The organism is Allobosea sp. ASV33, assembly GCF_016428755.1.
Classification (GTDB): Bacteria; Pseudomonadota; Alphaproteobacteria; order Rhizobiales; family Beijerinckiaceae; genus Allobosea.
Genome location: NZ_JAELTI010000033.1, coordinates 1 through 48,566, shown reverse-complemented (window position 1 = coordinate 48,566; position 48,566 = coordinate 1). Strand labels below are relative to the sequence as shown.

Sequence of the window (48,566 nt, the reverse complement as noted above, 5' to 3'; positions counted from 1 at the left end):
GGGTATAAGTGGTTCGTTCGATTTACCGAACAGGCGGCCAGGACCATGGCGAACGGCTTCGGCGCGGACGAACCCATCACGACAAGGCCGGCAGAGGCGCTGCTGGCGCATCGTGCGGCTGCGCTCGATGCGGCGTTCGGTGTGGCGGAGGTTGCCCAACGCCTCGCCGGCATCGTCGCCCATTCCGAAGGACCGGTCGTCTTCACCACCTCCTTCGGCCTCGAAGACCAGGTGCTGACCCATTTCATCGCGACCGCGAAGCTGCCGGTCACCTTCGCCACGCTCGATACCGGGCGGCTCTTTCCCGAGGTCTACGCCCTCTGGCAGGAGACCGAGGAGCGCTACGGCATCGTGATCCGCCCCTATTACCCGCGCCATGACACGCTTGAGCTTCATGTCCGCCAGAACGGCATCAACGGCTTCTATGCCTCGCGCGACGCCCGCAAATCCTGCTGCGACATCCGCAAGGTCGAGCCGCTTGGCCGGGCACTGGCTGGCGCCGATATCTGGCTGACGGGGCTTCGCGCCGACCAGTCAGCCGCGCGCGGCAGCGTCAAGCTCGCGGAAGCCGATCCGGCGCGCAGCCTCGTCAAGGCGAGCCCGTTGATCGACTGGACGCGTGAACAGGCGCTCGCCTTCGCGCAGGAGAACGCCGTGCCGATCAATCCGTTGCACGAGCGTGGCTTCGTCTCGATCGGCTGCCAGCCTTGCACCCGCGCGATCCTTCCCGGCGAGCCCGAGCGCGCCGGGCGCTGGTGGTGGGAGGACGACGCGGCCAAAGAATGCGGCCTGCATGTCGGGGCGGACGGAAAGCCGGCGCGCGCCGGGCTCTCGGCGGTGGAGGTGCGTCAGTGATCCAGCTCAGCCATCTCCAGAAGCTCGAGGCCGAAGCGATCTTCATCATCCGCGAGGTCGTGGCGACCTGCGACAAGCCGGTGCTGCTCTATTCGATCGGCAAGGATTCCGCCGTCCTGCTGCATCTCGTGATGAAGGCGTTCTATCCGGCAAAGCCGCCTTTCCCGCTGCTCCATGTCGACACGACCTGGAAGTTTCGCGAGATGATCGCCTTCCGCGACGAGACGGCGAAGCGCCTCGGGCTCGACCTGATCGTCCATATCAACCGCGAGGGCGTCGAGGCCGGGATCAACCCCTTCGCCTCCGGCTCGCGCGTCCATACCGACGTGATGAAGACGCAAGGGCTGAAGCAGGCGCTCGACCTCCACAGGTTCGATGCGGCCTTCGGCGGTGCGCGTCGCGACGAGGAGAAGAGCCGCGCCAAGGAAAGGGTCTTTTCGTTGCGCTCGCCCGAGCATCGTTGGGACCCCAAGAACCAGCGCCCCGAGCCCTGGCAGCTCTTCAACACCCGCAAGCATCGCGGCGAGAGCTTTCGCGTGTTCCCGCTCTCGAATTGGACCGAGCGCGATGTCTGGGACTACATCGCGCTGGAGAACATCCCGGTCGTTCCGCTCTATTTCGCGGCGCCGCGCCCGGTCGTCCGGCGCGACGGCGCCTGGATCATGCGCGACGACGAGCGCATGGAACTGCGCCCCGGCGAGACCGTCGAGACCCGCATGGTCCGCTTCCGCACGTTGGGCTGCTACCCGCTGACCGGCGCCGTCGAAAGCGAGGCGGCGAATCTGACCGACATCATCGCCGAGATGCGCTCCTCCCGATCCTCCGAGCGGCAGGGCCGCGTCATCGACCATGACGGCTCGGGCTCGATGGAGCAGAAGAAGCAGGAAGGCTATTTCTGATGGGCTTCGCCATCGCCAAGAAGAAGGCACCGAAACCGGTGCAGACGCCGTTTCCGGCCAATGATGCCCCGGCTTCATCCGCAACAGGCCAGCATTCGCTGCTGCGCTTCATCACCTGCGGCTCGGTCGATGACGGCAAGTCGACCCTGATCGGCCGCATGCTCTACGAGGCCGGCGCGGTCTTCGACGACCAGCTCAGCGCCCTCGACAGCGATTCCAGGAAATTCGGCACACAGGGCGAAGCGCCCGATTTCGCGCTGCTGGTCGACGGCCTTTCGGCCGAGCGCGAGCAGGGCATCACCATCGACGTCGCCTATCGCTATTTCGCCACGGAAACCCGCAGCTTCATCGTCGCCGATACGCCCGGCCACGAGCAATACACCCGCAACATGGCGACCGGCGCTTCCACCGCCGATCTCGCGATCATCCTGGTCGATGCGCGCAAGGGCCTGTTGCCGCAGACCCGCCGCCATTCCTTCATCGTCTCGCTGGTCGGCGTCCGCCATGTCGTGGTCGCCATCAACAAGATGGATCTCGTCGGCTATGACGAGACCGTCTTCGCGCGGATCGCGGCGGACTACCGCGCGGCGGTGCAGAATCTCGGCTTCGCCTCGATCCGCTTCATCCCGGTCTCGGCCCGCGACGGCGAGAACGTCATGCGCCCGTCCGCGCGGATGCCCTGGTATGACGGGCCGGCACTGTTGCCCTATCTCGAAGACGTCGCGATCACGCGGACCGCACCCGGCGAAGAGGCTTTCGTCCTGCCGGTGCAATGGGTCAATCGGCCCGATCTCGATTTCCGCGGCTATGCCGGCGCGGCCGTCGCCGGGCGTGCCCGTGTCGGCGATCCCGTCGTCGCGCTGCCTTCCGGCCGCACCAGCCGCATCGCGCGGCTGATCGGCGCGGCCGGCGAGGCGAGCCAGATTGCCGCCGGCCAGGCGGCCACGGTGACGCTGGAAGACGATATCGACATCTCGCGCGGCGATGTCATCGCCGCGGCCGGCACCGCGCTCCCGGTCAGCCGTGGCCTCAAGGCCCGGCTGCTCTGGACCGGCGAGCGCGCCATGCTCGAAGGCGGCCAGTTCCTGGTGAAGCTTGCGACGCAGAGCGCCAATGCCACGGTCGAGACGCTGCATCACAGCATCGATATCGAGGGCTTCCAGCCGCTGCCGACGCAGAGCCTGGGCATGAACGGCATCGGGCTGGTAACGTTGCGCCTCGATCGTCCCCTGGTCTCGTTGCCTTATGCAAGGAGCCATGAGCTCGGCGGCTTCATCCTGATCGACCGCATCAGCAACGAGACGGTGGCCTTAGGCTTCGTCGAACCGGGCGAGGGGGCGGTCCAGCAGGCCGTCGGCGAAGGCGGGGCGCTGGCGCGAACGAAGCGCGCCGTCATCCGCATCGCCGGCCGCCCGGGTACGCCGGATCGCAGGGCGTGGCTCGCCGGCGTGAGCTGGCGCGTCCTGAGCACGGGGGGGCTGTTTGCGGCGGCTTTCGCGCTGACGGCCAATGCGGCGGCGTCCTTGGCGCTGGCCTTGGGCGATATCCTGCTGCGGCCGGGTTTGCGGGCGCTGCATATGCGGCTCTGGCGGAAGGCGCCGGCCGGAGCCCTGCAGGACGGGGCGGGGATCTGAGGAGCGGCGCCAGCGGCTTCTGCCGTCGGCGTCGGGAATCTTGCGGCTGCCACGGGTCTGCGCGGCGACCGGATGGCAGGGCTCAAGCCGCCTGGGTATAGGTCGTGGCTGCGCTGTTCGAAGCCGAGAGCTGCGACGCGCTGCCATAGGCCTGCGACGCGTTCTGCAGCGCTTCCGGCGGCGGCCGGTGACGATGGTGATGTCCGCCGGCCTGCTGCATCGAGGACTGGAAGGACTTCACCTCGTCCTGCGAGACCGAGCCGTCGCCATTCTGGTCCAGGGTGCTGAAGAGCTTGTTCAACTGGTCGCTGTCCAGGCGGCTGTCCTTGAAGGCCGCGCTGAACTCGTCCTTGCTGATCCCGCCATTGGCGTCGGTGTCGATCGCCGAGAAGGCCGACTTGCCGTCCTTGTCGGCGTCGCTGTCCGAGGCCGTGTCGGCCTTCTGCGTTCCCCCCGCCTGGAGCGAGAACAGGAAGGACTGCAGCAGGCTGTCCGCCTTCTGAGCCTTATCCTTGAACGCATCCGACTCGGCCTTGCTGATCGAGCCGTCGCCGTCGGAATCGATCTTCTTGAAGAGCTCCTCGCTCTTGCTGCTGTCGGCGCCTTTGGGGGCCGCGCTCTCGAATTCGTCGAGGCTGATGCCGCCGTCGCTATTGCTGTCGATCTGATCGAAGCTGGGAGGTTTGTGGTGCGGCCGGGCGCCGCCCCCGATACTGCTGATACTGGACATGGAGATACTCCGGAGACGCCGCGATCCTGCGGCGCTCCGAGAGTCTCGGCCCGGAATCTTGGTGAATGCCTAATGAATCGGATTGTGTGAGTTTTTTTCCCACGAGTCGATCCGCGGCATTTTGACGCAAGGTTTGTTCAGCTTGCGACGACCGCCGTCGCTTCGATCTCGACCAGGGCCTCGAGCTCGACCAGAGCCGCCACCGCGACCACCGCCATGGCGGGGAAATGCCGGCCGAAAACCTCGCGATAGACCGGCCCCAGCTCCTTGAGGCTGGCGCGATAGGCGGCGATATCCGTCACGTACCAGGTCAGGCGCACGATATCCTCGACGCGCCCGCCGCCCGCCTCGACTACCGCCCTGATGTTGAGGAAGGTCTGGCGCAACTGCCCGACGAAGCCCTTGGCGAAGACGCCTTGCGCATCCCAACCGACGAGCCCGCCTGTGACCAGCACGCGGCCTTCCGCCACCATGCCGTTGGCATAGCCGCGCGGCTGCGGCCAGCCCTCGGGCAGGATGGCGCGTGATTGCGGAAGGTCGGACATGGCGTATCGCCTCGGTTTCGGCCGTTCAGGCTCTGTTGAAGGGAAATCAGGTCTCACCCTGCGCCATCTGGCGCAAGGCGAAGCGCTGCAGCTTGCCGGTCGCGGTCTTCGGCAGAACCGGGACGAACGCGATGGCGCGCGGGTATTTGTAGGGCGCGATGCCGGCCTTCACATGCTCCTGCAGCGCCTTGGCCAGCGCCGCGTCGCCGGTGACCCCCTCGCGCAGCACGATATAGGCCTTCACGATCTGCCCGCGCTCGGGGCAGGGCGCGCCGACCACGCCGCATTCCGCGACGGCCTCATGGGTCAGCAGGCAGGCTTCCACCTCCGGGCCGGCGATGTTGTAGCCGGCGGAGATGATCATGTCGTCGGAGCGGGCCTGGTACCAGAAATAGCCTTGCGGATCGCGCAGATAGGTATCGCCGGTGATGTTCCAGCCGTTCAGGACGTAGCGCGCCTGCCTGGGGTCGGCGAGATAGCGGCAGCCGGTCGGTCCGCGCACCGCGAGCCGCCCCGGCGTGCCGTCCGGCACCTCCTCGCCGTTCTCGTCGACGATCTTCGCCTCGTAGCCCGGCACCGGAATCCCGGTCGAGCCCGGCCGGATCGCCTCGCGCGGCGCGCCGATGAAGATGTGCAGCATCTCGGTCGCGCCGATGCCGTCGAGCAGCCGCATGCCGGTCCGGGCCTGCCATGCGTCGAAGGTCGCTTTGGGTAGGGCCTCCCCGGCCGAGACGCAGGTTCGCAGCGAAGAGATGTCGCGCCCGTCGAGCTTGTCGAGGATGGCGCGATAGGCGGTCGGCGCCGTGAAGACGACGCTGACCTTGTAGCGCTCGATCGCATCGAGGAGATCGGCCGGGCCGGCTTTCTCGGGCAGCACCATCGCCGCGCCGATCCGCATCGGGAAGAGCACGAGCCCGCCGAGCCCGAAGGTGAAGGCCAGCGGCGGCGAGCCGGTGAAGCGGTCCTCGGGCGAGGCCTTCAGCACGCGGGCGCCGTAGCAATCGCAGATCGCCAGCATGTCCTGGTGGAAATGCATGGTGCCCTTGGGCTCGCCAGTGGTGCCGGAGGTGAAGGCGATCAGGCAGACATCGTCGCGGGCGGTGTCGACAGCCTCGAAATGCTCATAGCCGGACTGCGCCATCAGGGCTTCCAGCTCGCTCCCGGCACTGCCGAAGGCGACGATGCGGGCGAGTTCCGGCACCTGTCCCTTGGCGGTCTCCAACTCGGCGGTGAGGCGGTGATCGCAGAGCGCAAGCGTAATTTTCGCCTTGCGCAGCGGATAGGCGAGTTCGCCGGCCCGCAGCATCGGCATGGTCGCGACGGCGACGCCGCCGGCCTTGATCACGGCGAGATAGGCGGCGACCATCATCTGCGTATTGCCGGCGCGCAGCAGCACGCGATTGCCGCTGACCATGCCGAGGTCGCGGGTCAGCACATTGGCGATGCGGTTCACCATCTCGGCGAGATCGGCATAGCTCCAGTGCAGGTCGCTGGCGATCACGGCGGTGCGCCCGCCGCGTCCCTCGGCGATATGCCGGTCGAGCAATTCGGCGACGCAGTTCAGCCGCTCGGGATAGGTCAGCCCTGCCTCTTCCACTCTCAGGTCGGGCCAGCTTTGGCGCGGCGGCAGGTTGTCCCGCGCGAAGCTGTCTTGATGCCCCGATGTCGCGAATCCGGTTGCTGTCATGCTGTTCCCCTGCAGGAGCCGGATCCGATCAGGTCCCCTCGGCCTGATCGGTTGAATCCGCCCCTAACGATCTGCTCTTCCGGCATGTGTCTTGAGCAGGTCGCGCGCGATCACGACCTTTTGGACTTCCGAGGCGCCCTCGTAGATGCGCAGCGCCCGGATTTCCCGATACAATTCCTCCACCTTGACGCCCTTGGTGACGCCGAGCCCGCCATGGATTTGGACGGCCCGGTCGATCACGCGCTGGGCGTTCTCAGTCGCGACGAGTTTCGCCAGCGCCGCTTCGCGGGTGACGCGGGCCGCGCCGCGGTCCTTGGTCCAGGCGGCGCGATAGACGAGGAGGGCGGCGGCATCGACCTCGGCAGCGCTGTCGGCGATCGCCGCCTGCGAAAGCTGGAGATCGCCGAGCGTGCCGCCGAAGAGCTTGCGGCCATTGGCATGGGCCAGCGTCTCGTGCAGCGCGCGGCGCGCGAAGCCGAGCGCGGCGGCGCCGACCGTCGAGCGGAAGATGTCGAGCGTCGCCATCGCGACCTTGAAGCCGTCACCCGGGCCGCCGATGCGGTTTTCCAGCGGCACGCGGCAGCCCTCGAAGCGCAGCGTCGCCAGCGGATGCGGCGCGATCACCTCGATGCGCTCGGCGATGGTCAGGCCGGGCGTATCGGCTTCGACCAGGAAGGCGGAGAGCCCGCGGGCGCCCGGCGCCTCGCCGGTGCGGGCGAAGACGACATAATGGTCGGCGATGCCGCCGTTCGAGATCCAGCTCTTCTCGCCGTCGATGCGGACATGGGCATTGCCGTCCGGCGTCGCGGTCGCCGCCATGGCGGCGACGTCGGAGCCCGCTTCCTTCTCGGACAGCGCGAAGGCGGCGATACGCTTGCCGGCCGCGACATCCGGCAGGATGCGCTGCTTCATCGCCTCCGAGCCGGCGATGCTGATCGAGCCGGTGCCCAGCCCCTGCATGGCGAAGGCGAAATCGGCTAGCCCGTCATGCGCCGCCAGGATTTCGCGGGCGAGGCAGAGCGTGCGTACGTCGAGCTTGTCGGTGAGCCCGCCATAGGCCGCCGGCACGGCAGCCTTCAGGAAACCTGCAGCGCCCAAGGCCGCAACGCGCGCCCGGCAGGCCTCGTCGACATCGTCGTGAGGCAGGTCGGCGAGATAGGAATCGGCCCAGCCGGAGAGCTCGGCGGCGAAAGCACGGTGGCGTTCCCCAAAGAACGGCCAGTCCAGCGTGTCGCCGAGAATGTCGAGGCCGAGCGGAGAAGCGCTGCCCATCTCAGTTGCCCTCGAAGACCGGCTTCTGCTTGTTGGCGAAGGCGTGATAGGCGCGGGAGAAGTCCTCGGTCTGCATGCACAGCGCCTGCGCCACGGCCTCGGCCTCGATCGCGCTCTCGACCGACATCGCCCATTCCATTTCGAGCATGCGCTTGGTCATGGCGTTGGCGAAGGTCGGCCCGTCAGCCAATTCGGCTGCAAGGGCTTGCGCTTCCGGCAGCACGGCCTCGGAGGCGCAGAGCCGGTTGAGGAAACCCCAGCGCTCGGCCTCCTCACCTTTGAGCACGCGGCCGGTATAGAGCAGCTCGGCGGCGCGGCCCTGGCCGATGATGCGCGGCAGCATCGCGCAGGCGCCCATGTCGCAGCCGGCCAAGCCGACGCGGTTGAACAGGAAGGCGATCTTGGCTCCGGCCGTGCCGAGCCGCAGGTCGGAGGACATCGCGACGATCGCGCCGGCGCCGGCGCAGACGCCGTCGATCGCGGCGACGATCGGCTGCGGGCAGGCCCGCATCGCCTTGACCAGCTCGCCGGTCATCCGGGTGAATTTCAGCAGGTCCTTGGTCTCCATCGCGACCAGCGGCCCGATGATCTCGAAGACGTCGCCGCCCGAGGAGAAATTGCCGCCGGCGCCGGTGACGACGATCGCCTTGACCGCCTCTTCCTTCTGCGCGGCGAGGAAGAAATCCGTGAGTTCGCGGTAGCTTGCGAAGGTCAGCGGATTCTTTTTCTCAGGCCGGTTCAGCGTCACCGTGGCGACCTTGCCGGAGACCGAGAGACTGAAATGCTCCGGCGTGAAACCCGCCAGCGGCAGGGTCGTGGCATTGGCGATCTCTGCCATCAGGCATCTCCCTTGGCGGCGTCTTCGGCCCGCCCCGCGATGGCGCGATGCAGCGAGGTCTTGGTTTGTCCGAGCAGCCGGAACAACTGCCCGCGATCGGTCTGCTCGAGCCCAGCGAACAATTCGGCGATCCAGTCCTCATGGCGCTCGGCCATGGCGCGGAAGACCTTGCGGCCCTGTGCCGTCAGGGTCAGGATCTGTACCCGCCGGTCCTGCGGGGCGGAGCGCTTGTCGACGAGCCCGTCCGTCACGAGGCCTGCGACGACGGCGGTGACATTGCCGTTCGAGACCATCAGGCGTTGCGAGACCTCGCCGACCGTCATGCCGACCGCAGTTTTGTCGAGCTGCGCCATCAGGTCGAAACGCGGCAGCGTGGTCTTGAATTCCTCGCGCAGGCGGTTGCGGATCTCGGTCTCGATCAGGGTCGAGCAGGTCAGCAGCCTGAGCCAAAGGCGCAGCTCGTCCTTGTGGTCGCCGGGGCGCTCGCTCGCCTTGGTCTCGCGGTCGAGGATTAGGGAAGAGGAGGGCGTCTCCATCTCAGAACTCCCCGCCATTGACGAGCAGCGACTGCCCGGTGACGGCATCGCTGCCCGGCCCGCAAAGATAGAGCACGGCTGCCGCGACCTCTTCCGGCGCGATCAAACGGCCCTGCGGATTGTCCTTGATCATCGCCGCCAGCGCATCCTCGCGGCTCTTGCCGGTCTTGGCCGCGACAGTGTCGATGCTGGCGGTCGCCATGTCGGTATCGGCATAGCCCGGGCAGACCGCATTGACGGTGACGCCGGAACGCGCCGTTTCCAGCGCCAGCGACTTCACCAGCCCGACCACGGCATGCTTCGCCGCCACATAGGCGCTGACATAAGGGTAGCCGCGATGCCCCGCGGTGGAGGCGATCGCGATCAGCCGGCCATGGCGCTTTTCCAGCATGGCCGGCAGCGTTGCGTGGAACAGGTTCACCGTGCCGATCAGGTTGATGTCGAGCATGCGGCGGAAGCGCTCGCTGTCGCTGCGCATGAACGGGTCGGTCTCGACCGCGCCGGCATTGGCAACGGCGATGTCGAAGGCATTCTGGCGGGAGAGCCGGTCGAGCACGGCGGAGACCGAGGCTTCGTCACGCACGTCGCAAGCCGCGAAATCGGTGGCGACGCCGTTGGCGACGGCCTCTCGCAGGGTCGCTTCGTCGCGCCCGAGGATGCTGACCCGCGCGCCGGCCGCCGTCAGCGTGGCGGCGATGGCCCGGCCGATGCCGCGTCCGCCACCCGTTACCAATGCACGCCGTCCCTGCAGTGTCATGGTCGTTCGACCTCCAGCTGCGAATATATTTTAAGTCTGAAGGAATTTGCAAGCGGCCTGATGGTGGCACGGAGGGAGGGCCATTTTGCGGCGCAAAGCCCTGTCAGTGCGGTGTTTCGCCGTGCCGGGTCGCCGCGCGTCTCGCCCGATCACCGCAAAAGCCTCTTGAGCTCAAAAACATTTTAGGCTTAAAATAATTTCTCAAGCCGGGTCGGCCGGCTCCCTGATGGAGGCGTCGATGCGTATCGCGGTCGTGGGCGGAGGGCCGGCGGGGCTCTATTTCGCATTGCTGATGAAGCGGGACTGGCCGGAGATCACGGTCGATATCTTCGAGCGCAACCAGGCCGACGACACCTTCGGCTTCGGCGTCGTCTTCTCCGACCAGACGCTCGACACGTTCAAGGCGGCGGACGCCAAGAGCTACGCCGCGATCCGCGACAACTTCGCCTATTGGGATGATATCGAGATCCGCTTCAAGGGCGACAGCTATCGCGTGCCCGGCAATGGCTTCTGCGGCTGCTCGCGCCGCTCGCTGCTGATGCTGGTGCAGGCGAGGGCGCGCGAGCTCGGCGTCAACCTGCATTTCGGCGACGATATCGCCGATGTCGAGACGTTGAAGCGCGACTACGACCTCGTCGTCGCCGCCGACGGCGTCAACAGCCGCCTGCGCGAGAACTGGCGTGACCGCTTCCAGCCGCAGACCGACCTCAGGCCTAACAAGTTCACCTGGATGGGCTCGACCCGTCCCTTCGACGCCTTCACCTTCTTCTTCAAGGAGACCGAGCACGGGCTCTTCATCGCCCATTGCTACCAGTACGAGGCCGGGCGCTCGACCTGGGTGCTCGAGACCGATCCCGAGACCTTCGCGAAGGCGGGCTTGAGTGCCCTGGACGAGGCGCAGTCCGCCGCCTTCCTCGAAGGCGTCTTCGCCGAGGAGCTCGAAGGCCACAAGCTCATCACCAACCGCTCGCTCTGGCGCAATTTCCCGATGATCCGCTGCCGCAACTGGGTGGTCGAGAATGTCGTGCTGATCGGCGACGCCAAGGCGACGGCGCATTTCTCGATCGGCTCCGGCACCAAGCTCGCGATGGAGGATGCCATCGCCCTGCACAGGGCGATGGGGCAGGCGAAGCTCGATGTCGCGGCTGGCCTGAAGCTGTTCGAGACGCAGCGCCGCGAGGAGGTCGAGAAGACCCAGCACGCGGCCGATGTCTCGCTGGTCTGGTTCGAGGAATTGAAGCGCTTCTGGGATTTCGAGCCGCTGCGCTTCGCCTTCGGCCTGATGACCCGCTCCAAGGCGATCACCTACGATAATCTGGCCCTGCGCGCGCCGGAGATGGTCACGGCCGTCGACAAGCTCGTCGCCGATGGCCTCGGAGATCTCGCCAAGCGCCGCAAGGACGGCTCGCCGGTGCCGCCGGCCTTCCAGCCCTTCAAGCTGCGCGAGATGCGGGTCGAGAACCGCATGACGCTCTCGCCGATGTGCCAGTATTCCGCCGAGAATGGCCTGCCGGGCGACTGGCACCTGATGCATTACGGCTCGCGCGCCATCGGTGGTCCGGGCCTCATCTTCACCGAGATGACCTGCATCGCGCCCGATGCCCGGATCACCCCCGGCTGCACCGGCCTGTGGAACGACGAGCAGGAAGCCGCCTGGAAGCGGATCGTCGATTTCGTCCATGCGAACTCCGCCGCGAAGATCTGCCTCCAGCTCGGCCATGCCGGCCGCAAGGGCGCGACCAAGCTGATGTGGGAGGGCATGGACCGCCCGCTGCCGGAAGGCGCCTGGCCGATCATCTCGGCCTCGCCGCTGCCCTATTATCCGGAAAGCCAAGTGCCGCGCGAGATGACCCGCGCCGACATGGACCGGGTCAAGGCCGAGTTCGTCGCCGCGGCCGAACGGGGGATGCGCGCCGGTTTCGACATGCTGGAGTTGCACTGCGCCCATGGCTATCTGCTCGCGAGCTTCCTCTCGCCGCTGACCAACAAGCGCGTGGATGATTATGGCGGCTCGGTCGAGAACCGCCTGCGCTATCCGCTCGAAGTGTTCCGGGCGCTGCGTGAGGCCTGGCCGCGGGAGAAGCCGATGTCGGTGCGCATCTCCGCCACCGACTGGGCCGAAGGCGGCCTCTCCGCCGCCGATTCCGTCGCCATCGCCGCAGCTTTCGCCACCGAGGGCTGCGACCTCGTCGACGTCTCGACCGGCCAGACCGCCCGGGAATCGCGCCCCATGTACGGCCGCATGTTCCAGACGCCGTTCTCGGACCGCATCCGCAACGAGGCGCAGGTCGCGACCATGTGCGTCGGCAACATCACCACGGCCGATCAGGTCAACACGATCGTCGCTGCCGGCCGCGCCGATCTGGTCGCGCTCGGGCGGCCGCATCTGGCCGATCCGTGCTTCGTGCTGCGTGCTGCCGCCTGGTACGGCGTCGATACCGCCCAGCCGGTGCAATATGCGCCGGGCAAGGACCAGCTCATGCGCAACACCCCGCGCGAGCGCCAGGATCTGGAAGAGCTGAAACTCAAGGCCAAGCCCAGCCGCCACGCCGTGGCGCATTGAGATCGGTCGTGCTCGCCTGAACCGCTTCCGTCATTTCGCGCTCCCGCAGGGGCAAGCGCGGAATGACGGGGTGAAACTCGCCGAGCTACTTCCCTTCGGCATCGCTCCTGCGTCCCGCGGGCGAAACGTCGGGAATGGTCGGGGCGGTCGGCTTGCGCTCGGCGAAGGGGTTCGCCTCCGGCGGCTTAACCCGCAGGCGGAAGGCGAGGTAGATGCCCGTCGCGAGCGACAGCGTGCCGAGATAGACCAGCAGGCCCTGCGGCCCCATGACCTGCATGAAGGCGGTCGAAACCAGCGGGCCGATCGCGGAGCCGGTCGCCCAAAGAAAGAGCAGTTGCGCGGACAGGCCCAGCGCGCGCTCGCGGCCCAGCCGGAAATAGGCATGGGCGACCGCGACCGTGTAGATCGGCATCGAGCCCGCGCCGATCAGCGCGAACAGTCCGAACTGCCAGAGCCGGCTATGCGGCAGGGAAAACCAGAACACGGCGCCCAGCGCGAGCGTGCACAGCACGACCGAGGTGGTGGCGCTCAGCATGATCTTGCGGCTCTCGACCCGGTCGGCCAGCAGCCCGAGCGGCCATTGCAGGACGAGTGCGCCGATCTGGATGCCGGCGGTGAGCAGGATCGCCCATTTCTGGGTGAGCCCGATCAGGATGCCATAGGCCGGCGCGACATTGGTGAGCGCCCCGCCCATCAGCCCGACATAGAGGCAGCCGATGACGGCCGCCGGCGCATATTGCCAGATCGTGTTGAGCCTGACCGAGATCACGGCGCCCGATTCCGGGCCCCTGGCCTTCGTCATGCCGACCGGGATCAGCGCGATCGAGAAGGCGGCGCTGGCCAGCAGGAAGATGTCGTTCGACTGCATCGAGACATAGCCGACGCCGATCTGCGAGCCGATCAGGGCGAGGCGGTTGAGGATCTGGTAGAGGCCGAAGACGCGGCCGCGCTGCCCGGCCGAGGCCTGCCCGCTGATCCAGCTCTCGATGCAGATCGCGTGGCCGGCGCCGGCGAAGCCCATGCCCAGCCGCGAAATGCCCCAGAGGTCGAGCGGCGTCGCCGCGAAGCTCAGTGTCAGCACCGCTTGAAGCGCCGCGAAGACGGCAAAGGCGCGGATATGCCCGACGCGGCGGATGAAGGCGGGGATGACGAAGCAGCCGGCGAGGAAACCGACGGAATAGGCCGAGCCGACGAGGCCGATCAGCAGCGGCGCCTTCTGCTCCAGCGCCATCTTCAGCGGCACGGCCGTGTTCACGATGGTCGCGGCGATCTGCAGGATCAGCGCACCGCTGACGATTGCGCCCAAGGCGGCGACGGAGCTCGTCTTCGGCTCGGCTGGCTGGCTCACTGCGGTCCCGGCCTCCGGCGCAGGCGCGCTGGAACCCTGCGATTCCGGCGGCTGCAACTCATGCGGTTGCGATGCTTGCGACATATCCGATTCGAAGGTCGGTTTGGGAAAAATGGGCTGAGATCGCAGCTTTGCCGGAAAAGATGGGCCAATCGGGGCAGTCCGCGAAAAATCCTCGTCTTTCTTCCTTCATCGTCCGGACTCGATCGCGCCGTCTTTCGATGGTCATGCATCCCCGCGCCGAAGCCTGTTCCGCCATGCGCGAAAGGCGAAAATTTATCGATGCGGTTCACCGGCGATTAACCAAGGCAGCGCCTTATCGATACGGAACGAAGTTTGGGTTCTCCCGGCATGCTCTGTGACATCGCGACGTGTATCGCGCCTCCCTTGGTCGAGGCGCGGGCCGCGACGCTGTGCCTGCGGCCGCCGGGCGTGGCGTAAGCGTATCGAGAGTGCGGCGGATGACCTATGCGACCTATGTCCGGGAAGGTGGCGCGCCTTATGTGCGGCCTCGCCGCCGCCGCCGGCCCCTGCTGAAAGGCCTCCTCGTCGCGCTCGCCCTGAGTGGCGGCGCGATGTCCGGCTTCTGGATGCTGGGGCAGGGCACGCCTGCTCCAGATGCCGCCGATACGCTCTCTGCAACGGCCCGGAAGGCACCGAACGCCCGCCTCGGGCAGCAGCCGGCCCCGGCCTATAGCGGCCTGCTCGATCCGGCTCTGTCGGGCGCCAAGGGGGCCTCCTTCGTGCCGGGCGCTCCGGTGCGTTCCGCCTTCCAGCCAGCCGCGCAGCCGCCGTCATCCACGCTCGCCGCTGTCGCTGCCGCCGAACCCGCCTTGCCCTTGCCGCCACAGCCCCCGGTCACGCTGGCGGAGAAGGCCGCACCCATGCCGGTGCCGCGCCCGCTCGATCTGCTGCCGAAGGCCGAGCCTCAGCAAATCCAGCCGCAGCAGCTTCAGCCGCGCGTCGCCCAGCCCGGCACGTCGCGCCGCAACCGCACCGCCGCGGCCGTGCCGACGCCTGAGGACAACCGCAACTTCTTCGAGAAGCTGTTCGGCGTGCAGAAGCAGGCCGAGCCGGCCGGAACCGCGCTCGCCTATGCCGCGCCGCAGGATGATATCGTCGACCGCGGCCGCATCACGCGCCTCAGCCCCTCAGTCGGCACGCCGACGCGCACCGCCGAGGCCGGCACCGCGATCTACGATATCGCCGCCAAGATGGTCTACATGCCGAATGGCGAGCGCCTGGAGGCCCATTCCGGCCTTGGCGAGATGATGGACGATGTCCGCTACGCTCATGTCCGGATGAAGGGCGTCACCCCGCCGCACACCTACACGCTGACCGAGCGCGAAGCCCTGTTCCACGGTGTGCGTGCCATCCGGCTGAACCCGGTCGGCGGCAGCGGCGCGATCCATGGCCGCGCCGGCCTGCTCGCCCACACCTATCTGCTCGGGCCGCGCGGCGACTCGAACGGCTGCATCTCGTTCAAGGATTACGACCGCTTCCTGCAGGCCTTCCTGCGCGGCGAGGTGAAGCAGATCAGGGTGGTCGCGAGCCTCTGAGCGCGGGGCGGCGCACTGGCTCGCGCTGGTTTCCACGGAAACGGGCCGTCATTCCGGACCAGCCGCGATAGCGGCGCCGATCCGGAATCCATCATAGAGCTCGGCGCCCTTCGATGGATTCCGGGTCAAGCCCGGAATGACGGCGGGTTCTGCATGAAACCAGCGCGCTCTAGCGCTGCTTGAAACGATGGTACATCCGCAGCGCGATCCCCGTCGCAGCCAGAACGCAGCCCAGCACGAAGGGCGGGACGAAGACCATCAGGGCTTCGGTATCCTCCCACCGAAAGCGGAACCGGGAGAGGCTGCAACCGCCGGAAGCCAGGCCGCAGGCAAACAGGTTGAGCCCGACCCAGCCCGCGAATGCGACGAGGCAGAGCACTGCTCCGCCTCCGATCAGAAGCCAGCTCGCAAGCCGCATTCAGGCCGCTCCGTGAAGCCGCGGCGCCGTCAGCCGCGCGCGGCCTTCGGCGCCTTCTTCGCGGCTGGTGCCGCCTCATCAGCCTTCTTGGCCGGGGCCTTCTTCGCAGCAGTCTTCTTCGCCGGCGCCTTGGCCTTGGCTGCACCAGCCGCGGCCTTCGGCTTGCCCTTGCCGCCCTTCGCCTCGGCCTTGGCATTCGCCAGCTCGATCGCCTGTTCCAGCGTGATGCTCTCGGCCGTCATGGTCTTGGGCAGGGTCGCGAAGATCTTGCCCCAGGCGACATAGGGACCGTATTTGCCGGCCTTGACCTCCAGAGCGCCGCCAGCGGGATGGTCGCCGAGCGCCCGGCCCGGCGTCGCCGCAGCCCGGCCGCCACGCCCGCCGCCGCTCTCCTTGGCGACGATCAGGTCGATGGCGCGGTTGGCGCCGAGTTCGAGCACATCGTCATCCTTGTCGATATTGGCATAGACCTTGCCGTGCTGAACGTAAGGCCCGAAGCGCCCGATGCCGACGAGGATCGGCTCGCCGCTCTCGGGATGCCGGGCGACCTCGCGCGGCAGGGAGAGCAGGGCCAGCGCCTTCTCCAGCGTCACGCCGGCCGGGCTCATGCCCTTGGGCAGGCTGGAGCGCTTGGGCTTCTCGCCCTCGCCGAGCTGGATATAGGGGCCGAAGCGGCCGTCGCGAAGCGTTACCTCAAGATTGGTCACCGGATCGGTGCCGAGGATACGAACGCCCGGCGCGCCCTGGCCGCCCTCGGCGCTAGCCTCGCCATCGGCAGCGGGGACGGAGAGGGGGCGGGTATAGCGGCATTCCGGATAGTTCGAGCAGCCGACGAAGGCGCCGAACTTGCCGAGCTTCAGCGAAAGCTGGCCGTTGCCGCAGGTCGGGCACACCCGCGGATCGGAGCCGTCGGCCTTCTTCGGGAAGATATAGTCGCCGAGAATGCCGTTGAGCGCTTCCAGCACGTCGCCGACGCGCAGGTCCTTGGTCTCGCCGATCGAGGCCTGGAACTCGTCCCAGAAGGCGCGCAGCAGCGCCTTCCAGTCGATCTCGGCATTCGAGACGCGGTCGAGATTCTCTTCGAGATTGGCCGTGAAGTCGAACTCGACATAGCGCTTGAAGAAGCTCTCCAGGAACGCCGTGACCAGCATGCCCTTATCCTCGGGCACGAGGCGCTTCTTCTCGATGCGGACATATTCGCGGTCGCGCAGGGTCGAGAGTGTCGCGGCATAGGTCGAGGGCCGGCCGATGCCGAGCTCTTCCATGCGCTTGACGAGGCTCGCTTCCGAGAAGCGCGGCGGCGGCTCGGTGAAATGCTGGTCGGCGGCGATGGCGCGCTTCTCCAGCGCGTCGCCGGCCTTCATCGCCGGCAGTTTCTTGGAGTCCTCGTCCTCCTCATCGTCGCGGCTTTCCTGGTAGAGCGTCAGGAAGCCGTCGAAGAGCACGACCTGGCCGGAAGCGCGCAGCTCCAGGTTCCGGGCGCCGACCTTGGCGGCGATATCGACCGTGGTGCGTTCCATCTCGGCCGATTCCATCTGGCTGGCGATGGTGCGCTTCCAGATCAGTTCGTAGAGCTTGGCCTGCTCAGGCTCGAGCTGGCGCGCGACCATGGCCGGCAGGCGGCCGAGATCGGTCGGGCGGATGGCCTCGTGGGCCTCCTGCGCGTTCTTGGCCTTGACCGTGTATTTGCGCGGCGCGTTCGGCACGTATTTATCGCCGAATTCCTTGCCGATGACGCGGCGTGCCGCCGCGATGGCCGAGCCGTCCATGTCGACGCCGTCGGTACGCATATAGGTGATCAGGCCGACGGTCTCGCCGCCGATATCGACGCCTTCATAGAGACGCTGGGCAAGCTGCATCGTCCGCGCCGGGGCGAGGCCGAGCTTGCGCGAGGCCTCTTGCTGCAGCGTCGAGGTCTGGAAGGGCGGCTGCGGGTGGCGCTTGACCGGCTTGGCCTCGACCTCGCTGACGGTGAAGAGGGCGGTTTCCAGCGCCGCCTTGAAGGCCTTCGCCTCTTCCTCGTTGCCGATATCGAGCCGGGTGATCTTCTTGCCGTCGGCGCCGACGAGGCGGGCCTCGAAGGTCTGGCCGGATGCGGTCGCGAGCGTCGCGACCAGCGACCAGTACTCACGGGCCCGGAAGGCCTCGATCTCGCGCTCGCGGTCGCAGACGAGGCGCAAAGCAACGGACTGCACGCGGCCGGCCGAGCGGGCGCCGGGGAGCTTGCGCCACAGCACCGGCGAGAGCGTAAAACCGACGAGATAATCGAGTGCCCGGCGCGCCAGATAGGCATCGACCAGCGCCTGGTCGATCGCACGCGGATTGGCCAGCGCCTTCTGCACCGCGTCCTTGGTGACGGCGTTGAAGGTGACGCGCTCGACCGGGATGCCCTTCAGCACCTTCTTTTGATTCAGCGCCTCCAGCACATGCCAGGAGATCGCTTCGCCCTCGCGATCCGGGTCGGTCGCGAGGATCAGCTTCTCGGCGCCCTTCACGGCGCGTGCGATCTCGGCGACCTGCTTGGCGCCGCGGCCCTCGATCTCCCACTTCATCAGGAAGTCGTTGTCGGGCTCCACCGAGCCGTCCTTGGCCGGCAGGTCGCGGATATGCCCGAACGAGGCGATGACCTCGTAGTCGGAGCCCAGATATTTGTTGATCGTCTTGGCCTTGGCCGGCGACTCGACGACGAGGAGCTTCATGATTTTCGTGTCTCGATGACAGCCTTGATCAGAGCGCGGAACCAGCCCTGACGGACGGTCCCGCGACCCGCAAGACCGCTGCGGTTCGGATTTGCGCGCGAAAGTGGTTCAGCGCGCTGCCTGTGTCAAACCCCGAATGGGTGGTGACGACGATCGCCGGCTCGCTGATGCAGCGGTGAGACATGGGGGCGGTCGCAGGCTTTGCAAGGCGGGGGCCTCAGCCTCGCGCCGCCACGAGCCGGTCGATGAAGGCGTCGGTCTGGGCGCCGTTGATCCAGCGCAGCACCGCGACGACATCCTGCTCCGGATCGACCCAGATCACATTGCTGCCGGCGCCGAGCGCCGAGAAGGACGAGGCCGGCACGCCGGGGCGCGCCGCCAGCCACCAGAGATAGCCGTAATTCGTCAGCGTCGGCGAGGGCGTCCGCATGCGCCTGACCCAGTCGCGCGACAGGATCTGCCGGCCGCCCCAGTCGCCCTGCCGGCCGATCAGCAGGCCGAAGCGGGCATGGTCCCGCGCGCCGATGAACAGCCCGCCGCCCCAATGGCCGCCGCCCGGCACCGATTGGATCGAGCGCCCGTCGATCTCGGTGAAGGAGGTGCTGTAGCCCTCCCAGCGCCAATCCGGCGAGGCGCCGATCGGGTCCATCACCCGCTCGCGCAGAACCTCCGGCAGCGGCCGGCGGAAGCGCTCCAGCAGCGCGTAGGACAGTACGTTCACGCGCACGTCGTTATATTCGTAGAAGGAGCCGGGCGTCCTGAGCTCGCGGCGCTGACCCTTGCGGCTATTATCGGCGCCGGGGCCGATCTGGCGGTTATGGTCGACCTGGTCGGACTTGCCGAAGATCTCGCCCTGCCATTCGCTCGACTGCTGCAGCAGGTGGCGCCAGGTGATCCGGCCGTTATGCGCGCCGGCGAAGACCGGGCCGGCGACCGTCGCGCCGACCGCCTCGTCCACATCCTTGATCAGCCCGTCGTCGAAGGCGATGCCGGCGAGCACCGCGAGATAGCTCTTGGCGATCGAGAAGGTCATGTCGGTGCGGGCGGTGTCGCCCCATTCGGCGACGATGCGGCCGCCCTTCAGGATCAGCCCGGCCGGACCGCCGCGCTCGCGCACCGGGCCGACGATCTCGGTCCAGGGCCCGCTCTCGTTCCACTCGCGATTTCCGACATAGCTGCCGTCCGGATAATAGAGGCTGCGTGGCCAGGGGCTTTCCTGTTCGCGGGCGAAATCGACCGCTTCCTTCAGCCTCTCCGGGTCGAAGCCGGCCTCGGCGGGCGCGATCGTCTGCCAGAGGGCGCCGTTGGCGGCGGGGACGAAGGCATCGGTCGGGCTGGACAAGGCGGCATCCTCACGCACGGCGGAAAATCCGATAGGTAGCGTCGTTTTCCTGAAAGCTCCAAGACCCGCAAGGCAACACCCACAGGACATGCGCCCTCCCAGTCGGGAGTCGCTTGCGCCGCCAACGACTCGCGCCTAAACAGCCTGCTTCAAATGACATCGCCAGCACCGCTCTATCCGCACCGCCATCTCCTCGGGATCGAGGGGTTGTCCCATCTGGACATCGAAGCGCTATTGGACAGGGCGGAGAACTACGTCTCCCTCTCCCGGCAGGTCGAGAAGAAGACGGCGACGCTGCGCGGCCGCACCCAGATCAACCTGTTCTTTGAGCCCTCGACCCGCACGCAGGCCTCCTTCGAGCTTGCCGGCAAGCGCCTGGGCGCCGACGTGATGAACATGTCCGTCGCCTCCTCTTCGGTGAAGAAGGGCGAGACGCTGATCGATACCGCGGCGACGCTGAGCGCGATGCGCCCGGACATCATCGTCGTGCGCCACCATGCGGCCGGCGCGGTCAACCTGCTCGCCCGCAAGGTCGGCTGCTCGGTGATCAATGCCGGCGACGGCGCCCATGAGCATCCGACGCAAGCCCTGCTCGACGCGCTGACGATCCGCCGCAACAAGGGCCGCATCCAGGGCCTGACGGTGGCGATCTGCGGCGACATCCTGCATTCGCGCGTCGCCCGCTCCAACATCATCCTGCTCAACGCGTTGGGCGCCCAGGTCCGCCTGATCGCCCCGACGACGCTGCTGCCGCCCGGCATCGAGCGCATGGGCGTCGAGATCTTCACCGACATGAACAAGGGTCTCGAGGGCGCCGACATCGTCATGATGCTGCGCCTCCAGCTCGAGCGCATGAACGGCGCCTTCGTGCCCTCGGCGAAGGAGTATTTCCGCTATTACGGGCTCGATCAGGAGAAGTTGGCGCGCGCTCAAGCCGATGCGCTGGTGATGCATCCGGGCCCGATGAATCGCGGCGTCGAGATTTCCTCGGCCGTCGCCGACGGTGCCCAGTCGCTGATCCGCGAGCAGGTCGAGATGGGCGTCGCCGTCCGCATGGCGGTGCTCGACGCGCTCGCCCAGCACCTGCCGAATGTCTGAGCGTAAAGAGACCGAACATGGCTGACACGCAGGACATGACGTCGAGAGACTTGGCAATCGTCAACGCGCGCCTGATCGACTCGGCCACCGGGCGCGAGGGCACAGGCTCCGTTCTCATCCGCAACGGCGCGATCGCCTCGGTCGAATGGCAGGGCGTTCCCGCCACCGGCGAGGGCGTGCGCCGTATCGATGCGAAGGGGCAGGTTCTGACTCCGGGCCTCGTCGATCTCCGCGCCTTCCTCGGCGAGCCCGGCGCCGAATTCCGCGAGACGCTCGGCACCGGCTCTCAGGCTGCCGCTGCCGGCGGCGTCACCACGGTCGTCTGCCGCCCGGATACCAACCCGGTGATCGACGACCCCGCGATCATCGATTTCGTCAAGCGCCGCGCCCGCGACAAGGCCGTCGTCAACGTCCTCTCCTGCGCCGCCCTGACCAAGGGGCTGGAGGGCAAGGAGATCACGGAGTTCGGCCTGCTGCTGGAAGCAGGCGCGGTCTCCTTCTGCGATGGCGCCAAGGGCCTGCGCAATCCGCAGGTCATGCGCCGCGCCATGATCTATGCGCGCAATTTCGACGCCCTGATCATGAACCATGTCGAGGACCCAGACCTGCGCGGCTCCGGTGTGATGAATGATGGCGAATTCGCCAGCCGCAAGGGCCTGCCGGGCATTCCGATCGAAGCCGAGACGGTGATGCTGGAGCGCGACATCCGCCTCGCCCGCGCAACCGGCGCCCGGTATCATGCCGCGATGATCTCCTGCGCCGAATCGGTCGAGATCGTGCGCCGCGCCAAGCAGGACGGCGTGCGCGTCACCTGCGGCGTCTCGATCAACAACCTGACCCTCAACGAGAACGATGTCGGCGAGTACCGCACCTTCTGCAAGGTCACGCCGCCGCTGCGTCATGAAGACGACCGCCTCGCCATGGTCGCGGCCCTGGCCGAGGGCGTGATCGACGTCGTCGTTTCCGATCACGATCCGCAGGACGTCGAGACCAAGCGCCAGCCCTTCTCCGAATGCGCCGATGGCGCGCTCGGCATCGAGACGATGCTCTCGGCGGCCCAGCGCATGGTCCAGGCCGGGCAGATCGATCTGCCGCGACTGCTCGCCGCGCTCTCGGCGCGGCCGGCCGCGCTGATCGGCTTGTCCGCCGGCAGGCTTGCCGTCGGCGCGCCGGCCGATCTCGTGCTGTTCGATCCCGAGGCGCCCTTCGTCGTCGACAAGCGCAAGCTCAAGTCGCGCGCCAAGAACTCGCCCTTCGACGAGGCGCGGCTGGAAGGCATCGTCGCCACAACCTTCGTCGGCGGCCGGGTAGTCTACGAAGCCGAGCCGGGCTAGGCTGTCCGCGAACCGCGGGGGAAAAGGGGCGGCATGACGGATGTTCTGAACTGGGGCCTCTCCGGCCCCGCCACGCTGATTGCCCTTGTCGTCGGCTATCTCTTCGGCTCGATCCCCTTCGGCATCATCCTGACCAAGCTCGCCGGCGGGCCGGACCTGCGCAGCATCGGCTCAGGCAATATCGGCGCGACCAACGTCCTGCGCACCGGCAACAAGAAGCTTGCAGCGGCGACGCTGGTCGGCGACATGCTGAAAGGCACCGTCGCGGTCCTCGTCGGCGCGTATTGTCTCGGCGGGCCGCAAGCCGCGCTGGCGGCAGGCATCGGCGCTTTTCTGGGCCATCTCTTCCCGGTCTGGCTGGGCTTCAAGGGCGGCAAGGGGGTCGCGACCTATATCGGCGTGCTGATCGGCGTGAAGGCCTCGGTCGCGCTCGCCTTCGCCGTGATCTGGCTGGGGCTGGCCTATCTGTTCCGCTATTCCTCGCTCTCGGCCCTGATCGCCAGCGTGGTCGCGCCGCTGCTGCTCTGGTTCTGGGCCGGGATGCCGCAGGCCGCGCTCGTGATGGCAGCCCTGTCCGTCCTGCTCTGGATCATGCACCGGGAGAACATTGCCCGGCTGCTGGCCGGGCGCGAAGGCAAGATCGGCCAGAAGGGCTGACAGGGACATGGCTGGGATCGTCCTCTCCGATCGCCAGCGTCTCGATTGGTTGCGGCTGATCCGCAGCGAAAGCATCGGCCCGCGCAGCTTCCGTTCGCTGATGAACCGTTTCGGCGGTGCGGCAGGGGCGCTGGACGCGCTGCCGGACCTCGCCAGACAGGCCGGACGGCGCATCCGCATCTGCCCGGCGGGTGAGGCGGAGCGCGAGTTCGAGGGGTTGTCGCGCCTCGGCGGCCGTTTCATCGCGCTGGGCGAGGCCGGCTATCCCGTTCCGCTGCAGGCGATCGATTCGGCGCCGCCCTTGCTGGCCGTGCTCGGGCGCGTCGAGACCTTGCAGCGGCCGGGCGTCGCGCTCGTCGGGTCGCGCAATGCCTCGGCTGCCGGCATGAAGTTCACCGCGCGGCTCGCGCGCGATCTCGGCGAGGCCGATTTCACGGTGGTCTCGGGCTTGGCGCGCGGCATCGACACGGCCGCTCACGAAGCGAGCCTGGAGACCGGCACCGTCGCCGTGCTCGCCGGCGGGCTCGACGAGATCTATCCGCCCCAGAACATCCCGCTCGCCCGCCGCCTTTTGGAGCGCGGCGCGCTCGTCAGCGAGATGCCGCTCGGCTGGGTCGCCCGCGCCCGCGACTTCCCAAGACGCAACCGCCTGGTCTCAGGCCTGTCGCTCGGCACCGTCGTGGTCGAGGCGGCGCGCCGCTCGGGTTCGCTCATCACCGCGCGCTTCGCCAACGAGCAGGGCCGCCTGGTCTTCGCCGTGCCGGGCTCGCCGCTCGATCCGCGGGCCGAGGGCGGCAATCATCTCATTCGGGAGGGCGCCACGCTCTGCGCCGAATCGGCCCATGTCATCGAGGCGCTGCAGCCCTTGCGGCAAGGCGAGCTCGATCTGCCTCTCCCCACCCACATCATGCGCGAGACGATCGGCGAGCCGGCGACCGAGGCGATGTGGGACGAGCTGGATTGGCCCGAGATCCTGCCGGCGCCCGGCTATGCCAAGCATGAGAACGGCTTCGCGCTGGAGCCGGCATCGTCGTCGCGGCCGGCCGGAGCCGTCGATCCGGGGCGCCTCGTGCTCGATCTTCTTGGCCTCACGCCGGTCGCACTCGATGATCTCGTGCGAACCAGCGGGCTCGAGGCGCGCGAGATCGGTCATGTTCTGGTCGAGCTGGAACTCACGGGGGCGATACGGCGCCATCCCGGCGGGACCTTGTCGCGCGTCCTGCCCTGAACCCTCGGCCCGGTATCAATGGCGCTCGCTGCTCGGCGCGGCCAGCCGCTCGATCTCGGCCGAGGCCTCGATCCTGGCCATTTCGAGAAAATAGGAGAGGGCGCTGAGCTTGGTGCTGCGAGCCATGACGCGCAGTTCGGCTGCCATGCCCTCGATGAAGGAGGCGGCCTCCAGCGGCGTCATCGGCCTGTGGGGGATATCGTCTTCATCGCGCCCTTGCGCGATGGCTTCGAGCGAGACCAACTTGGATTCTTTAGGCTTCATGGCGAATGGATTCCCTCGCATAATGGGGGATCAACTCGTCCGGCGCGGCTTCGAATCCCGGACGGATATGCAATCATAGATTGCATTTATGAATAAATTTCAAGCGTTAGTATATTAGACGAGAAGAAAGACCGCTGCCGGAAGCGTCGCCAGCGCGAGCAGCGTCTGGAGGGTCGTGATCTCGGCCATCAGCGGTGCATCGCCGCCGAGATCGCGCGCCAGGAAATAGGCCGCCGTCGCCGTCGGCACCGCGCCGGCGACCACCGTCATCGCCAGCGCCGGGCCGGTGACGCCGAACCAGCCGGCATAGAGCCAGGCCAGCAGGGGCATCAGCCCGAGCTTCAGGCAGACCGCCACGGCATGAGCCAGCCGCGGCCGCGCCAGCTTGCTCAGATCGAGCGCCGAGCCGACCACGAGCAGCCCGATACCGAGCGAGGCGCGCCCGAGCACGTCGAGATAGCCGGTGAAGGCGCTGGGCAGCATCCACTGGAGCTGGTTGAGCGCGAGCCCGACTGCCGAGGACCAGATGAAGGGATTGTAGAGGATCGATCGGATCGTTGCGCCCAGGCTCATCGGCTTGCCGCTGGCGAAACGCGCGAGCACGAACACGCACATCACATTGAGCAGCGGGATCATCGCGGCGACGGCGATCGCCATCAGCGTCGTTCCGGTGCGCCCTTGCAAGCCGGCGGCGAGCGCTAGCCCGACAAAGGTATTCCAGCGCACCGATCCCTGGAAGATCGAGGTGAAGGCCGGCCCGCCGATGCCGGCGCGCGCCAGCAGCGGGCGGGCGAGCAGGAGCAGCGCGGCGACGGTCAGGATCGCGAGGATCAGGCTCGAGCCCATGCCGAACACTGGCATGCTGCGCAGATCGGCCATCGCCAGCGTATGGATCACCACCGCCGGGAACAGGACCTGATAGGTCAGGCGCTCGACGCCGACCCAATGCGCCGGAGAGACGACGTTGCGCACTTTCAGGAACCAGCCCGTCGCGATGACGAGAAAGACGGCGATCAGGCTGTCGAGCATGGCGGGCCGGAAAGGAGGGCAGGGGTGGGGATTAGGAAACTGCCGCAACGGGCCATGGCGGGAACAATGGCGGCGAGTGGCGGTTCTAATGGCGAACTGACCTGTCCCTGTCATGCCCCGATCAGGCCGGCAAGGGCGCGGGAGAAGGACCGCTCTGTCCCTGCCGCAATGCTGCCGCGATTGGTTCAGGTCCCATTCAATCGGATTGCGCCATCCTTCCTGCAAGGTTGGAGTGATCTCGTGAAAGGAGATGCCGCCATGATGTCTCTGCAGAAAAAGGTCGCCATTGCGCTGACCACAGCCAGTATCGCTGCCGGCAGTTTCGCCGTTCCCGCGATGGCGAAGGAGGTGCGCGGCTTCGACGCGGCGCGTCTCGACAAGGCGCAGGTCGAGTATTCGCAGTACCGCTACCGCCATTGGCGCGGCCCGTCGCGCGGTGCGGCGGTGGCCGGCGCCGTCGGCCTCGGCATTCTCGGTGCGGCCGCGATCGCGGCGCAGAACCGCGCCTATGCGGCGCCGACCTACTATTACGACGACGACTATTATGCGCCGCCGGCGCCGGTCTACGTCGCCCCGAGGCGCTACTATAACCCCTACGGCGCCTATGACTTCCGCGACTATCGCTGAGGTCGACCGCAACTAAGCCTGCAAGGCCCGCGCAATCTGCGCGGGCCTTTTTTGTGAGGACATTCTTCGCATTTCGGCGTCATGCATGGCGTCGTGGATCGATCGACAGGGGGACACGATGACATCGCTTCGACGCACCGGGATCATGGGCCTGGGCCTGATCGCGCTGGCCTGGGCTTCCGCTCAGCCCGCGGCCGCGCAGTATTACGGCAACCAGGGTTATGAACGCCGCCCCAGTGAGGGCTACGAGCGCCGTTCGCGTGACGGCTACGAACGCCGGGACTATGAGCGCCGCGATTCCCGGCGCTATGAGGACCGGGCGCCCCGCTTCGGCGCGGGCGAGGGCTATGGCCGTGACGACCGCCGCGGTTACGGCCGCGCGCAGAATCCGATGGCCGGCATGACCTTGGAAGAGCAGAAGCGCGCGGTGAAAAACGAGCGCCAGGCCCAGAAAAGGGCGATCAAGCGCGGCCAGATCTTCAACTAGGCTGGAACCGGCTCAAGCCCAATTCCGAAGGCGTTCATGAAGGCCGCTTCGCCATCGCGTGGGGCGGCCTTCAGTCGTATTGGCCGTCATCGTCGCCGGCTTCGTGCGGGCCGAGCCGGCCCAGCCGGTCGAGCGCGCCCTGCAGGATATAGGCAGCCGCCATCTTGTCGACGACGGCGGCGCGCTTGGCGCGCGAGGCATCGGCGTCGAGCAGGGTGCGCGTCACCGCCAGCGTCGACATGCGCTCGTCCCAGAATACGATCGGCAGATCGGTGAGGGGCACGAGATTGCGCACGAAGGCGCGCGTAGACTGCACGCGCGGGCCTTCTGTGCCGTCCATGTTGAGCGGCAGGCCGATCACCAGCCCGGCCACCTGATGCTTTCCGGCGATCTTCAGCAGAGCTGCCGCATCGAGCCCGAACTTCACGCGCTGGATCGTCTCCAGCGGCGACGCGATCTGCCGTTCGACATCGGAGAGGGCCAGTCCGATCGTCTTGGTGCCGAGATCGAGCCCGAGCAGGCGCGCATGCGCAGGCAGGTCGATAAAGGCTTCGAGCGGGACGACGGCGCTGGTCATGGCATGGCGGTATCACGCGCCGGGCTGTCTCGCGAGCGATACCTGTTTCGATGCATGCGAGGAATGGCGGGTTTCCGCTCTCTGTAGCGCGGAAGTCATCGCGCATCGTCGACCGTCGCGCTATACGCGCCGGCTATCGGACTCTTCCGAAAAAGGATGCCTCCCGTGCCGGCGCGGATCTCGCTGCAAGTTCCCGACAAGTCCCTGCTCGACGCCTATCAGGCGGCTTTGCGCGGGGGCTGGTCGCCGAATACGACGCGCAACGTCGCGCCCGAGCAGCTCGCCGCGATCGCCGCCGATCCCGACGCCTTCCTCGCCGAGACCCGTGGCGGCCCCGGCCGCATCAAGCTGCCCGATGGCCGCGAGGTCGATCGCATTCCCGGCCCGACGCGCTGGATCTTCGCCGAGGATCGGCCGGAGCGGCCCTTCATCGGCTCGATCAACCTGCGCTGGCAGGAGAAGGACGGCCGCCCGATCCTGGCCCTGCCGGAGCATGTGCTGGGGCATGTCGGCTACACCATCCTGCCGGCCTTCGAAGGCCATGGCTATGCCACCGCGGCGCTCGCGGCGATGCTGGGCGTGGCGCGCGAGGCTGGCTTGCCCGAGATCACCATCACCTGCGATGCGACCAATCACGCCTCGCGCCGCATCATCGAGAAGAATGGCGGGCGGCTCATCGAGACCTTCGTCGCGCCGCTCTACGGCCCCGATCAACGCCTTCGTTTCCTCGTCAGCACCGCGCCATGACCGATATCGTCATCACCGAATTCATGGACGACGCCGCCGTCGCCAATCTCAAGGCGCGCTTTTCGGTCCACTACGATCCCGAGCTCTATGCCAACCCGGACGAGATGGCGCGGCTCTTCGCCGATGTCCCGGCCGTGATCGTGCGCAACCAGACGCAGGTGCGCGGCAAGGTATTGGCGGCGGCCAAGCGGCTCAAGGTCATCGGCCGCCTCGGCGTCGGCCTCGACAATCTCGACATGGAAGCTTGCGCCGCCCGCGGCATCCGCGTCTTCCCCGCGACCGGCGCCAACAGCCTCTCCGTCGTCGAATACGTCATCGGCACGACGATGACCCTGCTGCGCGGCGCCTATTTCGCCAATGCCGCGATGGTCGCCGGCGAATTCCCCAAGACCAAGCTGATCGGCCGCGAGATCGCCGGCAAGCTGATGGGTCTCGTCGGCTTCGGCTCGATCGCCCGCGACGTCGCCCATCATGCCCGCGCCATCGGCATGGAGGTCGCAGCCTACCATCCGCGCCTGCCCGTCGACGATCCCGCCTGGAGCGGCGTGCGGCGGCTGGAGCTCGACGAGTTGCTGGCCGAGGCCGACGTGATCAGCCTGCACGTCCCGTTGACCGCGGAAACCCGCGGCATGATCGACAAGAAGGCTTTCGCCCGGATGAAACCGGACGCCATCCTGATCAACACGGCGCGCGGCGGCATCATGGACGAAGCGGCTCTGGTCAAGGCGCTCAAGGCCGGCAAGCTCGGCGGCGCGGCGATCGACGTCTACGAGCAGGAGCCGCTCGGCAAGGACGCCGCCAAGGTTTTTGCGGGTACGCCGAACCTGATCCTGACCCCGCATATCGCCGGCAATACGGTGGAATCGAACGGGCGGGTGTCCGGGCTCGTCGCCGAGAAGGTCATGGCGGTGCTGGAGGAGCGGATTTAGGGTGCAGGTTGTTCGATCGGGAGAGGCCGCGCTTCCGACCTATTGTAGACTGCGTTGGCTGCGTCGATAGTGCTTCCTTCAAACTGGCCGGCCCATCGGGGCAAGGCCGTTGAATGAAAGTGACGAGAGTCAGTCATGCATGAGCTCGCTGTTCTGATTTCGATCCTCGGCGTCTTCCTGCTTGGGGCTATCAGCCCCGGCCCGAGTTTCGTCGTGGTCTCGCGTATCGCTATCTCGCGATCGCGCACAGATGGCGTCATGGCCGCTATCGGCATGGGCATTGGCGGTTTCGTCTTCGCGGCCATCGCGGTCGCGGGTTTGACGGCAATCTTGCTGCAGGTCGAATGGCTCAACATCGCGCTTAGGCTGGCTGGCGGCGCCTATCTTCTGTGGCTCGGCATTAACATCTGGCGCGCTGCTCCTGAACCGCTGGAGGTCTCCGAGACCACAAGCGAGCGACAAAGTACGCTGTGGACCTCGTTGCTGCGAGCACTCTTAGTCCAGCTTTCCAATCCCAAGACGGCAATCTTCTACGCATCCATGTTTGCCGCGTTGCTGCCATCCCCAACACCGTCGTGGATGTATTTTACTCTGCCGCCGATGCTCTTCCTGATCGAGTTTGGTTGGTACACCGTCGTCGCAGTCGGTTTCTCATCCCGCACGCCACGGGCGGCCTATCTCCGCTCTAAAATCTGGATCGACCGAACGGCCGGCGCGGTGGTTGGAGCCCTGGGCACCAAGTTGATGGTGGACAGTGTGCGCGCGTCGAGTTGAGCTTATTGGCGGACGCTGAGCCACCACCCAAGAAGCGAACGCCCCACGCTCATGGGGAAAGTCAGCCCGTGACCCACCACAGGCGCCGGTTGATCGGGGAGTTGCTCAGTGCGCCATTACGGGCTCACACGAAATCAAACCGATCGACATCGACCAGTCCCTTGTCGGTGATCTTGAGATGCGGGATCACCGGCAGGGTCAGGAAGGCGACCTGCAGGAAGGGCTCGGCCAGTACGACGCCGAGCGCCTTCGCCGCGGCGCGTAAGCCTTCCAGATCGTGCCGCACGGCCTCGAAGGGCTGCTCGCTCATCAGCCCCGCGACCGGCAACGCCAGCTCCGCCGTGACCGTGCCGCCATCGGCCACGGCGAAGCCGCCGCCGATCTCGATCAGCTTGTTGGCCGCCGCCGCCATCGACGCATCGTCGACGCCGACGACGCAGAGATTATGGCTGTCATGCCCGACCGACGAGGCGATGGCGCCGCGCTTCATGCCGAAGCCATGAACGAAGCCGCCGGCGATACCGCCGTTCTTGCCGTGCCGCTCGATCACCGTGACCTTGATCGCATCCTGCGCCAGATCGGGCAGGGCCTCGCCGTCGCGCGAGGGCAGGGCCATCGCCAGCCGCTCGGTGATGATCCGCCCTGGCACCACGCCGATCACCGGCGTCTCGCCGTCGCGGGCCTTCACCGCGAAATCGGCAGGAGAGAGCCTGCGGCTCTTCACGCTGCCGAGCCCGACCGGCGCGATCACCGCCCGGTCCGCGAACAGCGCCGCCTCGACCAGCCGGCCTCCCGTCAGGACCTGTTTCACCGAACAGGCGGCGAGGTCCTCGACCAGCACGATATCGGCGCGCTTGCCCGGCCCGATGAAGCCGCGATCGAACAGCCCGAAATTCCGCGCCGCCGAGAGCGAGGCGATGCGATAGGTCGCCAGCACATCGGCGCCCTCGGCGATCGCCGTGCGGATCATGTAGTCGAGATGGCCTTCCTCGCCGATATCGAGCGGGTTGCGGTCGTCGGTGCAGAAGGCGAGGAAGGGCGAGGCGTCGCGCGAGATCAGCGGAATCAGCTGATGCAGGTCCTTCGATACCGAGCCCTCGCGGATCAGGATCGCCATGCCCTTGGCGAGCTTTTCGCGGGCTTCGTCGGCGGTGGTCGTCTCGTGGTCGGTGCGGATGCTCGCGGCGAGATAGGCGTTGAGATCCAGTCCGCGCACCAGCGGAGCGTGGCCGTCGATATGGCGATGCGAGAAGGCCTCCAGCTTGGCGAGGCAGCCGGGATCGCGATGGATCACGCCGGGGAAATTCATGAACTCGGCCAGACCGATCACCTTGGGATGATCCATCATCGGCGTCAGGTCGCCGGCCTCGAGCTGCGCGCCGGCCGTCTCCAGATGCGTCGCCGGCACGCAGCTCGACAGGTTGACCCGCAGGTCCATCCGCATCGCCTCGGCGCAGGCGAGGAAATAGCGGATGCCCTCGACGCCCAGCACATTCGAGATCTCGTGCGGATCGCAGATCGCGGTGGTGACGCCATGCGGCAGCACGCAGCGTTCGAATTCGAGCGGCGTCACCAGCGAGGATTCGATGTGCAGATGCGTGTCGATGAAACCGGGCACGGCGATCAAGCCCTTGGCATCGATGACGCGATTGCCTTCGTAGGTCCCATACGTCCCGACGATGGTATCGCCGCAGATCGCGATATCGCTCTCGACCAGCGCGCCGGTGACGAGATCGAGGAGCCTGGCGCCCTTGATGACAAGATCGGCCGGCTCGTCGCCATACCCCTGGGCGATCCGGCGGGCGATCGTTGCTGCGTCGGTCATGAGGCGATTCCGTTCCTTCGACATTGCTCCAGCCTGCCTCTCTCAAACTGCATTGTCGACTTGGTCGGCGGCCCGGATCGGCCTAGATAGGGGCCGGCATTTCGAAAGCCCGGAGCCTTCGCATGAAACTCACCTGGTACGGCCATTCCGCTTTCCGCGTCGATATCGACGGCGCCGCCATCCTGATCGATCCGTTCTTCACCGGGAACCCGGCCTTCGAGGGCGATGTCGCGGCGATTTCCAAGGGCATCAGTCATATCGTCGTCACCCACGGCCATGGCGACCATGTCGGCGACACGCTCGATATCGCCGGAAAGACCGGCGCGACGGTCATCACCAATTACGATCTCGCCATGCATCTGGCCTCGCAGGGCCTGAAGAACTTCAGCCCGATGAACACCGGCGGCACGGTCGATCTCGGCCCGTTCAGCGTCACGCTCGTCCGTGCCGACCATTCGGCCGGGATGGGCGAGGGCGGCGTCAATGTCCCCGTCGGCAATGCCAATGGCGCGATCATCAAGGCCAAGGGCGAGAAGACGCTCTGGCACATGGGCGATACCGACATCTTCTCCGACATGGCGCTGCTCGCCGAGATCCACGGCGTGGAGGCCTGCATCTGCCCGATCGGCGATCGCTTCACCATGGGCGGCAAGGTCGCCGCGCTCGCCATGACCCGCTTCGTCAAGCCGAAACTCGCGATCCCCGCCCATTACGGCACCTTCCCGATCATCGACCAGAATGCCGATGCCTTCGTCGCCGGCATGCAGGGCAGCGGCATCGAGGTTATCCTGCCAAAGAAGGGCGAGGCTTTCGCGATCTGAGCCGGAGAAACCGGCCTGATCGCTCAATGCTGATTTACGTTTGCCCGTTCGCCGCGCTATAGCGCGGCGAACCGTTTTCCGGCGCGCGATCCGCGCCCTATCCAGGAGCCCGCCATGTCGGTCGATCTCGCCACCGTCAAACGCGTCGCGCATCTCGCGCGCATCGCCGTGCCGGAGGCCGATCTGCCCAAGCTGCAAGGCGAGCTCAACGCCATCCTCGGCTTCGTCGAGCAGCTCAACGAGGTGAATGTCGACGGCGTCGAGCCGATGACCTCGGTGACGCCGATGGCGATGAAGCAGCGGGAGGACGTGGTCACGGACGGCGAGATCGCCGATGCGATCGTCGCCAACGCCCCTGCCTCCGAGGACGATTATTTCATGGTGCCGAAGGTGATCGAGTAAGCGCGGAGCGCGCTGTTTCGATCATCCCGGAGACGCGAAGCGCCATCCGGGATCGCCATCCGCATGCAGAACGGAATTGATACCGTGACCGATCTCACCCGCCTGACGCTGACCGAGGCCCGCGACGGCCTGAAAGCCAAGACCTTCTCCGCGACCGAACTCACGAAGGCGCATATCGCCGCCGTCGAGAAGGCCCGCGCCCTCAATGCCTATGTGCTGGAAACGCCGGAGCACGCCCTGAAGCAGGCGGCAGCCTCCGACGAGAAGCTCGCCAAGGGCGAGGCCGGCCCGCTCGAAGGCCTGCCGCTCGGCATCAAGGACCTGTTCGCGACCAACGGCGTGCGCACCACCGCCTGCTCGAAGATCCTCGGCAATTTCGTGCCGGCCTATGAATCGACCGTGACGAGCCAGCTCTGGCGTGACGGCGCCGTGATGCTCGGCAAGCTCAACAACGACGAATTCGCCATGGGCTCGTCGAACGAGACCTCGGCTTTCGGCAATGTCGTGAACCCCTGGCGCCGCAAGGGCTCCAATGTGGGCGCCGGGCAGGGTGGTTCCGTCGAGGGCAACCATCTCGTTCCCGGCGGCTCGTCCGGCGGTTCGGCCTCGGCCGTCGCTGCCGATCTCTGCCTTGCCGCGACCGCGACCGATACCGGCGGCTCGATCCGCCAGCCGGCGGCCTTCACCGGCACGGTCGGCATCAAGCCGACCTATGGCCGCTGCTCGCGCTGGGGCACGATCGCCTTCGCCTCCTCGCTCGACCAGGCCGGGCCAATCGCCAAGACCGTGCGCGACGCCGCCGTGATGCTGCGCTCGATGTCCGGTCATGATCCGAAGGACACCACCTCGGTGGACATGGCCGTGCCGGATTACGAGGCGGCCGTCGGCCGCTCGGTGAAGGGCATGAAGATCGGCATTCCCCGCGAATACCGGCTCGACGGCCTCAATGCCGAGATCGACGCGCTCTGGCAGCAGGGCATCGAATGGCTCAGGGCCGCAGGCGCCGAGATCATCGAGATCTCGCTGCCGCACACCAAATACGCCCTGCCGGCCTATTACATCGTCGCCCCGGCCGAGGCCTCCTCGAACCTCGCCCGCTATGACGGCGTCCGCTACGGCCTGCGCGAGCAGGGCAAGGACATCGTCGAGATGTACGAGAAGACCCGCGCCGCCGGCTTCGGCGCCGAGGTCAAGCGCCGCATCATGATCGGCACCTATGTGCTCTCGGCCGGCTATTACGACGCCTATTACGTCCGCGCCCAGAAGATCCGCACGCTGATCAAGCGCGATTTCGAGACGGTCTATGGCCAGGGCATCGACGCCGTGCTGACCCCTGCCACGCCTTCGGCCGCCTTCGGCATCGGCGAGAAGGGCTCGGCTGATCCGGTCGAGATGTACCTGAACGACGTCTTCACGGTGACGGTGAACATGGCCGGGCTGCCCGGCATCGCCGTGCCCGCCGGCCTCGACGCGCAGGGCCTGCCGCTGGGCTTGCAGCTCATCGGCCGCCCCTTCGACGAGGAGACGCTGTTCTCGCTCGGCGAGGTGATCGAGCAGGCGGCGGGCCGCTTCGCCGTCTCGGAGCGCTGGTGGGGCTGAGCCGGATTCGGCTTTGCCAACACAGCTTTGAAACGCGCTGGCCATCCCGGATCGGCAGCGAAGCCGTGCCGGTTCGGAGGGCATGCCGGGCCGTTCCGGACGTGATCACGGGTCTTGCTTGGCGCACCCGGGATGACATGCCCGTTCCTTGGTCGTTAGGGTAGGTGGCTTTCTCCGAGGAAACGGCGATGATCTTCAGCCGCGTCATGACCTATGCCTGTCTGACGGCGCTTGCCGCCATACTCGCTGTCGTCGTCGCGCTGATGATTTTGCTGACGGTCGTCCAGCTCCTGCGGGGAGAGGCGATCCCCGATCCAGCCGCGCGAGCTATCGGAGCCGCCATTGCTCTCGGCCTCGCGCTGATCTGCCGGGCGGTGGCGAAGCGGCTGGTCTGACCGCTTCCCGCCCGAGTTCGGAAGGCGCTGCTCCAAATATCGTAAGACGAAAAAAGGGGCCGCTGAGCGGCCCCTTTTCAGATCGGTTGTCGTGGTTGCGCCGCGGCGTCAGTGAGCCGCCGTCGGTGTCACCGGCGGCTGGGCCGCCGCAGCCTTGCGCCGCTTTCCGCCGAGATCCGCCAGCCAGCGCACCATCACGTAGAACACCGGCGTGAAGATCAGGCCGAAGAAGGTGACGCCGAGCATGCCGGAGAACACCGCGATGCCCATCGCCTGGCGCATCTCCGCGCCGGCGCCGACCGAGATCGTCAGCGGCAGCACGCCGAGGATGAAGGCCATCGAGGTCATCAGGATCGGCCGCAGGCGGGTGCGGGCGGCGGCGATCGCCGCGTCGCGGCGGTGCATGCCCTCGTCCTCGGCCTGCTTGGCGAACTCGACGATCAGGATCGCGTTCTTCGCGGCGAGGCCCACCAGCACCACCAGGCCGATATCGACCAGGATATTGCGGTCGAGATTGGCGTAATTCACCCCGAACATCGCCGCCAGGATACACATCGGCACGATCAGGATGACCGAGAGCGGCAGCAGCCAGCTCTCGTAGAGCGCCGCCAGCAGCAGGAAGACGAACACCACCGCGAGCCCGAAGGCGATGATCGCCGTGTTGCCCGCGAGCTTCTCCTGCAGCGCGATCTCGGTCCATTCGAAGCCGAAGCCGGCCGGGAGGCGCTCCGCCGCGATCTTCTCGACCGCCTCGATGCCCTGGCCGGTCGAATAGCCATGCGCCATCGAGAGCTGCACCTCCGCTGCCGGATAGAGGTTGTAGCGCGGCACGCGATAGGCGCCGGTCGTGTCCTGGAAGGACGCGACCGAACCGATCGGCACCATCTCGCCATCCGCGTTGCGGGTCTTGAGATTGGCGACGTCGCGCGTGGTCAGGCGGAACGGGTTGTCCGCCTGCGCCGTCACGCGATAGGTCCGGCCCAGCAGGTTGAAGTCGTTGATATAGGCCGATCCCATATAGATCGACAGCGTCTCGAAGATGCGCGTCACCGGCACGCCGAGCATCTCCGCCTTGGTGCGGTCGATATCGGCATAGATCTGCGGCGTCTTGGTCGAGAACAGCGTGAAGGGCTGCTGGATGCCCGGGACCTGCCCGGCCGAGCCGGCGACGATCCAGGCCGCGCCTTCGAGCGCCGCGAGCCCGCGCCCGCTACGATCCTGCACATAGCCCTTGAGGCCGCCGCCGGTGCCGATGCCCGGGATGGCCGGCGGCTCGATCAGCAGGGTGAAGGCTTCCGAGATGCCGAACATCTGCTGTCGGAGATCGGCGAAGATGCCCTGCGTCGTCAGCCCGGCCTTCACGCGGTCGGCGAAGGGGGAGAGTGTCACGAAGGCGACGCCGGTATTCGGCGCGATCGTGAAGGTCGCGCCGTCGAGGCCGGCGAAGGCGACGGTATGCGCCACGCCGGGGCGGGACAGCAGGATCTCGTTCGCCTTGCGCAGCACGGCGTCCGTACGCTCCAGCGAGGAGCCGGGCGGCAACTGCAGCACGGCAATGAAATAGCCGCGGTCGAGCTGCGGCACGAGGCCGGTTGGCGTTCTGCGGATGTCCCAGACCGTGGCGGCGATTAGGCCGGAATAGACGATCAGCAGGATCACCGCGATGCGGATGAGGCGCGAGGTGACGCGCCCATAGCTGCGCGACAGCCAGTCGAAGCCGGCGTTGAAATAGTGGAAGAACCAGCGGACCGGTGCGCCCAGCTTGTAGAAGAACCCGTGCTGCTCGTTCGGGTCATGCTTCTTGTGCGCCTTGAGCAGCACCGCCGACATCGCCGGCGACAGCGTCAGCGACACGAAGCAGGAGATCGCCGTCGAGGCCGCGATCGTCACCGCGAACTGCTGGTAGAACGTGCCCTGCAGGCCGCTGATGAAGGCGGTCGGGATGAACACCGCGCAGAGCACGAGCGCGATCGCGAGCAGCGCGCCGCCGACCTCGTCCATGGTCTTGTGCGCGGCTTCCTTGGGCGTGAGCCCCTCGGCGAGATAGCGCTCGACATTCTCCACCACGACGATCGCGTCGTCGACGACGATGCCGATGGCAAGAACCAGCGCCAGCAGCGAGATCGTGTTGAAGGAGATGCCGACCGCGCTCATCACCAGGAAGGTGCCGACCAGCGAGACCGGGATCGCGACGATCGGGATGATCGCGGCGCGCCAGGTCTGCAGGAACAGGATGACCACGATCACGACGAGCACGATCGCTTCGAGCAGTGTGTGCACCACCGCGTCGACGGATTCGCCGATGAACTCGGTCGGGTTGTAGATGATGCGGTGCTCGAGGCCGACCGGGAACTGCTTGGCCATCTCGGCCATGGTCGAGATCAGCTTGTCGGAGGTCGCGAGCGCGTTCGAGCCCGGCCGCTGGAAGACGCCGATGGCGACGGTGTTCTTGTTATCGAGATAGGCGTTGGTGGTGTAGTCCTGCGAGCCGAGCTCGACGCGGGCGATGTCGCGGACGCGGATCGTGCCGCCATCGGCGTCCGAGCGGACGACGATGCTTTCGAATTCGGAGACGTCGGTCAGGCGGCCGAGCGTGTTGACCGAGAGCTGGAAGGCCTCGTCCGACTTCGCCGGCGGCTGGTTGAGCGCGCCGGCCGCGACCTGCACGTTCGCCGCCCTGAGCGCCGCGACAACGTCGGCGCCGGTCAGGTTGCGCGCGGCGACCTTGGCGGGGTCGAGCCAGATGCGCATCGAGAAGTCGCGCGCGCCGAAGACCTGCACGTCGCCGACGCCGTCGACGCGGGTCAGCACGTCCTTCACGTAGAGCGAGGCGTAGTTGGAGATGTACTGCGCGTCGCGCGACCCGTCCGGCGAGATCATGTTGATGACCATCAGGAAGTCGGGCGAAGCCTTGCGGACCTGGATGCCGAGCGCGCGCACATCCTGCGGCAGGCGTGCCTCGGCCTGCGAGACGCGGTTCTGCACCAGCACCTGCGCCTGGTCGATGTCGGTGCCGCCCTTGAAGACGACGTTGATCGTCACCCGCCCGTCGCCGGTCGACTGCGAGGTGATGTAGAGCATGTCGTCGACGCCGTTCACCTCCTGCTCGATCGGGGTCGCCACCGTGGCGGCGACCGTCTCGGCCGAGGCGCCGGGATAGGTTGCGGTGATCGAGACCGTGGGCGGCGCAATCTCGGGATATTCGGCGATCGGCAGCGAGCGCTGCGCGATGGCGCCGGCGATCGTCAGCAGCACCGAGAGAACGGTGGCGAAGATCGGCCGGTCGATGAAGAAATGGGCGAAGCGGAACATGGGAATGTCCTGGCCGTAATAAGGCGGGTGGGCGCCCGGTGGCGTCCATGATTCAGTGCCGGGCCAGGATTGGCCCGAGAGGCGGGCGCCGGCTTTCAGGGAAAGCCGGCGCGGCAGGCGCTCAGTTGGTCGTCGCGACCTTGATCTCGCCGGGCTGCGGCGTCACCGCGACGCCCGGACGGACCATCGGGTTGGCGTTGCCGCCGACGATCACCTTGTCCTCGGGCGTCAAGCCGGAGCGGATCACCCGCAGGCCCTCGCTGAGCGGGCCGAGCACGACCGACTTGGGCACGACCTTGTTCTCGGGGCCGACCGTGAGCACGATCTTGTGGGCCTGGTCCGAGGCGATGACCGTGTCCGGCACCAGCAGCGCGTCGGATTCGCCGGCGAAGAAGCGCAGGCGGCCGAAGGTGCCGGGCGTCAGGAACTGGTCCTTGTTGTCGAACACGGCGCGGCCGCGGATCGTCGCCGAGCGGGCGTTGAGCGCGTTGTCGAGGAAGTTGACCTTGCCGCGGCGGCCCCATTTCGGCTCGTCGGACAGGCGCACCTCGACAACGGTTCCCGCATCCCGGCTGGCCCCGTCGCGCGGGTTGCTCATCCGCGCATAGCGCAGGAAGTCGGCTTCCGAGACGTCGAAGGTGAAATAGATCGGGTCGACCGCGACGATGGTCGTCAGCAGCGTCGCGCCCGACTGGCCGCCGGCGATCAGGTTGCCGGGATCGACGCGGCGGTTCGAGATGCGCCCCGCGATCGGTGCACGCACCTCGGTCCATTCGAGATTGAGCTGGGCGTTCTTGAGGGTGGCCTCGGCGCCCTGTTGGGTGCCGATCGCGCTGTTCAGGTTGGCGCGGCGCTGGTCGACGTCGCGCGCCGTGATCGTGCGGTTCTGCGTCAGGCCCTCGGCGCGCTCGACCTCGTTCTGGGCGAGTTCGACCTGCGCCTTGGCGCGGGCGACATCGGCGCGAGCGACGTCGACGGCCAGTTTGTAAGGCCGCTGATCGATGGTAAAGAGCAGGTCGCCCTTCTGGATCAGCGCGCCGTCGCGGAAATGCACGCTGTCGATGAAGCCGGAGACGCGGGCGCGCACCTCGACCTGATCACTGGCCTCGAACCGGCCGGTGAACTCGTCCCAGTTGGTGATGCGCTTGGCGAGCGGATTGGCGACCTGCACCGGAGGAGCCGGCGGAGCTCCCTGCGCGGCAGCGTCGAAAGCGGTGAGCGCGGTCGACGTGAAGGCGGCGGTGAGCACCAGACCGATGAAACGGCTGCGTGACATGACGGAACTCCGGGTAACGAGCCGGCACAACCAATGGGGGTTTCCGGCATTTTGCGCAAGAAGGGTTGGCGAGTGACGAATGTCAAGAACCATCACCCGTCAATCTGCACGATCTTGCGCCAGATACGCCACATTCCCGCCATCCGGTTGCAGGAGCGCAACGCGGCGGGCGGTTTTCGCCTCTCGCGAGTGCCGTTCCGGTGCAACGGAAGCTTGCCGCCCGCCCGCCGACATCGTAACGCGTAAGCGAATATAGCAGCCGGAAGAGACCAGATGAACGCGCATGCCCGCCCCGCCGACCCGAAGAAGCTGATCAAGGGCGCGACCGGCGATTGGGAGATCGTGATCGGCATGGAGATCCATGCCCAGGTCACCTCCAATGCCAAGCTGTTCTCGGGCGCCTCGACCGGCTTCGGTGCCGAGCCGAACGAGCATGTCAGCCTCGTCGACGCCGCCATGCCCGGCATGCTGCCGGTGATCAATGCCGAATGCGTCAGGCAGGCGGTGCGCACCGGCCTCGGCCTCAACGCCCAGATCAACAATCGCTCTGTCTTCGACCGGAAGAACTATTTCTACCCGGACCTGCCGCAGGGCTATCAGATCAGCCAGTACAAGAGCCCCATCGTGGGCGAGGGCGAGATCGTCGTCGATCTCTCCCCGACGGAGCAGATCACCGTCGGCATCGAGCGCCTGCATCTGGAGCAGGATGCCGGCAAGTCGATCCATGACCAGCATCCGACGATGAGCTTCGTCGACCTCAACCGCTCGGGCGTCGCGCTGATGGAGATCGTCTCCAAGCCCGACCTGCGCTCGGCGGACGAGGCGAAGGCCTATGTCTCGAAGCTGCGCACCATCCTGCGCTATCTCGGCACCTGCGACGGCGACATGGAGAAGGGCAATCTCCGCGCCGACGTGAACGTCTCCGTCCGCAAGCCGGGCGACCCGCTGGGCACGCGCTGCGAGATCAAGAACGTCAATTCGATCCGCTTTATCGGCCAGGCGGTCGACACTGAAGCGCGCCGCCAGATCGGCATCATCGAGGATGGCGGCACGATCGACCAGGAAACCCGGCTCTATGACCCCGGCAAGGGCGAGACCCGCTCGATGCGCTCCAAGGAAGAGGCGCATGACTATCGCTACTTCCCGGACCCGGACCTGCTGCCGCTCGAATTCGATGATGCCTTCGTCGAGAGCCTGAAGGGCGCGCTGCCGGAACTGCCCGACGCCAAGAAGGCGCGCTTCATCGCGACCTACGGACTCTCGCCCTATGACGCCTCGGTGCTCGTCGCCGAGCGCGAGCAGGCCGATTATTTCGAGGACGTCGCCAAGGGGCGGGACGGCAAGGCCGCGGCGAACTGGGTGATCAACGAGCTCTTCGGCCGCCTCAACAAGGAAGGCAAGGACGTCACGACCTCGCCGGTCTCGGCCGCGCAGCTTGGCGGCCTCGTCGACCTGATCGGCGAGGGCGTCATCTCCGGCCGCATCGCCAAGGACCTGTTCGAGATACTCTGGACCGAGGGCGGTGATCCCCGCGAGATCGTCGAGGCCCGCGGCATGAAGCAGGTCACCGACACCGGCGCCATCGAAAAGGCCGTGGACGAACTGATCGCGGCCAATCCCGACAAGGTCGAACAGGTCAAGGCCAAGCCGACCATGCTGGGCTGGTTCGTCGGCCAGGCGATGAAGGCCTCGGGCGGCAAGGCCAACCCGCAGGCCCTGAACGAGATCCTTAAAGCAAAGCTCGGCATCGAGTGATCGAAAATGCCGTCATCCCGGACGCAGCGAAGCGGAGATCCGGGATCCATGCCTGAACCTTCATCGGAAGCGTTCCGGCATGGATCCCGGGTCAAGCCCGGGATGACGGCGGTGTTTCCTGCGCAAGCTGGACGATTGGGATGACCCCCGCCGATCTCGTCATCCGCGACGCCGAAGCCGCCGATCTCCCTGCGGTCAGGGCGCTTTTGGTCGAGACCTGGCACGCCACCTATGACGGCATCTACGGCTGGCAGCGTGTCGCCGAGATCACCAATGCCTGGCACTCCCTGGAGAACCTGAAGGCCCAGCTCGGCCGCGACGAGGGCGTGTTCCTGGTCGCGTTGGTCGGCGAGGAGATCGTGGCGACAGCCTCTGCCCGGCAGGAGCGCGACGGTGCGGCGCTGCTGACGCGGCTTTATGTCCTGCCGAACCGGCAGGGCATCGGCATCGGGCGCACCCTGCTGCAGGTCGCGCTCGCCTGTTTCCCGGAGGCGCCGGTGGCGCGGCTCGAGGTCGAGGGCCAGAACGAGCCGGCCATCATCTTCTACGAGCGTATGGGCTTCTTCCTGCAAAGGCAGGCGCGCTTTGACGGGCGCGACGACACGCCCAATACGCTGCTTATGGCGAAGCGGCTGTTCGTCGCCTGAGCACGCCGCCCACGGACGAGACACGGCTATGACGAAAACCGACGCTTCCGAAATCCGCATGCGCGAGGCGACAAAGGCCGACGTGCCCCGCGTTGCCGAACTCATCATGCATGGCGCGTCCGTGCAGAAGCGCACGGATGAGCAGATTGCGGAAGAGGCGCGAGACCCGGTCTATCTCAAGGCCTTCGACGTGATCGCTGCCAATCCCTACAACACGCTCTTCGTCGCCGAGTTGGAGGGCAGGGTGGTGGGCACCTACCAGATCACGATCCTGCCGGGCCTGGCCGAGCGCGGGCGCATCCGCGCCAAGATCGAGAGCGTCCATGTCGCGCCCGAATGCCGGGGCCGCGGCATCGGCGCGATCATGATGCGCCATGCGATCGCTTTCGCAGCGGAGAAGGGCGTCGGCCTCGTCGAGCTGACGTCGCACAAGGCGAGGCCCGACGCGCATCGTTTCTACGCCGGCCTCGGCTTCGTGCAGAGCCATGAGGGCTTCAAGATGGCACTCTCGCCCTGAGCGGTTGACGAGACGAAGAACCTCCTCGTCATCCCGGATCTCCGCTTCGCTCCGTCCGGGACGACACGCTCTTGAGGCAGCGGAGGCAGGCGCGGGAAGGGGCTCCTTCAAGACATGGTGCGGTCGCACCGAAAGCGCACCGCAGCCCCTTCCGGACCCTTCGCAAGCTTCCTAGGTTCTGAAGCGAGGCCTCCCGCCTGAAAGGAAGCGACCGATGTCCGAAGCCCCCGCCAAGCCGATCGACCTCTATTACTGGCCGACGCCGAACGGCTTCAAGATCACGATCATGCTCGAAGAGACCGGGCTGCCCTACACCATTGTCCCGGTGAATATCGGCAAGGGCGACCAGTTCAAGCCGGATTTCCTGGCGATCTCCCCGAACAACCGCATGCCGGCGATCGTCGATCCTGACGGGCCGGGCGGCAAGCCGATCTCGGTCTTCGAATCCGGCGCGATCCTGCAATATCTCGGCCGCAAGACCGGCCAGTTCTACCCGAAGGACGAGCGCGGCCGCGTCGAGGTCGACGAATGGCTGTTCTGGCAGATGGGCGGCTTCGGCCCGATGCTCGGCCAGACCCATCATTTCCGCCTCTACGCGCCCGAGAAGGTGCCCTACGCCATCGACCGCTACACCAACGAGGCCAACCGTCTCTATGGCGTGCTGAACCGGCGCCTCGAAGGCCGTGACTATATCTGCGGCGATTACTCGATCGCCGACATGGCCTGCATCGGCTGGGCGCGCGGCTGGGAGCGGCAGGGCCAGGATATCAAGCAGTTCCCGAACGTCGCGCGCTGGCTGGAGACGATGATGGCGCGGCCCGCCGTGCAGCGCGGAGTCAAGGTCGGCGAGGAATTGCGCAATCCCGCCGGCATCAGCACGCCCGAGGAAAAGGCGATCCTCTTCGGTCAGAAGGCGCGTTGAACATAGGCCGTCATGCCCGGGCTTGACCCGGGCATCTCTGGGTCAGGAGATCCTCGGGTCTGCGCTTCGCTTCGCCCGAGGATGACGTTTTCCCGCCATCGGCGGCAAAACGTCAATTCATCCGGTTCCACTTCACCGAGCGGCAGATCAGACCACCCATGACGCAGCCGGCGGTCGTCAGCGTGCTGCCCGACAGCGTCATCGTGCCGGAATAGGTCTTGCCGTCCTCGGGATTGAAGGCGCTGCCGCTCCACTTGTTCGCGCCGTTCGGCTTCATGTCGTAGAAGATGCGCTGGCCGACCTTGGCCGGACCCTTCTCGTCCTTGAGCCAGGAGAGCGCCCCGCAGAGCGCCTCGCCGCATTTGGTGAAGCGCACGCGCGAGGCGCCGGTGTCGCGCTCCCAGGTGCCGACGACCTCCTGCGCCGAGGCAGACGAGAGGCTCGCCAGCAGTCCGAGCGCAGCGAAGGCTGCAAGCTTAGATCCGGTTCCGTGATGCATCCGATCCTCCCTGTTCGACCAGCTATGTCTGCATGGTTCAGATATGAACCATATCCGGGATTTGGCCCGCCTCCAAGCTGCCGCAGCGGAAGAGGTTTTCGCTGCTTCCGCTGCGCAAGGTGAATCCATTCTCAACGAGCGCCGGCATGACGTTAGATCAGGCTATTGAAATCACGTCGATTTTCGGGATTCCGAGATGAATCCTTCGTTGATTTAACCGGCTGATTACGTCTCGTTGAGACTCGATTCATCGCGAAATTTAGGACGCATTTTAAAGATCGGACCCACTCTCGCATTCATCAGCCGGGGCCTTTGGACGGGTGGCCGGCACAACGACAAGAGGGTGGTTTGTCATGGCACGCATGGAGATGAGCGCTGTTCCTGCTTCGCTGGTGATCCCAGCGGAGGTGTCGGCGGAAGCTTATTACGAACTGGGCCTGATGCATGCTTCGGGGCGGGCGGGAGCCGTCGACCTGGTCAAGGCGCAGATGTGGTTCAACGTCGCCTTTGCCCGGGGCTGTGCCCGTGCGGCGGCGCATCGCCAGGAACTGGCGCTGGAGATGGACCGGGACCAGATCGCCTCGGCGCTGCGCGAGGCCCGCGCTTTCCTGACGCGGCACTGAGGCCACGTTCGGCATCCGCAAGGATGGCGCCTTACGGCGCCGTTCAGAACGCCGCGACGCCGCCCGAGGGCGGGGGCTGGTTGCCCCTGCGATCCCTGGTGATGGTATCGGGCGTCACGGACAGGATTTGACAAAGCAGCGCCAGGCAGCTGGCGAAGGCGAGACCAATGAGCAGCATAGGCAGGCTCCTCGTCGTCAACGCCTCAATCTAGCATCGAATTGATCTGCCGGCTCATCGATTCCGGGCATGACGGCCCTGCGCACGAGCCTTGTGGGGTGCGAAGGCGGCAGCTATAAGCGCGCCGCATTTCCTTTTTTCGTACCCGTTCCAAGGATCGATCGATGGCTGTCCAGCGTACCTTCTCCATTCTCAAGCCCGACGCGACGAAGCGCAATCTCACCGGCGCGGTCAACGCGGTCATCGAGAAGGCTGGCCTGCGCATCGTCGCGCAGAAGCGCATCCAGATGACCAAGGCCCAGGCCGAGACCTTCTACGCCGTCCACTCGGCCCGTCCGTTCTTCGGCGAGCTCGTCGAGTTCATGACCTCCGGCCCGGTGGTCGTGCAGGTTCTCGAAGGCGATGACGCCATCGCCAAGTATCGCGAAGTGATGGGCGCCACCAACCCGGCCAACGCCGCCGAGGGTACCGTCCGCAAGCTCTTCGCCCTCTCGGTTGGTGAGAACACCGTGCACGGCTCGGATGCGCCGGAGACCGCCGCGATCGAGATCGCCCAGTTCTTCGCGGGCAACGAGATCGTCGGCTGATTTTCAGTCGCCTGCTGAAAAGCAGAAAGGCGGGCCGGTATCCGGCCCGCCTTTTCTTTTTTGCCTGTGGTGAGGCCATGGCAGGGCAGACCCGGCCATGGCCCGCGAAGCCTCAGAGCCCGAAGGAGTAGCTCGATCCTGTGTCGAACGAGTAGCTCGCCGACAGGCCGAAGGTGAGCGAATCGCGCGAGCCGAACGGCCTTACGATCGGGGAGCGCGTGGCGTCGCCGACCAGGCGCTTGTACTCGACATAGGCCGTGGTCTTGAGCTGGTCCGACCAGCTATAGGTGACCTGCGCCAGGGCGCCGTAGTGATGGACGCCGGCATTGAAGCGCTGCAGCAGGCCGCCCGTGCCGGGCATGGCGCCGGCGGTGCCGAAATAGGTCCGGACGTAGTCGGCGGATGCGATCCGCATGCGCGGGCCGATGCCGAGCGTCCAGGGACCGAGCGTCGAGAAGGCATCGAGCTTGAAATCGGCGACGATGCCGTCATGCGCGACGATGCCGCGGCGCACGTCGACGCGGCCGCGCAGCCAGGAGGTCGGGTAGAATTCCGCGAAACCGCCGGCCTCGGCGCCGAACTTGGTCGCGGGCACGGCGACGAGCGCCGGATTGACCTTGGCGCTGCGCTTCCAGAGCAGGTCGCCCGAGAAGCCGATGCGCCAGCCCTGGCCGGAGAACACGCCGATGCTGAGCATCGCGTCGTCCTCGGCGCTCCACCAGGTGCTCTTCAGGCCCCGGCCCAGCGAGATGATCGGGCGCGCCCGGAAAACATAATCGTCCGAACCGGTATAGTCCGGCTGATAGCGCACGCCGGCACCCAGCGTGAGGTACCAGTTCTGCGCCGACTGGGGCGAAGTCAGGGTCGAGTAGTCCTTCGACTGGGCCTTGGCCTGGCCGGGAAGCAAAAGGGCGAGGCAGGTCGCAAGACCGGCCAGATACGCAACGCAACGCATGATCCAGAACTCCGACGCTATGGCGTCTCAGATAGGCGATGCCCGCAATCTGGCTGACGAGGTTTAATGCGCGGTTAAGGTTCCCATTTCGTTATCTTCAGCATTTTCAAGTGGTTGACTTGCCGAGCTTTTCATCTGCGATCGGCGCCGGCTTCAGCGCGCCTCGGGAGGTTCGGTCTCCGGCGGAGCGCTCTGGGGACCGATGAATTCGAGGATCGCTTTCGAGAACGCCAATATGGCGGCCTCCCGATTCACGACGCACATCGCTTGCGCGAGATCGGCGAAGTCTTCCGCGCCGATCTGGACCACGACCTTGGAGTTGCCGCGCCCCGAGGCAATCGCGCCGCTGACGGTGAGCCCGCTTCTTTGCAGGCCGTCGGAGCCTTTTCCGACCCATGTCCCGTGGCCGATTCGAACGCGGCCCTCGTACTGCCAGCGGCCGCCGCCTTGCAGGGGCGCCCGCCAGAGCTGGCTGTGTTCGCTCATCATGTCACCTTCGCTTTGCCCAGGTTGCCTCATGAAGCAGTCGGGCCGCGAAAGCCAGATGGGCGTCTGCAACGCAGCGCCGTGCAGGCGCTCCACGAGATCGGGATGAAGTGCGACGGCGGGTGATTTTGAATACCGCCCATTAATCGATGGTGGGGAGAATGATCGCAGGCCGGGATGCCGGTCGAAAGATACTCCAGAAGGAGCGGCGATCATGGAACTGGCGATCCTCTGGCTGCTCTGCGCAGCCATCTTCCTCGAATTGGCCGAGCGCGCGCCCGAGATCGATTTCGACTAGACCCATGGCCCGAAATCGGAAGCGCGGTTTCGGGAAGAGCCATATTGGCACAAGGGCTGGTCGCGTTTGAGATGCACCCGAGAGGATGCACCGTCGCGATCTAGCCGTCGCCCAGGAACGACCAGGCCGCCCAGCCCAGGAAGACGATCCACGCCGTCATCGTCACGGTGATGCCGCCCAGGAGCAGGAAGCTCACGGCCTTGCTTCCCGTCTTTTCCGCGTCGCACTCGGGTTCGTCCATCATGTCATGCCGTGGCCATCGGGCGCCGCGGCGGTTCGCCGGGGCCGAGCCCGGCCGCAAGGACCGCATTGGCTCACCCGCGAAGCTTGACGCGATCGACTGGCGGCCCAGCAACCCCCAAATGGGTGCAGGCAGGGTCGCAACCCTGGCGTGAGAGCCGCACCATCCTGAAATCGGCAGCTCGGCAACGATGCGCCTCTTGACCTCCGGCCCGCTCTATGGCCATGCCGGAGCACGGGCTGGGCATCGTGGTCTTCGATGCGCTCGTTCTCGAAGGACAGGCGAAGTCATGAAGATGCGGCGGATGGGTGCGGTCGTTCTGGCCGGTGGACTGTCGATTCTGGCGAGCGTTTCGGCCTATGCCGCAAGCAGCTCGACGACCTTGCCGCCGCCAGACCCGACGGCGAAGAACCTGACTCCCTACATGATCCAGTTGCGCGCCTTCGACGCCTGCCTGATCACGCAGTCGCAATTGATGGGCACGACGCGCGAGGCGGTCCACACCCCGTGCAGCTGCTACGCCAAGGGCACGGTCAATGCGATGACCAAGGACGAGATCCAGGCCTTCCGCGATACCGGCTATTTCAACGACACGGCCCGCCAGAAGGGCCTGCAGTTCATCGACCAGTGCAAGCTGAAGCGCCCGTTCTGAGCGCCCTGCCGGCTTTCTCACTCTCGTAAGATAGATGGGTCATTCGGGGCGACCCACCGAGTCCGACCTTCGGTCGGCCCGATAACAGGCTTCGCAAGACCCGGGATCCATGCCTGAATCGTTCCGGCATGGATCCCGGGTCTTCGCTTTAATCCGTCCGGGCTGATCCGCGCGAATATCGATCAGGCCTCCGCCTTTCGCCTTGCTGCTGACAGACTCCTGACAGAAGTTGTCAGCGCGGCTGAGCCATTCTGCCGCAGGTTCACATCACAGTTCGTTCGATCGGTCCCGGTCGAACGTAACAGGTGTTGGACCGGGAGACGGGTGGGAGACGCCGCCGTGCAGCGCGCTGAACGATTGCTCGACATGATCCAGAGCCTGCGTCGCCGCAGGCGCCCCGTGACGGCAGAGACGCTGGCCTCCGAGCTCGACGTGTCCGTGCGCACGGTCTACCGCGACATCGGCGCGCTGGTGCGCCAGGGCGTACCCGTGCGCGGCGAGGCCGGCATCGGCTACGTCCTGGATGCAGGCTTCGACCTGCCACCTCTGATGCTTTCGCCCGACGAGATCGAGGCCGTGCTGGTCGGCATGCGCTGGCTGAGCGAGCGCGCCGACCCGGTGCTGGCGCGCGCCGCCGAGGATGTCGTCAGCAAGGTCGCGGCGGTGCTGCCGCCGCATCTGCGGCCGATCCTGCTCGATGGCGCCTTGTTCGCAGCCTCCCATCCGGGGGACGTGCCGCCCGATCAGGTCGATGTCGCGGCGGTGCGCGCCGCCATTCGCAACGGCCGCAAGCTCTCGATCCACTACAGCGACGAGAGCGGCCAGGCGACGCAGCGCATGATCTGGCCGATCGGCATGACCTTCTACGAGCGCGTGCGCATCGTCATCGCCTGGTGCGAGCTCAGGCAGGCCTTCCGCCATTTCCGCACCGACCGCCTGACCGGCCTCGTCGCGCTGGAGGAACGCTATCCCGCCCGCCGCGCCGACCTCTTCCGCCGCTGGCAGAAGGAAGAGGAGAGGGCGAAGGAGGAGTGGGAGCGCTGCAAGCGCGAAGGCGACAGCGCGGCTCAGCCGCGGATGACGGCCCCGCCTTCGAGCCTCGCGCGGCCGGAAGCGACTTCCGCCAGCGCCGCCGGATAGAGC

The 48,566-nt window shown here is 66.6% G+C and carries 47 protein-coding genes; 26 read left to right on the top strand and 21 right to left on the bottom strand.

Annotated features, from left to right (window positions below):
• From JHD80_RS12280 to JHD80_RS12270, 3 genes are all read left to right on the top strand, one after another.
• The coding region (locus JHD80_RS12280) for a phosphoadenylyl-sulfate reductase (protein WP_282568385.1) at positions 1 to 855 on the top strand (855 nt) is incomplete at its 5' end.
• A complete protein-coding gene (gene cysD, locus JHD80_RS12275; protein WP_349237257.1) occupies positions 852 to 1,754 on the top strand; it encodes a sulfate adenylyltransferase subunit CysD in 903 nt (300 codons plus the stop codon). The genes JHD80_RS12280 and cysD, both read left to right, overlap by 4 nt.
• On the top strand, positions 1,754 to 3,388 hold the full coding sequence (locus JHD80_RS12270; protein ID WP_199087482.1) for a sulfate adenylyltransferase subunit 1: 1,635 nt from the start codon (positions 1,754 to 1,756) through the stop codon (positions 3,386 to 3,388). The genes cysD and JHD80_RS12270 overlap by 1 nt, the downstream gene beginning before the upstream one ends.
• Before the next feature lie 82 nt (positions 3,389 to 3,470).
• Here the strand turns inward: JHD80_RS12270 and JHD80_RS12265 are convergent, their stop codons facing one another.
• The 7 genes from JHD80_RS12265 to JHD80_RS12235 form a co-directional block, all read right to left on the bottom strand.
• Positions 3,471 to 4,118: an EF-hand domain-containing protein gene (locus JHD80_RS12265; RefSeq protein ID WP_199087480.1), complete on the bottom strand. Its 648-nt coding sequence runs from the start codon at positions 4,116 to 4,118 to the stop codon at positions 3,471 to 3,473.
• A gap of 137 nt (positions 4,119 to 4,255) precedes the next feature.
• Positions 4,256 to 4,663 carry a RidA family protein gene (locus JHD80_RS12260; RefSeq protein WP_199087478.1) on the bottom strand — a complete coding sequence of 136 codons (408 nt, stop codon included), beginning with the start codon at positions 4,661 to 4,663 and terminating at the stop codon, positions 4,256 to 4,258.
• Positions 4,664 to 4,709: 46 nt separating this feature from the next.
• Positions 4,710 to 6,350, bottom strand: a complete 1,641-nt coding sequence (locus JHD80_RS12255) for a benzoate-CoA ligase family protein (protein WP_199087476.1) — start codon at positions 6,348 to 6,350, stop codon at positions 4,710 to 4,712.
• Between the two features lie 63 nt (positions 6,351 to 6,413).
• Positions 6,414 to 7,622, bottom strand: coding sequence for an acyl-CoA dehydrogenase family protein (locus JHD80_RS12250; protein WP_199087474.1), 1,209 nt, complete (start codon positions 7,620 to 7,622; stop codon positions 6,414 to 6,416).
• A gap of 1 nt (position 7,623) precedes the next feature.
• Positions 7,624 to 8,460 (bottom strand): enoyl-CoA hydratase family protein, encoded by an 837-nt coding sequence (locus JHD80_RS12245; protein WP_199087472.1) that lies wholly within the window; start codon positions 8,458 to 8,460, stop codon positions 7,624 to 7,626.
• Positions 8,460 to 8,996 carry a MarR family winged helix-turn-helix transcriptional regulator gene (locus tag JHD80_RS12240; RefSeq protein WP_199087470.1) on the bottom strand — a complete coding sequence of 179 codons (537 nt, stop codon included), beginning with the start codon at positions 8,994 to 8,996 and terminating at the stop codon, positions 8,460 to 8,462. Before JHD80_RS12240 ends, JHD80_RS12245 begins: the two co-directional genes overlap by 1 nt.
• A 1-nt stretch (position 8,997) precedes the next feature.
• Positions 8,998 to 9,753, bottom strand: a complete 756-nt coding sequence (locus JHD80_RS12235) for an SDR family NAD(P)-dependent oxidoreductase (protein WP_199087468.1) — start codon at positions 9,751 to 9,753, stop codon at positions 8,998 to 9,000.
• A gap of 238 nt (positions 9,754 to 9,991) precedes the next feature.
• Between JHD80_RS12235 and JHD80_RS12230 the strand changes: the two genes are divergently transcribed.
• Positions 9,992 to 12,316, top strand: a complete 2,325-nt coding sequence (locus JHD80_RS12230; RefSeq protein WP_199087466.1) for a bifunctional salicylyl-CoA 5-hydroxylase/oxidoreductase — start codon at positions 9,992 to 9,994, stop codon at positions 12,314 to 12,316.
• A gap of 85 nt (positions 12,317 to 12,401) precedes the next feature.
• Here JHD80_RS12230 and JHD80_RS12225 read toward each other — a convergent pair whose 3' ends face one another.
• Positions 12,402 to 13,664, bottom strand: a complete 1,263-nt coding sequence (locus tag JHD80_RS12225) for an MFS transporter (protein ID WP_199087464.1) — start codon at positions 13,662 to 13,664, stop codon at positions 12,402 to 12,404.
• A gap of 461 nt (positions 13,665 to 14,125) precedes the next feature.
• Here JHD80_RS12225 and JHD80_RS12220 point away from each other — a divergent pair, with 461 nt between their 5' ends.
• A complete protein-coding gene (locus tag JHD80_RS12220) occupies positions 14,126 to 15,223 on the top strand; it encodes a DUF2778 domain-containing protein (RefSeq protein WP_248311521.1) in 1,098 nt (365 codons plus the stop codon).
• 169 nt (positions 15,224 to 15,392) lie between these two features.
• Here JHD80_RS12220 and JHD80_RS12215 read toward each other — a convergent pair whose 3' ends face one another.
• The 3 genes from JHD80_RS12215 to JHD80_RS12205 form a co-directional block, all read right to left on the bottom strand.
• Positions 15,393 to 15,641 (bottom strand): hypothetical protein, encoded by a 249-nt coding sequence (locus tag JHD80_RS12215; protein WP_199087462.1) that lies wholly within the window; start codon positions 15,639 to 15,641, stop codon positions 15,393 to 15,395.
• Between the two features lie 29 nt (positions 15,642 to 15,670).
• The gene (gene topA, locus JHD80_RS12210; protein WP_199087460.1) at positions 15,671 to 18,340 is read right to left on the bottom strand and encodes a type I DNA topoisomerase; all 2,670 of its coding nucleotides are present in this window, start codon (positions 18,338 to 18,340) and stop codon (positions 15,671 to 15,673) included.
• A 217-nt stretch (positions 18,341 to 18,557) separates the two neighbouring features.
• Positions 18,558 to 19,682: a serine hydrolase domain-containing protein gene (locus tag JHD80_RS12205; protein WP_248311520.1), complete on the bottom strand. Its 1,125-nt coding sequence runs from the start codon at positions 19,680 to 19,682 to the stop codon at positions 18,558 to 18,560.
• Positions 19,683 to 19,835: 153 nt separating this feature from the next.
• Here JHD80_RS12205 and JHD80_RS12200 point away from each other — a divergent pair, with 153 nt between their 5' ends.
• From JHD80_RS12200 to dprA, 4 genes are read left to right on the top strand one after another with little or no spacing between them, the layout of a single operon-like run.
• On the top strand, positions 19,836 to 20,780 hold the full coding sequence (locus tag JHD80_RS12200) for an aspartate carbamoyltransferase catalytic subunit (protein ID WP_199087456.1): 945 nt from the start codon (positions 19,836 to 19,838) through the stop codon (positions 20,778 to 20,780).
• Between the two features lie 17 nt (positions 20,781 to 20,797).
• Positions 20,798 to 22,114, top strand: a complete 1,317-nt coding sequence (pyrC, locus tag JHD80_RS12195; RefSeq protein WP_465246520.1) for a dihydroorotase — start codon at positions 20,798 to 20,800, stop codon at positions 22,112 to 22,114.
• A gap of 33 nt (positions 22,115 to 22,147) precedes the next feature.
• Positions 22,148 to 22,771 carry a glycerol-3-phosphate 1-O-acyltransferase PlsY gene (plsY, locus tag JHD80_RS12190; protein WP_199087454.1) on the top strand — a complete coding sequence of 208 codons (624 nt, stop codon included), beginning with the start codon at positions 22,148 to 22,150 and terminating at the stop codon, positions 22,769 to 22,771.
• Between the two features lie 16 nt (positions 22,772 to 22,787).
• Positions 22,788 to 23,999 carry a DNA-processing protein DprA gene (gene dprA, locus JHD80_RS12185; RefSeq protein ID WP_199087495.1) on the top strand — a complete coding sequence of 404 codons (1,212 nt, stop codon included), beginning with the start codon at positions 22,788 to 22,790 and terminating at the stop codon, positions 23,997 to 23,999.
• 15 nt (positions 24,000 to 24,014) lie between these two features.
• Here dprA and JHD80_RS12180 read toward each other — a convergent pair whose 3' ends face one another.
• On the bottom strand, positions 24,015 to 24,263 hold the full coding sequence (locus JHD80_RS12180; RefSeq protein WP_199087452.1) for a hypothetical protein: 249 nt from the start codon (positions 24,261 to 24,263) through the stop codon (positions 24,015 to 24,017).
• A gap of 114 nt (positions 24,264 to 24,377) precedes the next feature.
• Complete coding sequence (locus tag JHD80_RS12175; RefSeq protein ID WP_199087450.1) at positions 24,378 to 25,292, bottom strand: AEC family transporter; 915 nt, start codon at positions 25,290 to 25,292, stop codon at positions 24,378 to 24,380.
• 258 nt (positions 25,293 to 25,550) lie between these two features.
• Between JHD80_RS12175 and JHD80_RS12170 the strand changes: the two genes are divergently transcribed.
• Both JHD80_RS12170 and JHD80_RS12165 read left to right on the top strand, forming a co-directional pair.
• Complete coding sequence (locus JHD80_RS12170) at positions 25,551 to 25,919, top strand: hypothetical protein (RefSeq protein WP_199087448.1); 369 nt, start codon at positions 25,551 to 25,553, stop codon at positions 25,917 to 25,919.
• 85 nt (positions 25,920 to 26,004) lie between these two features.
• Positions 26,005 to 26,406 (top strand): hypothetical protein, encoded by a 402-nt coding sequence (locus JHD80_RS12165; protein ID WP_199087446.1) that lies wholly within the window; start codon positions 26,005 to 26,007, stop codon positions 26,404 to 26,406.
• A gap of 70 nt (positions 26,407 to 26,476) precedes the next feature.
• Here the strand turns inward: JHD80_RS12165 and ruvX are convergent, their stop codons facing one another.
• Entirely contained in the window at positions 26,477 to 26,983 is a 507-nt protein-coding gene (gene ruvX / locus JHD80_RS12160) for a Holliday junction resolvase RuvX (RefSeq protein WP_199087444.1), read from the bottom strand.
• Between the two features lie 165 nt (positions 26,984 to 27,148).
• Between ruvX and JHD80_RS12155 the strand changes: the two genes are divergently transcribed.
• From JHD80_RS12155 to JHD80_RS12145, 3 genes are all read left to right on the top strand, one after another.
• Complete coding sequence (locus JHD80_RS12155) at positions 27,149 to 27,730, top strand: GNAT family N-acetyltransferase (protein ID WP_349237256.1); 582 nt, start codon at positions 27,149 to 27,151, stop codon at positions 27,728 to 27,730.
• Positions 27,727 to 28,659 (top strand): hydroxyacid dehydrogenase, encoded by a 933-nt coding sequence (locus JHD80_RS12150; RefSeq protein ID WP_199087440.1) that lies wholly within the window; start codon positions 27,727 to 27,729, stop codon positions 28,657 to 28,659. Before JHD80_RS12155 ends, JHD80_RS12150 begins: the two co-directional genes overlap by 4 nt.
• A 135-nt stretch (positions 28,660 to 28,794) precedes the next feature.
• Positions 28,795 to 29,433, top strand: a complete 639-nt coding sequence (locus JHD80_RS12145; RefSeq protein WP_199087439.1) for a LysE family translocator — start codon at positions 28,795 to 28,797, stop codon at positions 29,431 to 29,433.
• A 124-nt stretch (positions 29,434 to 29,557) separates the two neighbouring features.
• Here JHD80_RS12145 and ade read toward each other — a convergent pair whose 3' ends face one another.
• A complete protein-coding gene (gene ade, locus JHD80_RS12140) occupies positions 29,558 to 31,258 on the bottom strand; it encodes an adenine deaminase (protein WP_199087437.1) in 1,701 nt (566 codons plus the stop codon).
• A gap of 122 nt (positions 31,259 to 31,380) precedes the next feature.
• Here ade and JHD80_RS12135 point away from each other — a divergent pair, with 122 nt between their 5' ends.
• From JHD80_RS12135 to JHD80_RS12120, 4 genes are all read left to right on the top strand, one after another.
• Positions 31,381 to 32,079, top strand: coding sequence for a metal-dependent hydrolase (locus JHD80_RS12135; protein ID WP_199087435.1), 699 nt, complete (start codon positions 31,381 to 31,383; stop codon positions 32,077 to 32,079).
• A 114-nt stretch (positions 32,080 to 32,193) separates the two neighbouring features.
• Positions 32,194 to 32,481 carry an Asp-tRNA(Asn)/Glu-tRNA(Gln) amidotransferase subunit GatC gene (gene gatC / locus JHD80_RS12130; RefSeq protein WP_199087433.1) on the top strand — a complete coding sequence of 96 codons (288 nt, stop codon included), beginning with the start codon at positions 32,194 to 32,196 and terminating at the stop codon, positions 32,479 to 32,481.
• 84 nt (positions 32,482 to 32,565) lie between these two features.
• The gene (gatA, locus tag JHD80_RS12125) at positions 32,566 to 34,080 is read left to right on the top strand and encodes an Asp-tRNA(Asn)/Glu-tRNA(Gln) amidotransferase subunit GatA (RefSeq protein ID WP_199087431.1); all 1,515 of its coding nucleotides are present in this window, start codon (positions 32,566 to 32,568) and stop codon (positions 34,078 to 34,080) included.
• A gap of 188 nt (positions 34,081 to 34,268) precedes the next feature.
• Positions 34,269 to 34,475, top strand: coding sequence for a hypothetical protein (locus JHD80_RS12120; protein ID WP_199087430.1), 207 nt, complete (start codon positions 34,269 to 34,271; stop codon positions 34,473 to 34,475).
• Between the two features lie 108 nt (positions 34,476 to 34,583).
• On the opposite strand, the gene JHD80_RS12115 is transcribed toward JHD80_RS12120, so the two are convergent.
• Both JHD80_RS12115 and JHD80_RS12110 read right to left on the bottom strand, forming a co-directional pair.
• On the bottom strand, positions 34,584 to 37,787 hold the full coding sequence (locus tag JHD80_RS12115; RefSeq protein WP_199087428.1) for an efflux RND transporter permease subunit: 3,204 nt from the start codon (positions 37,785 to 37,787) through the stop codon (positions 34,584 to 34,586).
• A 121-nt stretch (positions 37,788 to 37,908) separates the two neighbouring features.
• On the bottom strand, positions 37,909 to 39,063 hold the full coding sequence (locus JHD80_RS12110) for an efflux RND transporter periplasmic adaptor subunit (RefSeq protein WP_199087426.1): 1,155 nt from the start codon (positions 39,061 to 39,063) through the stop codon (positions 37,909 to 37,911).
• Positions 39,064 to 39,336: 273 nt separating this feature from the next.
• On the opposite strand from JHD80_RS12110, the gene gatB reads away from it, so the two are divergent.
• From gatB to JHD80_RS12090, 4 genes are all read left to right on the top strand, one after another.
• Positions 39,337 to 40,818 (top strand): Asp-tRNA(Asn)/Glu-tRNA(Gln) amidotransferase subunit GatB, encoded by a 1,482-nt coding sequence (gene gatB, locus JHD80_RS12105; RefSeq protein WP_199087424.1) that lies wholly within the window; start codon positions 39,337 to 39,339, stop codon positions 40,816 to 40,818.
• A 140-nt stretch (positions 40,819 to 40,958) separates the two neighbouring features.
• Positions 40,959 to 41,465, top strand: a complete 507-nt coding sequence (locus JHD80_RS12100; protein WP_199087421.1) for a GNAT family N-acetyltransferase — start codon at positions 40,959 to 40,961, stop codon at positions 41,463 to 41,465.
• Between the two features lie 28 nt (positions 41,466 to 41,493).
• A complete protein-coding gene (locus JHD80_RS12095) occupies positions 41,494 to 41,982 on the top strand; it encodes a GNAT family N-acetyltransferase (RefSeq protein ID WP_199087419.1) in 489 nt (162 codons plus the stop codon).
• A 214-nt stretch (positions 41,983 to 42,196) separates the two neighbouring features.
• A complete protein-coding gene (locus JHD80_RS12090; RefSeq protein ID WP_199087418.1) occupies positions 42,197 to 42,904 on the top strand; it encodes a glutathione S-transferase N-terminal domain-containing protein in 708 nt (235 codons plus the stop codon).
• A gap of 112 nt (positions 42,905 to 43,016) precedes the next feature.
• Here JHD80_RS12090 and JHD80_RS12085 read toward each other — a convergent pair whose 3' ends face one another.
• A complete protein-coding gene (locus JHD80_RS12085; RefSeq protein WP_199087416.1) occupies positions 43,017 to 43,403 on the bottom strand; it encodes a DUF2147 domain-containing protein in 387 nt (128 codons plus the stop codon).
• Between the two features lie 353 nt (positions 43,404 to 43,756).
• On the opposite strand from JHD80_RS12085, the gene JHD80_RS12080 reads away from it, so the two are divergent.
• Positions 43,757 to 44,026, top strand: a complete 270-nt coding sequence (locus JHD80_RS12080; RefSeq protein WP_248311519.1) for a hypothetical protein — start codon at positions 43,757 to 43,759, stop codon at positions 44,024 to 44,026.
• A gap of 43 nt (positions 44,027 to 44,069) precedes the next feature.
• Here JHD80_RS12080 and JHD80_RS29125 read toward each other — a convergent pair whose 3' ends face one another.
• Positions 44,070 to 44,204, bottom strand: a complete 135-nt coding sequence (locus JHD80_RS29125) for a hypothetical protein (RefSeq protein ID WP_282568384.1) — start codon at positions 44,202 to 44,204, stop codon at positions 44,070 to 44,072.
• Positions 44,205 to 44,368: 164 nt separating this feature from the next.
• Between JHD80_RS29125 and ndk the strand changes: the two genes are divergently transcribed.
• Positions 44,369 to 44,791: a nucleoside-diphosphate kinase gene (gene ndk, locus JHD80_RS12075; protein WP_199087414.1), complete on the top strand. Its 423-nt coding sequence runs from the start codon at positions 44,369 to 44,371 to the stop codon at positions 44,789 to 44,791.
• 112 nt (positions 44,792 to 44,903) lie between these two features.
• Here the strand turns inward: ndk and JHD80_RS12070 are convergent, their stop codons facing one another.
• Together JHD80_RS12070 and JHD80_RS12065 are read right to left on the bottom strand one after the other, a co-directional pair.
• Positions 44,904 to 45,746 (bottom strand): MipA/OmpV family protein, encoded by an 843-nt coding sequence (locus JHD80_RS12070; protein WP_199087412.1) that lies wholly within the window; start codon positions 45,744 to 45,746, stop codon positions 44,904 to 44,906.
• A 153-nt stretch (positions 45,747 to 45,899) separates the two neighbouring features.
• A complete protein-coding gene (locus JHD80_RS12065) occupies positions 45,900 to 46,448 on the bottom strand; it encodes a hypothetical protein (RefSeq protein ID WP_199087410.1) in 549 nt (182 codons plus the stop codon).
• Positions 46,449 to 47,060: 612 nt separating this feature from the next.
• On the opposite strand from JHD80_RS12065, the gene JHD80_RS12060 reads away from it, so the two are divergent.
• Together JHD80_RS12060 and JHD80_RS12055 are read left to right on the top strand one after the other, a co-directional pair.
• Positions 47,061 to 47,423: a hypothetical protein gene (locus JHD80_RS12060; RefSeq protein ID WP_142115313.1), complete on the top strand. Its 363-nt coding sequence runs from the start codon at positions 47,061 to 47,063 to the stop codon at positions 47,421 to 47,423.
• A gap of 339 nt (positions 47,424 to 47,762) precedes the next feature.
• On the top strand, positions 47,763 to 48,563 hold the full coding sequence (locus JHD80_RS12055; protein WP_199087409.1) for an HTH domain-containing protein: 801 nt from the start codon (positions 47,763 to 47,765) through the stop codon (positions 48,561 to 48,563).
• Positions 48,564 to 48,566 lie beyond the last annotated feature (3 nt).

What these genes read in the sequence shown, in the direction of transcription:
- JHD80_RS12270 (WP_199087482.1), top strand. Translation starts at nt 1,754, where the DNA reads ATGGGCTTCGCCATCGCCAAGAAGAAGGCACCGAAACCGGTGCAGACG.
- JHD80_RS12265 (WP_199087480.1), bottom strand. Translation starts at nt 4,118, where the DNA reads ATGTCCAGTATCAGCAGTATCGGGGGCGGCGCCCGGCCGCACCACAAA.
- JHD80_RS12260 (WP_199087478.1), bottom strand. Translation starts at nt 4,663, where the DNA reads ATGTCCGACCTTCCGCAATCACGCGCCATCCTGCCCGAGGGCTGGCCG.
- JHD80_RS12255 (WP_199087476.1), bottom strand. Translation starts at nt 6,350, where the DNA reads ATGACAGCAACCGGATTCGCGACATCGGGGCATCAAGACAGCTTCGCG.
- JHD80_RS12250 (WP_199087474.1), bottom strand. Translation starts at nt 7,622, where the DNA reads ATGGGCAGCGCTTCTCCGCTCGGCCTCGACATTCTCGGCGACACGCTG.
- JHD80_RS12245 (WP_199087472.1), bottom strand. Translation starts at nt 8,460, where the DNA reads ATGGCAGAGATCGCCAATGCCACGACCCTGCCGCTGGCGGGTTTCACG.
- JHD80_RS12240 (WP_199087470.1), bottom strand. Translation starts at nt 8,996, where the DNA reads ATGGAGACGCCCTCCTCTTCCCTAATCCTCGACCGCGAGACCAAGGCG.
- JHD80_RS12235 (WP_199087468.1), bottom strand. Translation starts at nt 9,753, where the DNA reads ATGACACTGCAGGGACGGCGTGCATTGGTAACGGGTGGCGGACGCGGC.
- JHD80_RS12230 (WP_199087466.1), top strand. Translation starts at nt 9,992, where the DNA reads ATGCGTATCGCGGTCGTGGGCGGAGGGCCGGCGGGGCTCTATTTCGCA.
- JHD80_RS12220 (WP_248311521.1), top strand. Translation starts at nt 14,126, where the DNA reads ATGACCTATGCGACCTATGTCCGGGAAGGTGGCGCGCCTTATGTGCGG.
- JHD80_RS12215 (WP_199087462.1), bottom strand. Translation starts at nt 15,641, where the DNA reads ATGCGGCTTGCGAGCTGGCTTCTGATCGGAGGCGGAGCAGTGCTCTGC.
- topA (WP_199087460.1), bottom strand. Translation starts at nt 18,340, where the DNA reads ATGAAGCTCCTCGTCGTCGAGTCGCCGGCCAAGGCCAAGACGATCAAC.
- JHD80_RS12200 (WP_199087456.1), top strand. Translation starts at nt 19,836, where the DNA reads ATGACATCGCCAGCACCGCTCTATCCGCACCGCCATCTCCTCGGGATC.
- pyrC (WP_465246520.1), top strand. Translation starts at nt 20,798, where the DNA reads ATGGCTGACACGCAGGACATGACGTCGAGAGACTTGGCAATCGTCAAC.
- plsY (WP_199087454.1), top strand. Translation starts at nt 22,148, where the DNA reads ATGACGGATGTTCTGAACTGGGGCCTCTCCGGCCCCGCCACGCTGATT.
- JHD80_RS12180 (WP_199087452.1), bottom strand. Translation starts at nt 24,263, where the DNA reads ATGAAGCCTAAAGAATCCAAGTTGGTCTCGCTCGAAGCCATCGCGCAA.
- JHD80_RS12175 (WP_199087450.1), bottom strand. Translation starts at nt 25,292, where the DNA reads ATGCTCGACAGCCTGATCGCCGTCTTTCTCGTCATCGCGACGGGCTGG.
- JHD80_RS12170 (WP_199087448.1), top strand. Translation starts at nt 25,551, where the DNA reads ATGATGTCTCTGCAGAAAAAGGTCGCCATTGCGCTGACCACAGCCAGT.
- JHD80_RS12165 (WP_199087446.1), top strand. Translation starts at nt 26,005, where the DNA reads ATGGCGTCGTGGATCGATCGACAGGGGGACACGATGACATCGCTTCGA.
- ruvX (WP_199087444.1), bottom strand. Translation starts at nt 26,983, where the DNA reads ATGACCAGCGCCGTCGTCCCGCTCGAAGCCTTTATCGACCTGCCTGCG.
- JHD80_RS12150 (WP_199087440.1), top strand. Translation starts at nt 27,727, where the DNA reads ATGACCGATATCGTCATCACCGAATTCATGGACGACGCCGCCGTCGCC.
- JHD80_RS12145 (WP_199087439.1), top strand. Translation starts at nt 28,795, where the DNA reads ATGCATGAGCTCGCTGTTCTGATTTCGATCCTCGGCGTCTTCCTGCTT.
- ade (WP_199087437.1), bottom strand. Translation starts at nt 31,258, where the DNA reads ATGACCGACGCAGCAACGATCGCCCGCCGGATCGCCCAGGGGTATGGC.
- JHD80_RS12135 (WP_199087435.1), top strand. Translation starts at nt 31,381, where the DNA reads ATGAAACTCACCTGGTACGGCCATTCCGCTTTCCGCGTCGATATCGAC.
- gatC (WP_199087433.1), top strand. Translation starts at nt 32,194, where the DNA reads ATGTCGGTCGATCTCGCCACCGTCAAACGCGTCGCGCATCTCGCGCGC.
- JHD80_RS12120 (WP_199087430.1), top strand. Translation starts at nt 34,269, where the DNA reads ATGATCTTCAGCCGCGTCATGACCTATGCCTGTCTGACGGCGCTTGCC.
- JHD80_RS12115 (WP_199087428.1), bottom strand. Translation starts at nt 37,787, where the DNA reads ATGTTCCGCTTCGCCCATTTCTTCATCGACCGGCCGATCTTCGCCACC.
- JHD80_RS12110 (WP_199087426.1), bottom strand. Translation starts at nt 39,063, where the DNA reads ATGTCACGCAGCCGTTTCATCGGTCTGGTGCTCACCGCCGCCTTCACG.
- gatB (WP_199087424.1), top strand. Translation starts at nt 39,337, where the DNA reads ATGAACGCGCATGCCCGCCCCGCCGACCCGAAGAAGCTGATCAAGGGC.
- JHD80_RS12100 (WP_199087421.1), top strand. Translation starts at nt 40,959, where the DNA reads ATGACCCCCGCCGATCTCGTCATCCGCGACGCCGAAGCCGCCGATCTC.
- JHD80_RS12095 (WP_199087419.1), top strand. Translation starts at nt 41,494, where the DNA reads ATGACGAAAACCGACGCTTCCGAAATCCGCATGCGCGAGGCGACAAAG.
- JHD80_RS12090 (WP_199087418.1), top strand. Translation starts at nt 42,197, where the DNA reads ATGTCCGAAGCCCCCGCCAAGCCGATCGACCTCTATTACTGGCCGACG.
- JHD80_RS12085 (WP_199087416.1), bottom strand. Translation starts at nt 43,403, where the DNA reads ATGCATCACGGAACCGGATCTAAGCTTGCAGCCTTCGCTGCGCTCGGA.
- JHD80_RS12080 (WP_248311519.1), top strand. Translation starts at nt 43,757, where the DNA reads ATGGCACGCATGGAGATGAGCGCTGTTCCTGCTTCGCTGGTGATCCCA.
- JHD80_RS29125 (WP_282568384.1), bottom strand. Translation starts at nt 44,204, where the DNA reads ATGCTGCTCATTGGTCTCGCCTTCGCCAGCTGCCTGGCGCTGCTTTGT.
- ndk (WP_199087414.1), top strand. Translation starts at nt 44,369, where the DNA reads ATGGCTGTCCAGCGTACCTTCTCCATTCTCAAGCCCGACGCGACGAAG.
- JHD80_RS12070 (WP_199087412.1), bottom strand. Translation starts at nt 45,746, where the DNA reads ATGCGTTGCGTTGCGTATCTGGCCGGTCTTGCGACCTGCCTCGCCCTT.
- JHD80_RS12065 (WP_199087410.1), bottom strand. Translation starts at nt 46,448, where the DNA reads ATGATCGCCGCTCCTTCTGGAGTATCTTTCGACCGGCATCCCGGCCTG.
- JHD80_RS12060 (WP_142115313.1), top strand. Translation starts at nt 47,061, where the DNA reads ATGAAGATGCGGCGGATGGGTGCGGTCGTTCTGGCCGGTGGACTGTCG.